This window comes from Actinacidiphila glaucinigra (assembly GCF_900188405.1).
In the GTDB taxonomy this organism is placed as follows: Bacteria; Actinomycetota; Actinomycetes; order Streptomycetales; family Streptomycetaceae; genus Actinacidiphila; species Actinacidiphila glaucinigra.
The window spans coordinates 1-57,545 of sequence record NZ_FZOF01000027.1; the positions used below are offsets into that span (position 1 = coordinate 1).

The following is a 57,545-nucleotide window of genomic DNA, read 5'->3' on the forward strand; positions in this document are numbered from 1 at the left end:
GCGTTCAGGAGCCGATTCCTCCCGGGGCTGAAACCCCAAGCTTCCTCGGCAGAACACGGTGAAATAGATGCCCTCAGGGTCACGGCCCAGAGCTTCGCGCCCAATGCTGAGACGCAGCTCGACGATCCCTGCCCGGTCGGGAGTAGCCCGGTCATCGGCCATGTCGAACAGGAACGGCAAGCTCAATGCGGTGCACGGGTCGACGGCTCCTTGGTCATGGGCCTCCGCACAGACTCCGCAAACGCCTCGGTCCGTACCGCGGGGTCCGGAGAGAGCATGTTCTGGAGATGGCCCGGGACTCCACATACCTGACCGGGCAGGTGGCCGGTCGTCCAGTCGACACCATGTGTATGGATCATGGACGACAGTCTCCAAGGGACCACTGACATCCACGGCGCCGGCTTCAGCCGACCGAAGCGTTCGGTGTCGCCTTGCGTGCTTCGGTGAGGGCTCGCTGCCTGAGGTTTCCGCCGAACAACTGAATCGTGGTGGCGGCCAGGATGTCGTCCCTGCCGATCGTCCGCCCGTCCCCGCTGCCGGTTGACAGGTCCCGGTGGGAGTCGTTGAGGAACGGGGGTGGGGCCGGTTGGCCCGACATCACTGGGGTGACAGTACCGAAACGTTTGGCCCCGCGCTCGCGAACGACCATGGCCGCATCCCGGGCGAGGTCCGTCAGGAACACGCTCGCGATGCCGTCAAGGTCGCGGACCATCGCCGGGACAGCCGTCGCCCTCTGGCTCCGCAGCAGCTTCTTGACCCCGGCCTCGAACCTGTGGGCGCCGACCACTGCACTCGGCTTGCGCGACCTGCTGCGCTTACGAGAAGACACGATGACGCCCTCGGCGTCGTACAGGACACCGGTCAGGCCTCGAAACGTCGGGCTGTGGTCGTACCATCTGGTCCCCACCTCGAGCTCGACGTTCCGGTCGATCGCCGAGAGAAGGTCCCGGGGAATCAGCTTCTTCCGGGCCTCCGCCGCCGCCGCTCTCCTCGCGCAGTCGATGATCTCCGTCAGCACTGTCCTCGTCACCGACGCGGCGGCCCACGCGGCCGACCTGGAGACATGCATCGGGGTGGCGTCTCTGAAGACCGCTTTGACGAGCGATGGCTTGAACGGCGAGACATCCGTCATCGAGGCGGTCTCGAGTCCGCTGCGCTCAAGGCGACGTGCGGGCAGTGTGGTCATCGGAAGGAACGCTCCTTGCTCTCGGACTCTCGGAGTTGTCAGAGGCCCACACTTCACCACGCGGTGATCCGACAACGGTGCCGGAGGACCGTATTCCTACGCGGTCCTCCGGCACCGACTGCCGGATCACCCCACCCGGGTCGCCCGGTGGACGTCACCAGTCCGAGTTGGTCGCCCCCAGACTCAGCAGGACCTGGTCGAAGGTGTTCCCGTCGTTGTCATCCGTGTACGCCATGGAGAGTGTGCCGAACGGGGAGGAAGCCAGCGAAAGCTGCTCCTGCCGACCGGTCGTGACCTGGCTGACGGACTGGGCCGGCAACCGGCCGGCGAAGGTGCCGTCGGGGTTGAGGCCCCGGGCCCAGACCGCTGGATCGGTGCCGGCGACGCTCCAGCCGACCACGGCGTCGCGCTGGTCGTCGATGCCAACGGTGGGGTTGCCCGCTCCGGCTCCGCTGGAGACCTCGACCTCGGCCGAGCCGGCGGTGCCGGTCGCGGTGAACGATCGGGCCCAGACGCCACGGGTCCCGGTGTGATCGGATTCCCAGGCCACGGCGAAGTCGCCGTTGAAGTCGGCGGCCACGGCCGGGCGCTGCTGCTGCCCGTCGGCGAGGCTGTTGGCGCTGCGGCGGCTGAGTGTGACCGCGCCGTTCGCCTTGGCCAGCTTCACCAGGCCGATCTGGTAGGCGCCGTTGTTGTCGGTGTCCTCGTCCCAGACGACGACGGCGTCGCCCGAGGCGGAGGTCGCGACGTCGGGGTTGTGGTGCGCGCCGCCGGCCGCGTTGACCGTGACCTCGTAGGCTTTGGTCGTGGTCCCGGTGAACCCGGCTGCCTTCACCGTCGCCGCCGCTGTGCCCTGGATGTCCTCCCACACCACGGAGAACGCGACCGCCGTGGTGCTGTTGGGCGCGCCGTCCGGATCGACCGCGACGCGCGGATGGATCTGCTGGCCGTCGGCGCTCGCGTTGGCCTGGCCGGAGCCGAGGAGCGTCCCGGCCGGGGACAGGACGCGGTAGGTGATGTTGTAGAACCCGTTGCCGTCCGGGTCCTCCGCCCACACGACGACGGCGTTGCCCCGGTCGTCGAGTCCCACGTCGGGTTGGAGATGCCGCCAGGTCACGCCGGCGGTGCCGCCGGCCGAGAGCTTCTTCTCGTAGGCCGAGACGCCGTTGCGGTACATCCGGACCCACACGTCGCTGTGCGCGTTGTCGCCCGGGTTGGTGGAGTCGCGGTCGTCCTCCCACACCGCCGCGACGTCGCCGAGGCGGTTGGCCGCGATCGAGGCGGTGTCCTGGTCACCGGCGGAGTCGCTGTTCGCGGTCGTCCAGGACGAGGGACCTGCCGCCGAGGCCGGGGCGGTCATGGCGAGGGCGGCGAGCAGGCCGGCGACGGCTGCGCCGAGTACGGAGAGCTTACGCATCGGCCAACCCCGGGGTTCCGTCGTGGATGACAAAGGTACGGGCGGTGGTCGCCGGCGCGCCGTGTTCGGTCACGGTCGCCACCGACCGGAAGTCGGCTGTGAGCTGCGAGGGCGTGATGTGCGTGCGGACGTAGCCGCGCCGGTTGGAGTAGAAGCGCAGGTGCGGGTTGAGCGATCCGTTGGGGATCGCCGTGGTGGCGCTTCCGTTGCCGGTGCTGGTGATGGAGGTGCAGACGAGCTCGGAGCCGATCGTCGCCGACGACGGATTGGCGTAGTCGGCCTTGAGGTCGTTGCCCCACGAGGCGTGCACGTCACCGGTGAGGACGACCGGGTTGCGTACGCCGCGGTCGATGATGCCCTTCTGGATCCGGGCCCGGCTGCCCCGGTAGCCGTCCCAGGCATCCATGTTCATTGCGCCGGCCGAGTTCACGTTGCGGGCGAAGAAGACCTGCTGGCCTATGAGGTCCCAGGTGCTCAGGTGCTGGCCGAGTCCGTCGAGCAGCCATGCCTCCTGAGCCGCGCCGGTGATCGAGCGGGCCGGCAGATCGGCGTCGGCGCAGACCTTCATCCCGTCGCCGCAGGCCTGGTCGTCGCGGAACTGGCGGGTGTCGAGCATGTGGAATGTGGCGAGGGTGCCCCAGCGGACCCGGCGGTAGAGCTGGATGCTGTTGCCGGAGGGGGTCGCGGCGGCCCGCAGTGGCATGTTCTCGAAGTAGGCCTGGTATGCGGCGGTGCGACGCGCGGTCCACTGGGCGGCCGTCAGCGCGGGGCTGCTGTCGGCGCGGACCGTGTTGGCGTAGTTGTTCTCCACCTCGTGGTCGTCGGGCACGACCAGCCACGGCGCGATCGCGTGCGCGGCCTGCAGGTCGGGGTCGCTGCGGTAGAGCGCGTAGCGGCGGCGGTAGTCGGCCAGCGACACGATCTCGCTGCCGAGGTGCTGGCGCACGGCGCCGGCGGTGGCGCCGCCCTCGTAGATGTAGTCGCCCAGGTGCAGGATCAGGTCGGGGCGGTCGTCGGCCATGCGTCGGTAGGCGGTGTAGTAGCCCTGCTCGTAGTGGGCGCACGAGGCGAAGGCCATCGTGAAGTCTCGCCCGACCGTGTTCGGAGCCGGCGCGGTGCGGGTCCTGCCCACCGGGGAGATGAATCCCTGGGCCCGGAACCGGTAGTAGTACTCCGAGTCCGGGGCGAGTCCACCGGCCAGCACGTGGACCGCGTGGGCCTGTGCGTAGCGGGCGGTGAACGTGCCGGAGCTGACGAGGGTCGTGAAGTTCTGGTTGGTCGATACCTGCCAGTCGACGGTGACGTCGGCGTTGGGCATGCCGCCCTGACCGTCCGCGTTGGTCGGTGTGGGAGCCAGACGCGTCCAGAGGACCACGCTGTTGTCGTCCGGTTCGCCGGAGGCGACACCGAGCGTGAAGGGGAAGGGGACGGAGGCGGCGGCCGACGGCTGTGCCGTCGCCCCGAGTTGGAGCGCTGCGACGCTCGCGGTGGTGAGCCCGCCTAGGATGAAGATGCGGCGACTGAGGTTGCTCATGGCGGCAGATGCTCGCGGCCGCAGGTGAACTTCCCGCCCTGCGATGGGGACGGCCAAATGACATGACCACACCGCGAGTTGGTGGGTCTTTATACGGCTATCTCGGGTGCTGGAGCTGGACCTCGGCCGCTGATCAGCCGTTGCGGTTCAGCCGCGCTGTTCACATCCTCGGCGCCCGTTAACCGCCCGTCCAATGACGGCCCTGACACGCAACCCGTCCTTCATCTGCTGACATGCTTCGACGAACGAGCAGCACGTCCTGACGGGCGTCATGTCGCTCGCCGGGGAGCCCGGCAGGTCCCCGAGGGTCGATGTGGACCTGCCCGGGCAGGACGTGGTCCCGTCCGCGACCGGATACCGGTACGAGGCCGGCGACCCGCCGGCCGTGGTGCCCCGACCGCGGAATGGAACCAGAACCAAGGAGCTGTGCGAGTGTCTCGTTGCACGCCTCGCACTGCGGGCCGTGGACGAGGTCCTGGCCGTCACCCCACCCCACCCCCCGCACGGAAGCCACAGGCCGCGACGACAGGTGCCTCGCCGGGTCCGGTCGCACCCTAGGGAGGCCGCGGGGCGCGGAGCGGCTACGTCGTGGCGGCCCGCGACCAGGTCGGACCACCCCGGAACGCCGGCATCGGCGAAGGGGGAGGCTTGGTGCCGACTGCGGTGGGCGCGCGGTCCGGCCCGCACACCGGGCAGACCGAGAGTTGCCGTGGTGGCGACGGAGCCACGGGCGCCGATCATCGACAATCCGGCCGACATCAGCGCTCCTGTCAGGGATGACGATGGTGCGTGGAACCGCTGAGTGGGTGGCGCACCGTCACGAGCGTGCGGCAGAGCGTCACCCCTGTCAAGGCGCTATCCAACATTCCGTGGAATCAATTCGCGTAGAGCGGCGATCTTTTGACGGTTCGCCAAAAAGATTTTGATGACTCGGTCCAAAGTTCTGGACACCACTGGGGACCAGGATTAGCGTTCCAGCCGATCGACACGATGTTGCGTCGATGTAACGCCAGTACGGCCTTGCAACCCACCCGCCCCGCATGCCGGGGCCGTATGTGACGCGTCCTCACCGCCGACGAGAAGCCGACCTCCCACCCGCCGCGAGCGGCGGCTTTCCCTCGTCACAGATGTCCCGCACTCCGCAGCACCCCGCCCTGGCGGGGGTTCCAGGCCGCGGCATGTCGCCGCGGCCGTAACCGCAGCTGAAGGGAAAGCCCCATGAAGATCCGTTCATACCTTGTTGCAGCCTCGTTGGTCGCGGCCTCGGGCGGGCTGGTCACGATTGCGGCTCCCGCGCAGGCGGCGCTCACGACCACCTGTGTGGGAGAAGGCGGGGCCGTCACCGTGAGCGGCGCCCTCGTGGTGCCGGCCGGCGCGTCCTGCACGCTGACCGGTACGAAGGTCAAGGGCACGGTGACGATCGAGGCCGGCGCCGACCTCGTGGCGAAGGGCGTCACCTTCAGCAGCACCGTCGCCGTCGGGAACAACGCCTACCTGGACATCACCGACAGCAGCGTCAAGGGCGCGGTGACCCAGCAGGGAGCCTTCGGCGCGCACGTGCAGAACACCACGGCGAGCGGCGGCATTTCGGCCGTCGACGGCTTCCTGTACAGCGTCGACGCCACGGTCAAGGGAGACATCAGATCCTCCTCGGGCGAGCTGTACATCTCCGGCACCACCGTCTCCGGCGCGGTCTCCGGCGACGCGAACCTCTACACCGACGTATACGACAGCACGATCACCAAGACGCTCACCGTGAGCGCCAACACGCTCGGCGGTGTCCTGTGCGCCAGCGAGGTCGAGGGCGACACGGCGTACAAGAACAACTCCGACACCCTCCAGCTCGGCGGCGACGGCCCGCTCAGTTCCTGCGCGCAGGCCACCTACCTCGGCGGCGACCTCGCGGTCACCGGCAACAACGCGAACGCGGTCCTGGACAACACCATCGTCCGCGGCAAGCTCACCGCCAGCGACAACAGCCCCACACTCCAGGTGGGCCCACTGGCCCGCGTTCGCGGCGGCATCGCCGCGACCACCACCGCCCCCTCGGCGTCGCTCGCCCGGGCCGCCAAGGCGGCCCCGCAGGACCGCGGCGACGACCTCGCCTCGAAGGTGGCGGAGCGTACCGCGCAGGCGGAGGCCGAAGCGGCCGCCGCGGGCACCGGGCTGTGATCCCAGCCCGTCCACGGGCGAGAAGCGTTCCGCACCGTCACCACCGCACATCTCACACCCCACTCTTCTTCGCCGCATCCACCAAGGAGTGACCGTGGGCCACCTGGACAAATCCTTCGACCGCAGAGACTTCCTGCGGGCCACCGCCGGCGCCACCGTGGCGGTCGCCGCCGCCTCCGTCGTCGGCGCCGCGACGGCTCCGTCCGCCTCCGCCGCGCCCAGCATCCTGTCCATCCCGAAGGACCGCATCTCCCTGCAGCTCTACAGCGTCCGCGACAAGGTCTCCTCGCTCGGCTTCCGGGTCGTCCTGGAGGAGATGGCACGCATCGGCTACAAGGAGGTCGAGTTCGCGGGCTACACCCAGAACACCTCGATCCTCGGCCGGCAGATCACGCTCCAGGAGATCCGGCAGCTGCTCGACGACAACGGCCTGAAGGCGATCGGCAGCCACGTCGGCATCGGGGACTTCCGCTCCAACCTCCAGGCCCAGCTGGACGCGGCGCAGATCCTGGGCATGCCGCACGTCGGCACCGCCAACGCACCGACGAACTCCAACACGGTCTCGGGCTACCTCGCCGCCGCGGACGAGTTCAACGCCTGGGGGCAGGCGGCCGCCGCCCGCGGTCTGAAGCTGTACCAGCACAACCACGCAGGCGAGTTCGCCTTCGCCACCGACCAGCCGTCGGTCCGGCTGTACGACGTCTTCCTGCGCAACACCGACCCGCGCTACGTCTATCTGGAGCTGGACGTGTACTGGGCCTACGTGGGCCAGCACCGCTGGCCGGGCTTCGACCCCGCGGCCTACGTGCGCAACCAGCCCTACCGTTACCCCCTGTTCCACATGAAGGACGGCGCCGCCAACTCGAGTGCGGACGGTTACTCCATCGTCGAGTTCGGCGCCGGCGTCCTGCCGTACCAGCAGTTCATCCGGGACATCGGAGCCCGCGGCAGCCACGTCGGCATCTGGGAGCAGGACACCGCCCCCAACACCCAGCCCAACCCGCCGGGTTCGTTCGGCGCCGCGCAGCGCAGCTTCACGGCCCTCAAGGGGCTGCTGGCCTGATCGCAGGCACCCCACCGGGCCCGGCCCGCCGTTTGCGTACCGCTGCCACGGCGCAACCGGCGGGCCGGCCCGGCTGCGCACCTCCTGACCGGCACAGACCAAGGAGAGGCATCACTGTGTACCGTACCCTGAGAGGCCTCATGGCCGGGGTGCTCCTCGCATCGCTGCCCATGCTGAGCGGTCTCGCGTTGGCACCGGCCGCGCAGGCGCGCCCGGACGACGCGCTCGCCGCGCACGCGAGCGCGGCCGCGGACCCCGCCGTGGACTGGTCGAACTACGAGAAGGCCACGCTCAGCAAGGACACCGGCGAGCCGATCGACCTCGCCGTGCTGCCCGATCTGCGCGTCCTGCACACCGCCCGCAACGGCGATCTGCGGATGACCGACCCCGGCACCGGAATCACCAAGGTCGTCAACCACCTCGACGTCTACCAGAACTCAGAGATGGGTCTGCAGACCGTCACCCTCGACCCGGACTTCGCCACGAACCACTGGGTCTACCTCTACTACTCGCCGCCGCTGAGCACTCCCGCCGGCGCGGCCCCCGAGCGGCTGCCGGCCGGGCAGACCGACGCGTACTGGAAGCAGTGGGAGGGCTATGACACCCTCACCCGCTTCAAGTGGACGGGAGACAAGCTCGACCTGTCCACCGCCCAGGAGATCATCCGCGTCACCACCAACCGCGGTCAGTGCTGCCACGTCGCCGGCGACGTCGACTTCGACGCGCAGGGCAACCTCTACCTGTCCACCGGCGGCAACACGCCCGCGTCCGGGCCCAATGTGAACGGCTACACCCCGATCAACGACGCGGCCACCTACAACCCCGGCCTCGACGAGCGCCGCGGCTCCGGCAACACCAACGACCTGCGCGGCAAGATCCTGCGCATCCACGTCCAGGAGGACGGGACCTACACGATCCCGCCGGGCAACCTGTTCCCCGTCGGCACGGCCAAGACCCGTCCCGAGATCTTCGTGATGGGCCTGCGCAACCCATACCGGATGACGGTGGACAAGGCCACGGGCGCCGTGATGTGGGGCGACTACGGCCCCGACGCCGGCAACGCCGACCCCAACCGCGGACCGATGGGCTACGTCGAGTGGGACACCACCACCACAGCCATGAACAGCGGCTGGCCGTTCTGCACCGGTGACAACACCCGCCCCTACCGGGACTTCGACTTCGCCACCCTCACCCCCGGCCCCGCCTTCGACTGCGCCACCCCGGTCAACGACTCCCGCTGGAACACCGGCCTCACCGAGCTGCCCCCGTCCAGGGCGGCCACCTTGTGGTACGGCGACCGCGACACCGACCAGCCCTGGCCGGAACTGACCGCCTTCCGCGGTCCCGGCGGCCCCGGCGGCCAGGCCCCGATGGGCGGCCCCATCTACCACTACGACGCGTCGAATCCCGCCCCTGGCAAGTTCCCCGCCTACTGGGACGGCAAGGCCTTCTTCGGGGAGTTCTCCCAGGACTACGTCGCCGCCCTGACCCTGGCAGGACCGGAAGGACCGGTCACCAAGCTGGAGAACGTCCTGCCCAACAGCCAGCGTTCCGGGAACGGCATCCCGCCGTGGGACAACCCGATGGACCTGGAGTTCGGCCCCGACGGCGCGCTCTACGTCCTCGACTACGGCGACGGCTTCTTCCGGCAGAACCCCGACGCGGGCCTCTACCGGATCGACTACGCGGAGGGCAACAAGGCCCCCACCGCGGTGATCAGCGCCAGCCCCTCCTCGGGCCAGGCGCCGCTCACCGTCTCCTTCAGCGCCACCGGCTCCAGCGACCCGGAAGGCTCCGCCCTCACCTACCAATGGGACCTCGACGGCAACGGCACGTTCGAGACCACCGGTCCCACGGCCACCCGCACCTATCCCGACAACGGCCAGCTCCAGGCCCGGCTCAAGGTCACCGACCCCGAGGGCAAGACCGGCCTGACCAGCAAGCAGATCACCGTGGGCAACACCGCTCCGACGGTGGCGTTCACCTCCCCGCCCAACGGCGGCTTCTTCACCTGGGGCGACGTGGTGCCGTACGCCACCCGGATCGACGACCCGGAGGACGGCAGCAACGTCGACTGCACCAAGGCCGCCTGGACCCTCGGCCTCGGCCACAACCAGCACGGCCACCCGGTGACCAGCGGAACCGGCTGCTCGGGGGCGATCACCACCCCGGCGGACGCGGGCCACGGTGACACGGAGAACGTCTTCGGCGTCCTCGGTCTCACCTACACCGACCGGGGCGCCGGCACGGTGCCCCCCGCGACCAGCGACGCCCAGGTCGTCCTCAACCCCGCCCTCATGCAGGGCGAACACTACGACTCGTCCCAGGGCGTCGTGATCACCGATGACGCCACCGCCTCCGGACAACGCAAGCTGACCGCCTTCGACGCCGGCGACTGGATCGGCTACGACCCGGTGTCCTTCGCCGGCATCACCGGCGTGCAGACCCGTGCCACCGGCGCCGGAACCCTGTCGCTGCGCTGGGGCACACCCAGGTCCGACCCGTTCGCCACGATCACGGTCCCGGCGGGCGACGGCTGGCAGACGATCACCACGGCGCTGAGTGAGGCTCCCACCGGCACCGGGCAGCTCTACGTCACGTCCTCCGGCGGCGTCGATGTGGACTCCTTCACCTTCCAGGGGTCCGGCATCGCCGACAGGACCCCGCCGACGGTGACGGCCACCCTCAACCCGGCGCAGCCCAACGGCAGCAACGGCTGGTACACCGGCAATGTGTCGCTGACCGTCAGCGCCACCGACAACGGGGCAGTCAGGAGCCGGGAGTACTCGCTCAACGGCGGAACGACCTGGCTGAGCGCGAACAGCACGGTCACCCTCTCCACGGAGGGGATGAGCTCCATCCGGTACCGGGCGACGGACACGGCCAACAACGTCTCCGCCGTGGGCACCATCGCCGTCCGGATCGACAAGACCGGACCCGCGGTGACGGTCGCCGGTGTCACGGCCGACACGGCCTACGGTGACTCCCAGCGCCCGACGCCGGTGGTCACGGTCACGGACGCCGTCTCCGGAGGCCCGACCGCGACCGCGACGCTGGACGGTAGTCCCGTCACCCCGGGGCAGCCACTGCTGCTGTGGCGGTTGCCGCTGGGCGGTCACGACCTGGTGGTCACAGGTCGTGACGCGGCGGGCAACACCACCACTCGCACGGTGCACTTCACCACCAGCACCTCCTTCGACGAGCTGGACACTCTGATCACCCAGCTGCGTGCGGAGAACCGGCTGACCGAGCAGGGCCGGCAGCGGCTGACGGTCCGGCTCGACCAGGCCCGGGCACACGCCGACGCAGGGCGCATCAACCAGGCGGCCGCGGTCCTGGACCAGGTCGCGCAACTGGCCGCGGACACCAAGCTGGTGACCGACGCGACCGCGCGGACCGCCCTTGCCCGCGATGCCCTCGCCGTGAAGGGAGGTCTGGCCGACTGACGTGAGGGGTGCTGCCCGGCCGTCACGGGGCCGGGCAGCATCCTGCCCATGGCTCCAGGGCTCTCCAGTGGCCGCCGGGGGACGGCGGCCGACCGCCCTGGAGCCGTCCGCATGCCCGGCAGTCCCGAGCTGCGATGCCCGTCGGGCCGCTTCCCGGCACACCGGCGCTTTTATCGTTTCGGATTTAACTTTCGACGATTCACGTGAAAGCCATTGACGCCTATTAAGTAACGCCCCTAACGTTTTGTCACACATTCGGCCGATACCCAGGAAGTGAGCCCGTGAGCATCCAGTACCGCGTGCTGAGCCTGTTGCGCGACCTCGGACCGCTGTCGCGCGCGCAGCTGTCCGACGAGCTGGAAGTGGCGAGGCCGAGGCTACTGGCTGAACTCGAGGCACTGATCGCCGCCGGGAAGGTACTCGAGGCAGGGCGGGCCACCTCTCGCGGCGGCCGCCCTTCCACTCTCGTCCAGCTCGATCCCGACATCCGCTTCGCGGCGGTGGACCTCGGGGCCAGTTCGATCGACATCGAGATCACCGACGGAGGGCTGAACCCGATCGCCTCCTACGCCGAGGCCGCCGATATCCGCAAAGGTCCGCGTGCGGTCCTGGACAGGGTCAACGAACTCCTGAACACCATGGCGAACCAGGCCGGGTGCACGCGATTCAACTCCATAGGCATCGGACTGCCGGGGCCGGTCAGCTTCAAGGAGGGAATCTCGGTCTCCCCGCCGATCATGCCGGGCTGGGACCGCTTCCCCGTCCGGAACACCCTCACCCGCGCGCACGGCTGCCCGGTCGTGGTGGACAACGACGTCAACGTGATGGCCCTCGGCGAACGGTACGCAGGGGTCGCCAAGGCCGTCGACAATCTGCTGTTCGTCAAGATCGGCAGTGGCATAGGCTGCGGTGTCCAGGTCCACGGCCAGATCTACCGCGGGTCGGAGGGATCCGCGGGCGACATCGGCCACATACAGGTCGAGCCTGAGGGACCGGCCTGCTCATGCGGCAGGACCGGCTGCCTGGAGGCCTTCTTCGGCGGTGTGGCCCTGGCCCGCGACGCCACCGCCGCCGCCCGCTCGGGACAGTCACCGGCGCTGGCCGAACGCCTCGCCGCGGAGGGCGCCCTCACCGCGGTGGACGTGGGAGAGTGCGCAGCCGGCGGGGACGTCACGTGCGTCAACCTGATCCGGGACGGCGGCCACCGCGTGGGGCAGGTCCTGGCCACTCTGGTCAGCTTCATCAACCCGTCGATGATCGTGATCGGCGGCGGCGTCTCCGGGCTCGGCCATCTGCTGCTCGCCGAGATCCGCAGCGTCGTCTACAAGGGCTCGCTGCCGCTCGCCACCGGAAACCTGCAGATCGTGCTGTCGGAACTCGGCCCGCGCGCCGGAGTGGCCGGAGCGGCACTGCTGGCCAGCGAACTCGACTTCGGGAACCATCTCTGACGAACAGGGCGAGTGCGTCCGCGCCGCCACCCTCTGCCGAGCCCCCGATGCTCCCGTGCGCAAGCGGCTCCGTCCCATGCTGTGCATCGTGGGCTGGCACGTCAGCGGGAAGGCGACGGGCACAGCCCCGTACCGTCACTCAAACTCCCGGCACGTGCCCTGCAGGGTGAGCCCTCCAGGAACCTCTACTGAGTTTGTGGGCGTGGCGTCGTCGGCGTGAGTCCGGTCTCGATGAGGCAGCCGCCGATGATGTCGCTGCGGTGCTGGATCTTTCGGAGTGCTGGACCACGGCGGATCACCGAACACGGCACGCACGACCAACTGCTCGCCCTCGACGGCAGGTATGCGGCCCTGGTGCGCATCGTGACAACGAACTCGCCCTTACGGCATGATCGTTTCCCATGGGACCACTCGACGGTGCGGACCTGCCGGGCTACCGGCAGGTCGCCGAGCACGCCTGGACCGACGACCACGGCGATGTGATCAGCCTGCACTTCTTCGACCTGCCTCCGGACATACCGGCGCCCCTGGAGGAGCCGGACCGGCTGCGGCAGGCACTCGCCCGCTTCACGGCCGACGCGGGCGGCGGTCTCATCGAGGCCGACGTCGTCCGGGTCGCCGGACTGCCGGCGCTGCGCCAGGTACTCAAAGTGCCGCTGCCGGACCAGCCGAGAGGCCAGGCGTTCCTGGGCACTTACACCCTGCCGCGCGCGACCTGCAGCGCGGTGGTCAAGGTGCAGGCTTTCGAAGACGGCGTCACAGGGATGCGCGAGACCATGGTGCTCGCCGAACTCGGACCCGAGCAGTACTTCCTGGAGCATCCCTACGCGCCCGGGCTGCGCGGCGGGCTCCCCTTCCACCGCGCCGACGCCCAAGAGTACGACGCGCGCTTCCCCGGCCACCCGCTCACCCGGGTACGGACGGCGCTCGCCCACCTCGCCGGGACCCTGGGCGCCGAACCCGGCTTCGCGGAGCTCCCGCCGTTCACCGGGCCCGCCCGCCGCGGATTCCTGGGACGGATGACCAAGCGCACACGCCGGGACCGGTGATCCGCCGCGCAGAGCCGGGGGTCGCCGCTACTGAGGTTGTAGGCGTGGCGTCGTTGGGGTGAGTCCGGCTTCGGTGAGGCATCCGTCGATGAGGTCGCTGCGGTACTGGATCTTGCGGAGACTGCGGCGGAGTGCGCGGATGAGGTGATCGGGGTCAGCAAAAGCGGTGTTGGCCTGGCAACTGCGTCTCAGCAGTGACCAGATCCCCACAACCGGGTTCAGGTCGGATGCGTAGGGCGGCAGGTAGTGGGCGGTGAGCCAGTCCTGACTCTCGATGAAGGCGCGCATCCGGGGAGGGCGTACCTTCCGGAATGACGCCTGGGGCGAGTCCTGAAGACAAGCAAGACCGGTGCGTGCCACCGAGGGCCGTGTCCGGTGCCTCGGGACCTGAGCCTTGGCCGGCTCGTCGAACGCCCCGGGGCTTACGCAGCCTGATCCACAGGTCTTGACTATTGCTCACTTGATCACCGATGCCGCCGGCATCCCGGTCGCTGTCACCTTGACTGGCGGCAACCGCAACGACGTGACCCGGCTCGTTCCACGAGCTCGGGTCCTGTGGACGTCGTCGATGGCGGCCGGACTGAGGCATCGGCCAGTGCGCCGCCAGCGGGATCAGCGGGCCGCCCACGCCTCCACCGCGGTCGTCACCGGCGCCCCCGTAAGCACGGACTCATCGATGGCCAACGCCAGCAGATGGTCCTGGCACCCCTCGGCCAGCGGATACGGTTCCGGGCCGGCGTCCCGGACCCATGCGCCGGTGCGGCACAGCAGGTCCACCACGGCGAGGTCGTCCTCGGACAGGCTCGCGCCCAGATATTCGTTGCGCCACACAATCCGTCCGTCGAACGAGATGTGGTGCACCTCCGCCCCTTCGAGGTTGAGGTCGGTGCCGGTGCGGCGACGCACCAGCGGGGACTCCACCGGCGTGCGCGGATCGGCCATCCGCACCACCGTGTCGTCCACGATCTCGCCGAGCGAGCCGCGCACCACAATCCGGCGGGCGCGCAGCGGATTCCACCACTGGTTGTCCGTGAAGTCGTACAGGCCCGTGCGGGCCCCGCCGAAGTCCAGGAGAGCGAGGGTGGTGACGGCGTCCTTGGGCGTGAGGTCGTCCGACCAGCCGCCGGGGGACAGCGGATCGGCGAGCGGGGCGGTGAAGGCCCGAGCCGTCACCGTCACGGGCCCGCAACCGACCCCCAGCGTGTGCCGGATCAGCGACATCGCGTGATACATGTGGGTCGAGGACACCTGGACGGACGTCACCTCGCCGATCAGCCCCTCTTGTACGAGGGCGATACGAGCGGCGTGGCCGGGCATCAGTGTGTACTGCTCCGCGACCTGGACGAGTCCTCCGCCCCCGGCGCGCGTCGCGCCTCCCACGGCATCCCACAAATTCCGAAGCCCGGTCACGTCGGGCGCCGGCGGTGTCTCCGCGAGGACCGGCACCTCGTGCTCGACGAGTTCCCGCACGACCTGGGGCGTAACCTCCCACGGCACCGACGGGATCACGAACTCCGGTTCACTGCCGCATAGTTCACCGACCGTCCGGAAGGCGGGCACCCCCCACTCCGCCTCCACCTGCGCGGCTCGTTCGGCCGAGCGCGTCACCACGCCGACCACCGCGAGCCGTTCGGGCAGCGCCCTCGCCAGCCGGGCGAAGAACTCGGCCCGCCAGCCACTGCCCACGATGCCGAACCGTATGGGTGCTGCGCTCACGTGTCCGCTCCTTCCCGCGTCCGGGGCGCGAGTCTAACCCGGCGACGTGTACCGCGCGCCGCTGTGACCGCGCGCCTGCCCGCGGGAGACGGATGCACGGTCCCGGCACCGTTCAGGGAAGGCCGGGCCGCCCTCCGAAGGCGAAGGTGTGCCTCATCGAGGTCCAGAAGGGGGGCCGCCGCGTTCGCCCCGTCCGGGCCGCCGATGACCGAGAGGGTCATGTCTCGGACGCAGCCACCTGCTCGGCCTCCCGTACGGACCTGTTGCCGTGCACCGCGACCTGGTCGCGGGACCGCGCGAACGCCGCGGCGACAGCCCGGCCGATGCCCCGGGACGCGCCCGTGACCCGCACTGCGCGGTTCACCTGGCCACCTCCGCGAGACCGTCGATCAGCCGCTGCACGTCCTCGGCGTCGACGTACGGGGCGAGCCCGGCACGCACTGCGCCGGTGTCGCCGAGCCCCAGCAGCCGCGACGCCTCGAGCGCGTAGAAGTTCCCCGCGGGGACGTTCACGCCGCGCTGCGCCAGCCGCTCGTAGACCTCCCGGCCGGGCACTCCCTCCACGGAGAAGAACACCGTCGGCGTACGAAGTGCCGGCGCGCCGTACAGCCGCACCCTGTCGATGCCCGACAGCCCCTCCAGCAGCCGCCCCAGCAGCTCCTGCTCGTATGTTTCGACCGCTCGCATCGACTCCAGCACCCGGCTGCGCCGGTCGCCCGCGGAGGACGCCAGTGAGGCGATGTAGTCCACGGCCGCGGTGGTACCTGCGAGCATCTCGTACGGCAGAGTGCCCAGCTCGAACCGTTCCGGCACGTCGTCGGTGGAAGGCAGCAGCTTGTCCGGTCGCAATTCCTCCCACAGTCCCGGATCGGCGACCACGACACCATGATGGGGGCCGAAGAACTTGTAGGGCGAACACGAGAAGAAATCGGCGCCCAGGGCGGCCAGGTCGACCGGCGCGTGCGGCGTCAGGTGCACCCCGTCCACGTACAGCAGGGCTCCGACCTCGTGGACGGCCGCGGCGATCGCCGCGATGTCGGGGCGTGTGCCCAGCACGTTCGACGCCCCGGTGACCGCCACCAATCGGGTCCGGCCGGACAGCTGTTCCCGCAGGGCGTCGACGCTCAACTCACCGCTCCCGGGATCGAACGCGGCCCACCGCACCGCCGCCCCGGCGGATTCCGCGGCCTGGATCCACGGCCGGATGTTGGCATCGTGGTCCAGACGGGTGACGACCACCTCGTCACCGGCTGTCCACTGCCGCGCCAGCGTACGGGAGACGTCGTACGCCGCCTGCGTCGCCGACCGGGAGAAGACGACGCCGCGCGGCTCACAGCCGAGTAGGTCCGCAATGGCCCGCCGCGCCTCCGCGACGACGTGCTCGGCACGGCGCTCGGCGGCTGTCACCGAGCCCCTGTTGGAGATGCCCGAGCACATCACCGCAGCCATCGCCTCGGCGACCTGGCGGGGCACCTGTGAGCCACCCGGCCCGTCGAAGTGGGCCACCTTTTCCCTCAGCGCGGGGAAGTCGTCACGGATTCGCAGGACATCGAGATGCATGCACCCATCCTGCCGGAGCGCGGATTCCGCGAGGGCCGGGTCGCGCAGGACGGATCCGACCCCGCGGCAACCGGCTACACCTACGCCTGGCTCGCAGGTATCGCGCCTGCCCGACTGCGTCGTGCGGATCACCCGCACCACCACGGGGGTTACCGCCCACTGGGCCGAGCGCAAGTACTGCGAAGAGCGGCACAACCTCGACCTGAGCGTCCTATGAACGGCATCATGCCCGCCCTCGCAGGCGACCGCCCCACCTTCCCAGGCCGTCAACCCACCACAGAATGACCCACACATACGACCTGAGAACCGAGAACCGCTTTGATCAGCGGCGCCGGATGGTTACGGCCTCAATCGGGATGCCAAGCCTGCGCAGATGCTTCCGTATGTGTCTTTCCCGGGTCAACCCGATCAGTGACACAGCGACACCCAAAACGATCCAGCCACAGAGGAAGATGGCCACTGCTGCTTCGCGGCCCGAGAACCACACCGCCAATGCGGCAGATGTGACCGCTACAGCGACCCCCCAGGCCATCCGTTGACGCGCTCGCCAGAGATCTGCTTCGACCCGCATCTGAAGATCAGGTCCCATGAACGGAGGCCCTGACTCCTCGCCCGACTCAGGGTCGATTCGCCGGAATAACCCGTCCGGGCCCCTTACGTAGTATTCCCCTGACATCTCGCCCCCATCACTGACAGCGAAAAAGACGCTACTGGATCGCCAACGCCCGCACCCCATCCATCACTGTCGAGCACGCAGCAAAGAGGTCTTCGCACTGTCAGAGATAGCTGCGCCATGATCGCTGGCGCAGGGGCCTCGGCGACCGGGCGTCCACTATCAAGGTGGTCAGTAGCCGCTCCCCGCCCGGTCCCGGCGGTATCCCGGGGATTTCAGCCCAGGGCAGGGTAGTCGCCGGCAGCGAGGTCGTCGATCAGGCGCGGGTGGGTGGGCTCCCAGTCGAACCGTTCCCGGGTCAGTGCACTCGACGACGGCATGTCAAGGGCGAACACGCGGCCGATGACGCCGAAGCGCTCGGGCGGCGCCGACTCGACCGGCACCGCGAGAACGCTGCCGATGGTCTCGGCCAGCGACCTCATGGTGTCGCCCTCGTCGGCTACCGCGTGCAGGACCGTGCCCGGCGCGGCGTCCTCGAGTGCGATGCGGAACAGCTGTGCGGCGTCAAGCAGGTTGACCGCCGGCCATCGCTGTGTGCCGTCGCCGACGTACGCGGACACGCCCGTCTCCTGCGCGGCGGCGATGAGCACCGAGCAGAAGCCGTATGTGGTCCCGCGTTGGTGCACGGAGCGAGGCAGCCGCACGACGGAGGACCGGATGCCCTGGGCGGCCAGGTTCAGCACCGCGTCAGAGGTGTGGCCGCGGCCGCCGACCGGACCGTTGGTGGTGTCGGGGTCCTCCTCGGTGGTGGTGTGGCCCGGTTGCATCGGTGTGAGGCCGGCGTGCACGAATGGCCTCCCGCTGCCTTCGAGTGCGGCCGCGAGGGTCTTGACGGCGCGCGCCTCCTCGTCGATGCCTTGCTCGATGTTGCTCCAGTCGTTGCTGAAGGCCAGGTTGATGACACCGTCGGCCTGCGCGGCGCCGGCGCGGAGGCTGTCGAGGTCGGTGAGGTCGCCGCGAAGCGGCGTCCCGCCGCCGGCGGCGACGGCGGCAGCCGCGGCATCGGAGCGGACGAGGCCGAGGACCTCGTGACCGGCGGCGATGAGTTCGGGAACGACAGCCGAGCCGATGCTGCCGCTGGCGCCAGTGACGAAAACGCGCATGGGAGGCTCCAGATTACTGCTGTGACGCTGCGCCGCAGGATGGGCGTGGCGAGGGTCAGGCGTGTCGGTTGTAGGTGTGTGGATCCACGGGTTGCCTGGACTTGGGAAGCCCGCCGACCACGAGGCGGTAGGAGTCGGCCACGAGTTCCTTGACCAGCGTGTCGTCGATGGTGTCTCCGCCTTCCACCGTGATCCAGTGCCTTTTGTTCATGTGGTAGCCGGGGGTGATGGCCGCGTGCTGCTCACGCAGGGCTGTGGCGTCGTCCGGATCGGCTTTGAGGATCAGGACGGGGCGTCCAGGCATGTCGGTCATGAGCATGAAGACCTTGCCGCCCACCTTGTGGAGCTCCCAGTCGGGGTCGAAGCGATCCTCCCGGTCGGTGCCGGGCAGTTCCGCGGTGTAGTCGCGCGCGATCTTCTGCAGTTCCTGTCCGTCCAAGGTGATCAACCTCCTCTGTCGGTTCGAGTGCCTGGCGCATGCCGGTTCGGTTCCTTGCGCCGGTCGGCGGCCGATGGCCGTGGCGTGGATCAGGACGACGAACCTGCCGCTCGGACGGTGGCCGTCCACGGCCTACGGGAGGACGCGGATGACTGTCTTCCCGAGGCGTCGCGTGGTCGGGTTGAGGGCGCTGATGGCATCGTCGAGGCTCGCGACGTCACCGATGTTGGTCCGCAGCCGCCCGTCCCGTACCCGCTGCACGATCTCGCCGAGTTCGGCGCGATCGGCTTCGACGACGAAGTCCACGGCCAGGCCGTCAGCAGGCCGAGCTTCGACCGGGCCGACGATCGACACCAGTGTTCCTCCGGCCCTGATCAGGGCGGCGGACTGCTTCTGAACGTCGCCACCGATGACATCGAAGACCAGGTCGACGCCGCCGACGTCCTTCAGCGTGTCGTTGTCGAGGTCGACGAACTCGTGCGCGCCGAAGTCGAGCGCCTTCTCGCGGTCGGCGGCGCGTCCGGTGCCGACGACGTAGGCGCCGGCTTCACGTGCCAGCTGAGTCACCATCGTCCCGACCGCCCCGGCCGCGCCATGCGCAAGAACCGTCTGGCCGGCCTGGAGGCGGCCGTGCTGGAACAGGCCCTGCCACGCAGTCAGACCCGAGATCGGCAGGGACGCGCCCACCGTGAAGTCGACGTCGCCCGGCAGCGGTGCGAGGTTGCGGGCTTCGATCGCCACGTACTCCGCGAGGGTGCCGTCGCGATGCCAGTCGGCGAGACCGAACACCCGCTGCCCGACCGACAGCCCCGTCGTGCCGTAGCCCAGAGCGGTGACCACTCCGGCCAGCTCGTGGCCGGGGATCGACGGTGTCTTGTCACGGCCCGCGCGATCGGCCCAGGTGGACGGCCACTCCATCTCCGTGGGGACGAAGCCCGACGCATGGATCCGGACGATGACGTCGTTGATCGCCGCGAGCGGCTCAGGCCGCTCCGTCAGCGTCATTCCGGCCGTTCCCGCAGCCGGGTCGCTGACCACAATGGCTTTCATCGAAATAGCCCTTCTTGGTCATGTGTGGTGCGTTTTAGTTTCCGGGTACGTTTTTAGATGAAGGTGAACAGCTGGTCCGCGTCGAAGCGCGAGACCGGGGTGGTGTACACCTTCTCCGGGTCGGGGTAGCCGAGGGCCAGCAGCACCGTCGTGGTGTGCCCGCTCTCGCGGATCTTGAAGGCCTTGTCGACACTGGTCGGGTCGAACCCCTCCAGCGGGGTGGCCTCGACGCCGAGCTCGGCGGCCGCCATCATGGTCAGGCCCACCGCCATGTAGGTCTGCTTCTCCATCCAGTGGTTCAGGTCCTTGTAGCCATAGTTGCGAAGGTCGAGGAAGTCCCGGGTCATGGATTCCCACAGCTCCTGCTTGGACGGATCAGGGAACCGGCCATCGGCCCTCTCCTTCGCGAACACCGCCTCGAGGTGGGTGTCGGGCAGATCCGCCCGGGTGGTGAGGATGATGGTGTGCGACGCGTTCAGGATCTTCTCGGCGTTGTCCCGGAATCGTTCGCCCAGGTTGCCGGCGAGCCGCTCCTTGCCTTCGGGCGTGGCGAGGACGTAATAGTGGTTGGGCTGTACGTTCACCGATGACGGCGTGGAGCGCAGGAACCGCAGCAGCTGCTGAAGGGTTTCCGCCGGAATGGTCTTGCTGGGATCGAAATACCTGGTGAGATGCTTGTTCATGAGCTTATCGAGATTCATGTGAATCTTCCCTTTTCTTACGATGAGCGGGTGAGCAGCGGTGATTCGCAGGGTTGGGGCTAGTTCGATCCGCGGGCAAGTAGTTCGCCGATGCGCTCGAAGCTGGTTCCTGTCGTCGCGGTGGTGAGGTCACCCGCGACGAGAGCCTTGATGGCCTGGTCGAGTGCCTCCATCGCGTGGGTGTAGAGCGCTGGACCCACGCTGATGCGCTTGACTCCGGCCTTCTGCAGTTCAGCGACGGTCAGCACCTTGTCCGCCGGCGAGATGAGGACGTTGACCGGTGTCGGCGCGACGGCGGTGACGATCGCGACGAGTGCGTCGAGGTCGGGTGGGTAAGGGGCGTAGAGCACATCCGCGCCGGCCTCCGCGAAGGCCGTCAGACGCCGGATGGTGTCGTCGAGATCGGGCCGCCCCTGGATGAAGTTGTCGGTGCGGCCGGTGACGACGATGCGCCCCTTGGCAGCCTCGACGGCGCTGCGTATGCGGTTGACCGCCTCGTCGAAGTCACGGATCGGTTGATCGGGATTGCCCGAGGTGTCTTCGATCCCGATACCGGCCAGGCCGGACTCGACGGCGGCTTCCACGGTCGCGGCGACACCTTCGGGCGTGTCGCCGTAACCGTCCTCGAAGTCCCCGTTGACGGGCAGCCCGGTGAGGCGGCCGAGCAGCCGCGCATGCTCAAGGTGCTCATCACGGGTGACTTCGTGACGCCCGTCGGACCGGCCGAGTGTGGTGGCGAGTGCCGCCGATGACGTCGCGATCGCCTCGAAGCCGGCATCGGCCAGCATCAGCGCCGAGAGGCCGTCCCATGCGTTCGGCATGACGAGGCCGCCGTCGCGGGTGTGCAGGGCCATGAATTTCTCATAGAGCTCGGAGCCCGGCATAACGAACCTTTCCCGAATGATCGTTTTTGTGCGGTGAGGGTGTACCGGCTGTGTGCGCAGCCTCGACGGAGGTCCCCGCGATCAGCCGGGTGCAGCGGCCGAGCTACGGCAGGAACGTCGCAGTGCCTCGGCTGACCGGCTCCGACCTCGACCCCCTCTTTGTGCTGGCCGAACTGGGCCGAGCGCTGGGAACTGGACGCCTGCATGCATGGCGCCTACCGCCCTGGAGGTCCTTGTGGGGCTTCGCCACTTGGTTGTCCGCAGGGAACCGCCTTCCTCCAAGGTACCGCAGGTCGGCCACTTTTTCGGACTGAATAGTCCTCTCATGCTCTGCAGACGTACGGTTTCCATGCAGCCAGTCCACATCCATGATGGCCGAAGCACAGGAGACAGCGGACGAAAGAGTCCTCCTGTGGTCACGCACCCTGCCGGGCCGCCTTCGCCCCCCGGGGAAGTCCAGTCCCGCACGGAGACCGCGATGAATCCCCGCATGACGCGGTACCGGGCCTTCTCGGCGCGGCCTCGCCCAAGACGGCTTTGGACGATGCCGGTCACGGCCGCTCTGGCCCGTTCGAGCGTGGCGTGGACGTTACGACGTCCCCGTCACGCTTCCTCACCGAAGTCCTCGGCTCATCTTCGTGGCGGCCTTCCGCGGGCTCGCGCTTGGGGAAGGCGCCGGCGCCGGGATGGACCGTATCGATGAGGTCGGCGTACTTGGGGTTGCGGTCGATGAACTCACCCACCACAGGACAGATGATGGTGATCTTCTTCCCGATCTCGCGGATTTCGTCCAGCACGCGGGAGATGAGCTCCGTGGCCACCCGATTCTTCCGGTAGGCGGGGTCGACCCAGGTCGTCAACAGCACGACGCGGCCGCCCACGAACCGGTACGAGAGCTCGGCGATCCCTACATCACCGAGAGCGGCGATCCAGCGACCGTGCTCCGCGTCGTGGACGACGTCGAGCACCCAGATGGACTCCGTCTCGCTGAGATTCTCCTCGTCCAAAGCAGCGATGAGCGCAGCGTTGTTCTCTTCACGGGCAGACGCCTCGGCCCCGAAATTGAACGTCATTGTCAGCCTTCTGTTGGGGAACCCGGCAGGTGGGTTCGGACGAACGGGTGTGGCCTGCGGGCACTCATGGGTTCTGGGGTCACCTTCGATGAGGGTGGCGTAGTCCCGGTTGTTCTCCACGGCGGGGATCGACCACCTGCTGTGGACGGTCACCCGGAGGAGACCACAGCAGTGTCCGTCTTGGCCCGGCCAACCGACCGTGCGACCGCAGCCCACACCAGGAGGGCGGCCGGGGTGATCCGGCCCGGCTCGTCGGGCGGGAGGACCTCAGCGTGATCACTCACCGCTTCGCCCGTTCCCCGTCGATGTCGCTGTGCGGGTCGCGCGCGGCGAGAACGGTGAAGAGGGTGGCGACGATGGCAAGTACGGCGTAGCCGACGGCGATCCGCGGTAGTGGGAAGACGTTCGAGAGCTGGCCGGAGACGAGGCTGGGGAAGGCGGCTCCGCTGTAGCAGAGGAGGTAGATGGCGCTGAAGATCGGCGCCCGGTCGGCGAGGGAGCTGTCGTGCAGCAGGCCGCGGGTGGCGGAGCTGATGGCGATGCCTTGACCGGTGCCGGCGATGATGGTTGCGGCGATGAACAACGCCAGTGTGCCCATGGCGATCGCTGCGATGATGCCGATCCATCCGGCCAGGAAGATGGTCATGCCGATTCGCTGGCCCGCCGCGGATGTGAACCGGCCGCCGATGGGAGCGCCGAGAACGCTGGGGGCCATGTAGAAGGCGAACAACAGTCCGAGGGTGAGCGGGCTGTGGGTGTGGAACTGATCTGCGACCAGTGCGGGCATGAAGGCCTGGTAGAAGGCCCCGGTCGCCCAGGTCGCCAGGAACACCGCGGCGGCGACGGGGAGCAGATGCCTGACCCGGGCCGGTATGCGGACCCGGGGTTGCAGTGATCGCCAGGCGCCGGGTATCGGCTTCGCGGTTTCCGGGCTGGTGACGATGAGCGTGGCACCGAGTACGAGGAGGCCGGCGCATACCAGGTAGATGAGGTGGCGTGGCCAGGGGCCGAACTGGACCAGGGCGCCGGAGGCGACGGCGCCGAGGGTGAGGCCGAGCATGGGTCCCTGGCTGGAGGCGACGGCAGCCAGCCATTCCGGCCTGGTGGGTGCGGCGTCGACGATGTACGAGGTGAGGCTGCTGCTGGCCACCCCGGTGCCGACCCCCATCAGTAGCCGACCAGCCAGCAGGGTCCCGATGTCGTGCACGTTCAGCAGCAGCAGACAGCCCAGCAGGAGCAGGCCGAGACTGGCGATCGCGGTGGGCCGTCGGCCCAGATGACCGGACAGTCGTCCCAGCACCAGCAGTCCGGCGATGGTGCCGACGGAGTTGCTGACGACGGCCAGTGAGATGCCGGCGTTGGTGAACCCGTCCTCGGCCCGGTAGGTGTTGAACAACGGGATCGGAGCGGCAGACGCGGCGAACGCGGCCACCAGGGAGACCACCGCAGAGAAGAACGCCAACTGGAGCGGTCTGCCCCGGCGAGTCAGGTTGATCACTGGCGCCACGTCCTGCATCGAGCAGTGCCTTTCCATGAGTCGGTAAGTCAGACCCGATGTCGGTCGTGGACGCGCCGGCCTGCACGAGCGCGACGCGCTACGTGATGCACCGCCTCGCTTCCCCGCCGAGGTCCTCGGGAGAGTTCAGGTGCCCGGGGCGATCGCGCAGGCCGAGACACAGACCCAGCCACCGTCACGCTTCTGGTAGGTGTCCGTGTACAGGGCTTCCTGAGCCGCTCCGTCCGCGAGCATGGTGTACGTGGCGCGGGCGTGGATCAGGGCGACGTCACTGAGAATGCGGATCTTGACGTCGTGCACAGCAAGATCCTTGAAGGGCCGCGGCTTGGCGATGTATTCGAGGAACTCGGCACGGTTGCGCGTGACACCCGGAGTCTGCACGACGAAGTCCTCGGCGAGCAGCTCGCTGAAGCGCTGGACATCGTTGAACTGGTCGGAGTGGACATAGTCGTTGTTGAGCTGCTCGAGGATCGCCAGATCTTCGGTGGACTGCTTGGTCTTGGTGTCGTTCACTTTCTTGTTCCTTCCCTGCGTGTTGCGGCGTCGCTGCAGGTGGTCTGTCGATCAGGTGCCGGTCGACGCGGCGAACGAGGCCATCAGGGAGACCCCCGCAAATGGGACTGCCTCGCGTTCGCTAGGGAATGCGGCCGTCGCAATCCGGGGGAAGAGACAGACGGCTTTCGCGCGCCGCGACCTTTCGGGAGCCCGGGCCTTGGATGTGAGTCGGGCAGCTCCTGCTCCGAGCGAAGGCCACTGGTTACGACGAACTCGCATCCAGCTTCTCAAAGAAAAAACGGGACTGTCAAGTCCTCTTTATCTCGGGGATCCCTGAACATCGCCTCAGGAAACCCACAGGTCAGAGGCAATCATGTCCAGAACTGAAGCCGTGGAGTATGGACTGTGTAGCTCTTCGTAAAAGGGACGATCGTGGGCGGCGGAGTCTGGCGGCCAGAGGCCGTCCCGGGCGCCTGTACAGTGCCGGAACTACGACTGAACGGAGGCTGGCGACGGGCATGGCTGCCGCGCATCGCGGTCGCCGAGCGGTGCTTTCGCGGGGTCAGACGTGCAAGTGCAGCGGTTTGCCTGTCAGCGCGAGAGTCGCCTCACCGAGCGCCTCACCCTGTGTCGGGTAGGCGTGGACGTGGCCGGCGACGTCCTGAGGCCACGCTTCCCAGTTGTAGATGAGCTGCGCTTCCCCGATCTGCTCACTGATCCGGTCACCGATCATGTGAACACCGACGACTGCCCCGTCCTTCCTCCGGACGACCTTGACATGCCCTTCCGTTCTCAACGTCCGGCTACGAGCGTTGGTCGCGAGGTCGTAGACGACGAAGTCGACGTTCCCGGCCCCGTACGCCTGCTTGGCCTTGGCCTCCGTCAGGCCGACCGACGCGATCTCAGGGCGGGAGAAGGTGACCCGCGGGACACCGTCGTAGTCGATCGGCACAGCAGTCTTCCCGGCCACTCGGTCGGCGACGAGGATGCCCTCGGCGAAGCCGACGTGTGCAAGCTGCGGAGTGGGGACCAGGTCTCCGACAGCTGAGATGGTGGGGACGCTGGTGCGCATGTACTCGTCGACCAGCACGTGCCCCTTGTCCATGACGACGCCCGCCTCTTCGAAACCCAGGCCTTGGGAAACAGGGCCTCGTCCGACGGCCACGAGCAGGAGGTCCGCTTCCAGCACCTTGCCGTCCGCCAGACGGACGCGGATGCCGTCCTGCGTGTACTCGCTGCCGACGAAGGGGACCCCGAGGTGGAGGGTGACACCCCGCTTGAGGAACTCCGTCTCCAACCGGCTGGAGACGCTCTCGTCCTCCGCCGGGACAAGGTGCGGCAGGGCTTCGACAACGGTGACCCGGGCTCCGAACGACGACCACGCGGAGGCGAACTCGACGCCGATCACTCCGCCGCCGAGCACGATCACGGACTTGGGGACGTAGTCGAGGGTGAGAGCGTGGTCCGACGAGATCACTCGCCGTCCGTCGATCTCGAGTCCGGGCAGGGTTCTCGGAACGGACCCGGTGGCGAGTACGACGTGGCGGCCCGTGAGTCGGCGGCCTCCGACATCGACGGAGGTCGCCGAGGACAGTCGGCCCTCTCCTTCCACGTAGGTGATGCCACGTGCGTCGACAAGGCCGGTGAGCCCATTGCAGAGGCCTGAGACAACGCTGTTCTTGTAGGCGTGCAGGGCGTCCATGTCGATGCCTTGAAAAGACGAGCGCACCCCCACATCGCCGGCCTGGCGTGCCTGATCGGCCAGTTCCGCCGCATGCAGCATGGCTTTGGTCGGGATGCAGCCGTTGTGGAGGCATGTGCCCCCGAGCTTGTGGCGTTCGACCAGGGCGACGCTGAGCCCGAGTTGGGCTCCGCGCAATGCGGCCGCGTACCCGGCGCTGCCGGCCCCGAAAACGACCATGTCGTATGGCTTTTCGTTGTCGCTCATGTCATTGCTCCTTTGCGATCTGCCGGGCGTTCTCCCCGGTCGGCGCCGCCCCCGGTTGCGGCGGCACCTATACTGTGGCTCTCCACCCCAAAGGACTGAACAGTCCATGTAGGGAGGAAAACGCAGGTGAAGTCGCCGAGCACCCTCCGGCCCTGACGATGGCGTCGGCCATGAAGCGGAGGGGCCGTCCGGCCTGCTGCCGCTCCGGGACAGCTGACGCAGAGAGACCCCTCGTGCTGCCTCGTTCGCCGCGCATCAGCCCACGGTGTACGTCTTCACGTGGGCCAGCGCCATATCCATGGCGATGCGCATCGGTTCGACGTCGCGTGCCATCTGGGCGAGCAAGTAGCTTCCCTGCAGTGCGGCCATCACGGACAAAGCGAGCTTTGCAGGATCGACCCCCTCCTTGAGCGAGCCGTTCTCCTGCATTCGGCCCAGGCCGGCCGCAATCAGCTCTTGCCATTCGGCGAACTTCTCAGCGAGCAGGTTCCGGGCCGCGGGATCCTGAGGCGCACGGGATCCGACGAGCGCACCCAGAGCGCAGCCGTAGGCTCCGTCCTGGAGAGAGTTGAGGCGGATGATCGAATCGTTCCAGTCTTCCAGGGCCCGGAAGGAGCTCATCCGTTCCAAGTGCTGTTGGTCGCGGTGGAGAATCTGCTCGGCACGCAACTCGATCACACTGTGCACAAGCTCGTCTTTGTCCGCAAAACAGCGGTTGAACTGGGACCTGCTGGTCCCGCTGACCGCTCGCACGTCATCCAAGGTCACCGAGTTGACACCCTTGACGTAGAAGAGGTCTGCAGCGGCCTGGATTATGCGAACACGTGCTGTAGCTCCGCTGGCGATCGCCATTCTCTGCCCCTTCTGAGAGCTTTGGAATCGAGGCAGACGGATTTCGTCAATCCCACCCTGCCGCGACGTGCGCACTTGCCGGCCGCCAGACTGCGGCCGCGCCTCGTTCCGCCGTAGGCGGGCGCCTCAGTTGTGGCTGTCGTCGACGGCCGGCGATCCGAGATCGAGGATCTCGCGGAACTGGGGGTGCTTGTCTATGAAGCGATCCACGACGGGGCACCGGTTGGTGACTGTCGCGCGTTCCTTCACCAGATCGCACAGCGCCTCGCGGATCAACGCGGTCCCCAAGCCGCGTCCTCGGTAACCCTCCTGGACGTACGTGTGCGTCAGGCTGTACCGAGTGCCCTTGCGCTCGTAGGCGAGCAGCCCCGCATAATCGCCGGCCTCTTGAACCTCGTAGAACCTGTTGTCTTCGTCCTTGACGACTCTGATCGAGCCGCTCGCGTCAGTCCACAGCACCTTGGTCATCGCCAGTTCCTGTATCCGTGCCGGCTCCGCCTGGACGACGGGGCAATCCTATCGACCACCGAGTGGACTAGATCGTCCGCTTGGAGGGGTGATGAGTCTTCATGGACGAACGCGGATGATGGTCTTTCCCCTGACCCGCCCGGTCGGATTGAAAGCCGCGACGGCCTCATCGAGGGTCGCGACGTTGCCGATGACCGTGCGCAACCGTCCGTCCCGCACCCGCTGGACCACCTCACGCAACTGGACGCGGTCGGACTCGACGACAAAGTCGATGGCCAGACCGTCCACAGGTCGCGCCTCCGGCGGGCCGGCGATGGTCACCAGCGTTCCTCCTGCTCGAATCAGGCTCGTGGATCGCTTCCCTATGTCGCCACCGATGACGTCGAACACCAGATCAACTGCGCCGACGTCTTCGAGCGTGTCGTTGTCCAGGTCGACGAACTCCGCCGCGCCGAAGTCGAGCGCCGTCTGACGATCGGCGGCCCGACCGGTGCCGATGATGTGAGCACCCGCCTCGCGCGCGAGCTGCGTCACCATCGATCCGACTCCGCCGGCCGCGCCGTGCACGAGGACGCTCTGTCCCGGCTGAAGTCGCCCGTGCTCGAAAAGCCCCTGCCATGCCGTCAGGCCCGAGATCGGCAGGCTTGCGCCTACCGTGAAGGCGACATCGCCGGGCAGTGGCGCGAGGTTACGTGCTTCGACGGCCGCGTACTCCGCCAGTGTGCCGCCGCGAGTCCAGTCCGTGAGGCCGAAGACTCGCTGTCCCACGGACAGCCCCGTCGTGCCATAGCCGAGGGCACTGACCACTCCGGCGAGCTCATGTCCGGGGATCGAAGGTGTTCGGTCGCGGCCAAGGCGGTCCGTCCAGTTCGAGGGCCACGTCAGCTCCCCCGGGGTGAATCCGGACGCGTGAACCTCAACAAGCACATCGTTCCCGGCCGCCTCGGGCTTGGGACGCTCCGCCAGCCTCATCCCGGCCGTTCCCGCGGCCTGGTCGGCCACAACTATCGCCTTCATCGAGTACCTCCCTGCAACCCGTAGTCGTCCGCGCGCCGCCCGCGGACAGCTACAGGCCCCAAAAGTGAACCAAAAGGTCCACAACATCGCTCCAACCTGGACTCTAACAGCATACTCAATTCATAAACTGGTCTGGATGGTCCACTCTTAGGCGCCCCGTGCTTCATCCCAGGACCCGGGACAGCCCCGCTGGCGCCTGCGGTCCGGGCTCCGGGCGACGGCGACGACGGACAGCGGGCTGGCGAACGAGCGGCCGGCTGGTCACCGCGGCCCCACGACCATGGGAACCGTGCGGGGCCGACGCGCAGCAGGTGGGTGCGGACTGCGCCACACCCTGCCATCGCCCGAGGTCAGGGCTTGATGAGCACCTTCAGGCTCTTGCGGTCTGCCATGTCCTGGTAACCCGTCGGGACGCCGTCGAGGTCGGTGATGGCGTCGAAGACCTTCCCGGGCTCAATCGTGCCGCTCAGGACGTCGGGCAGAAGTCCTTCGATGTAGGCGCGGGCCGGTGAGGGGCCGCCGGCCAGGCGGATGTTGTGGCGGAACAGGCTGCCGATGCCAATGGGTGCTTCCTCGTACTGAGGGGCACCGACCCGGCTGATGACCCCGCCTGGCCGGACGATGCCAAGGGCCTGATCGTAGGCGGGCCTGGTGCCGACGGCCTCCAGGACCACGTGCGAGCCGTATCCGCCGGTGAGTTCGCGGACCGCTTCCACCCCTTCTTCACCGCGGGCGGAGACGACATCGGTCGCGCCGAACTCGAGGCCAAGGTCGGTGCGCGCCTGATGGCGGCCCATGAGGACGATCTGCTCGGCACCCAGCCGTTTGGCAGACAGGACCGCCATCAGGCCGACGGCCCCGTCGCCGATCACGGTGACGCGGGTGCGCTCGTCGACTCCGCCTGACACGGCAGCGTGGTAGCCGGTGCAGAAGACGTCGGAGAGCGTCAGCAGGGAGGGGATGAGCGCCGAGTCCGCTTCGACGGGGAGCTTGACGAGGGTGCCGTCGGCCAGAGGAACGCGGATGGCTTCGGCCTGGGCACCCTCGTCCGTCTCGCCGTCCCAGAAGTTCGCCTGGGGGTGGATACAGGAGCTGGGCAGGCCCTGACGGCAGAACTCGCAGGTGTTGTCGGAGATGCTCCAGGGTGAGACAACCAGGTCGCCGCGCGAGACGGTGGTCACCTCCGAGCCGGTGTCTTCGACGATGCCGATGAACTCGTGGCCCATCCGTGCGGGACCGTCCTCGGGCTTCAGTGAGGCGTACGGCCACAGGTCGGTGCCGCAGACGCAGGATGCGGTGATCCGCACCAGGGCGTCCGTCGGGTACTTGATGACGGAATCGGGTACGTTCTCGACGCGGACGTCCCCAGCGCCGTACATGAGAGAAGCGCGCATCAGTGATACTCCTTTTCCAGGTGGTGCCCGAGGGAGTGGTGGTGCGTATCAGCCGGCCACGGAGCGGATACTGCTGCCGCCGGACTTGTTGCCTTCCATGTCGAGCCGAGGCGCACTGCTTCGCCCGCACCCCTCTCCAGTGGCCACGGACGCCGGCGTCGATTACGGAACAGAGTCGTTCACTGCGGCCGAGCCGTCAGGACACGCACTCGTCGAACGAACCGAACGCCACCGATAATCGTCGGGTATCAGCTCCATAAGACGTGGAGCCCGCGGTCCTCTTCCGTTATAACGCAAAAGAGAGGACCATGTAGTCCATGAGGTGGGCGCCTGTGAATGTCACGACCGTCGGGATCCTCACCGTGCTCATGTGGGACCTGATGCGTGCCGGCGCGGGCCGCCGGCCGAAAGTCATCGTGCGGGGAAGCCGGGCCCGGATCCGCGCGTTCCCACGGTTCGCATCCAGCTGGAGGCGGAGGTGGTCCAGGTGACAGAGAAGTCACGCGCATCTGCGAAGGCTGCACCTCATGCGCTCGACGCCCAGTTGGGCAGGGAGCGGCCGACCGATACCCCCGAGCGCGGGTCGGCACCGCTCTCGGGCTCTCCCGCAGACCCGGTGATCGCGCGTAGTAATATCGGGCACATGTCCGTAGATGATGCTCCAAGGCAAGAGCGGCGCCTGACCTCGCGTGGGGCTGTCACCCGCGACCGCATTGTTCAGGCCGCTGCCGACCTTTTCTACGTGAGGGGCGTCAACGCGGTCTCACTCGACGACGTACGAGCGACAAGCGGGACGAGTAAATCTCAGCTCTATCGCCACTTCGCGGACAAAGACCAGCTTGTCCACAGTGTCATCGAGCTGCGGACCGATCAAGTCCTGAACCGCGATCGCCAGATGCTGGAGCGGATGAATTCCATTCGCGCGCTCGAACGGTGGAGTGACAAGCTCATCCATCTCAACTCTTTGCAGGACGGTGCCTACGGGTGCGCGTTGGGCTCGCTCGTCAGCGCCCGGGCGGCGCAGGACCCGACGTCGAGGAACAAGCTCGCCGAGACGTTCGCCGAGTGGCAGCAGCTCATCTCGGCAGGCTTGAAGCGCATGCAGGAGAACGGCTCGCTGCGTGAAGGGGCAGACCCGGAGCAGCTCGCCACCGCTGTCATGGCCGCCTTGCAGGGCGGCTACTTGCTGGCCCAGACCGCCCAGGACGTCGAGCCGATGCGCATCTCCATGCAGATGGCGTTGAACTACGTACGTTCCTACGTCGTGGACTGAGTCGAACCCTCAGATCGATGAAGGCGAGACCCAGGTGCCTGAATGTTTCACGTCGACCAGGCTGACGTATTCGGGATTCTTGCGTATGAACCCGTCGACGACCGGGCAGTAATTTGAGATGGTGTTTCCGTGGATGCGCAAAAAGTCCAAGGTGCTCTTGATGAGGACGTTGGAGAGACCTTGTCCGCGGAATGCGTCGTAGATGACCGTGTGCATCAGCACTCGTCGATTGCCGATCACTCGATAACCCATATGGCCGGCCGTCTCACCGGCTACGGAGATCTCGTATCGATGCTCCTTCTCGTTGTTGCTCACCACCACGGACGATTCCGCGTCCGAAAACAGCACGTCGGGCATCTCGGTCCTCCAGCGCATCAGAAAGCCTCATAGTGGGTAAGTTGCCAAAAGTCGATCGGCGGCCGCCATGAAGAGGTTCAAACCTCTGATCGAATCAACGTGAAAGCCGCCTGCCCTGGCTTCGACTCGGCGCGCTACAGCCTAGATTAAGTGGACGAAACAGTCCAGTCCGTGTCCCTGGACCGGCATCCCGCCGGCGCATACCGCAACCCGTGGGCGAGGCTGCGCCCCCACTCGCATGCGGTGCCCCTCAACAGCCGCACTCCGCACCGTTCGGGGGAAGGTTCGCCCCTCCGCATCCTGCACGGGGCAACGCCGGACGGCCCCATCCATGGCGTACAGAAGCCGCCTTACGACTCACAGGCCATGGCGGATACGCACACTGCGGTCACGTGCTTCTCGACGACGCCCCAGGGCTCGCAGGTCACGGATTCCACCTCAGCGGCGAGCCCCCTACAGGCAGACCTGCCGCCGACTGGGCCACCGCTCGGGTTCGCGCGCCGCCCCCAGTGGACGCGCGACCTGCTCTGCGACAGATAGGATTGTTACGTCTATCAGGGCATATCGCTCGACGATGGTCAGGAAGCGGCAGATGGACGCCTGGGACGAACTCCTGCGGAGGGCTACACCGTCGGCTGTTCTGACCCTGGACGGGGTCATCCGCTCCCTCAACGCCGCAATGGCCTCAGCGCTGGGCAGGCCCGAGGAACAGTGCATCGGCCGCGGCTTCGCTGATCTGCTGTCCGAGGATCAGCGGATCTCGGCTACGAGCCTGGTGGCGCACGGGGCCACGACGAAAAGACTCGCGATGCGGGTGCTGGAATTCCCGGGAGCGGGCGCAGCGTCTGTGCTCTGCCTTGTCGAGGCACGGCCCGTAACGGACCCCGCAAGTGGCGAGCGGCTCGTGTGGCTGCACTCGTTGGACGCGCGACATGACCTCGGCGCCCTGCTGATCCCATTTGACCTTGCAGCCAAGGCGGCCAACCTCGGCCTCTTCATGTGTTCACCCGATGAGCACCAGATCGAGTGGCTGGGTGGCGAGCCCGCCCTGGCCGCGCTGTTCCCGCAGGCGTCGATGTCCCTGTCCATGGTGATCCGGCGAGTACACCCGGATGACCGAAAGGACGTGCAGCGGCTTGTGCGCTCGTCCGCCGCCCAGTCCCCCTGGATCAGGTCGCGGTTCCATACCGAGCACGACGGCTGGCGCATGCTGGCCAGCCAAGCCCGGCACATCACGCTGGGATACGGCGGTTCCGAACGGGTCTTCGGGGTGATCCGCGACGAGTCCAAGATGGAGGCACGCCGAAAGGACTTGCTGGCTGCGGTGAGTGCTGAGCGGCAGCGCGCCGATGAGATCGCCGCGTTCTCCTCAGCCCTGTTCACTGCGGCCACCGAGCAGGAGCTGCAGCAGGTTGTCCTGACGCGGCTCGCCGCGGCCTTCGGCGGTTTCGGCGCCCTCTTCGCGCTCGTCGACGACGGTCGTCTGCGGGTCTCCTCGGACGCCGGGATCCCCACATGGCAGACCGACGCCCTGCTCGGTCAGTCGCTTGACGAGGACCGACCGTTGCCCTGTGCGATCCGTACCGGACAGCCGCAGTTCGTCGCCAACCAGGAGGAACTCGCGCGGTGTCGCCTGAGTGATACCAGTGGGGCCCAGACACCGCCAGGCCCCGATGTCGCCGTGTCGATCACTCCTCTCAGCCCGCCGGGCGACCAGCCCCTCGGGGCCTGGGCAGTGACGTACGACAGTCAGCGCCCTCCGTCCCTGGAGAAGCTCGCCTTCATGACTACTCTGGCCGATCTCGCAGGCCAGGCCCTGAAGCGGATCAGGCTGCAGCAGGCCCACGTCGAGCTGTCCACCGCGGTACAGCAGAGCATGCTCCCGACACTGCCCGAGCACCTGCCGGGCCTGGAGGTCGCCGCTCGCTATCAGCCCAGCCGGGACGGGCTGGATATCGGCGGAGACTGGTACGACGCGTTCTTCCTGCCCGATGGCGCGGTCGCACTCGAGATCGGCGACGCCCAAGGGCACGACGTCGATGCCGCGGTTTTCATGGGTCAGGTGCGCTCGTCCATGCGCGCGATCGCCGCCCACGAGCCCGAGCCGGGAACGGTGCTGACACGCACCAACGAGTTGCTCACCACGATGGACGCACCGCGCTTCGCCAGCTGCACCATGCTGCACGTGAATCCGCGCGACGGTCAGGTCATCGGCACCAGCGCAGGCCACGTTCCGCTTCTCCACGCACGCGACGACGGCACCCACTGCATCCGCACACTTCCCGGCGGGCCGGTCCTGGGAGTCCTGCCCGATATCGACTACGCCGAGGAGACCTTCACTTTGGAGGAGGGCACCGCGCTGGTCATGGTCACCGACGGCGTGGTCGAAGGGCCGGGCCTGACACTGGAAGCGGGATTGGAACGAGCGGGCACGCTGGCCGGCCAAGCCCTCCACGACCAGCTCGATGCCGAGGCGATGGCAGACCTGATCCTCGACGCTGTGGCCGCCGTGGACCACCTGGACGACGTGGCCGTGCTGGTCATCCGGCGCGCCTAGGGGGGGTGCGCGGCTCGGCCGGGGTCCGCCATCTCGACTTCCGTCCCGCCAGCAGGTCATCCCGGGTAACGCTCTGACCAGTACAGACGAAAGTTGGAAAAGGCCTTTTGGCTGTGAAAGCTACTCCTGCAGGAAGGATTGCAGCATGGCTGTCACTTCCTGCGGCTTCTCCTCCGTGACGAAGTGCCCCGAATTTTTCAGGACTCGTCCGTCGACGTTCACGGCGTAATCACGCCATTGGTCGACGACTATTCCACCAAAGGAATCCTGTGCGCCGATGGCGAGAATGGGCATCTTCAGTTTGCCCCGGGCCAGGAACTCCTTGTTCTGCTGAACGTTCGTGCGGAACTGGCGGTATACATTCATCCAGGCCGTCGTGCGGCCGGGCTCCTTCAGGAAGTGGGCGTAGTAGTCGTAGTCCGACGGCGTGAACGGTGACTTGTTGCCTACCAGGTACGCAGTGATCATCTCCTGGATGAAGACTCGCTCGTGACCGGCGATGAGGTGTTCAGCGAGAGGCATCTGGAACATGCCCCAGTGCCATGGCGAGGGCTTCTCCGGGTCGGCGTTCAGAGCCGGGTAGCTGTAGGCGCTGCCATCCGCAATGGGGGCTTCCATCACGGCCATGCGGCGCACCTCCGACGGCCACTGCGCCGCGTAGGCGTAGGCGACCCACACGCCGACATCGTGGGCGACCACCTGGATGTCGTTGTTGAGTCCCAGCTGCTTCAGCAGCTCATGCACATCTTCAGCCAGTTGAGCGGCCTGGTAACCGCTCTCCGTGACCTGCGAGTTGCCCGTGCCACGCAGGTCGACGGCGATCACGGTGTGAGTCCTGGAGAGCGGACCCATCTGCTGTCGCCACTCGGCCCACGTCTGAGGGAACCCGTGGATCATCACCACGGGCGAGCCTTGACCGCCCTCCATGTAATGCATACGGAATCCATTTACTTCCGCATACTTGGACCGAAAACCAGCGGGTGGTTGAGATTGCGGGTAAGTCGACGGCGAGTTTGCCATTCCGATGCTCATTGATGCACCTGCTTGGAGTCGCTATCTCGTTGTTCCACACTAGTCGCGTGAGTACGGTGAAGCCACCCATAGGTCCGGCACAGTACCTTGACGGAGATCTCACACCGCAGGTCGTCCAATACGCCTCGGAGGCACTGTTCCTTTTCAGCGGGGCCACCGATCGGGTAACGGCCTGCCGGTCGGTGACCCACGCCCGGAGGACGAGGCTCCTCGTTGGTCGAACGAAATGTCTTACCTCTCAACTCTTCGGCCGGGCAGTCCCGTTGGTCGGTGAGGTATTTCAGAGTTCCGCCACCGGACCAAGCGGCCGACGAAAGCCAGAGGACCCCGGCCCTCTCGGGGCCGGGGTCCTCTTCGGCACTGCGTCAGGCGGGCCACTCCCGCAGCAACGCCGCCACGCTCTGCACCGTGCACGCCTCGTCGCGCAGCTCGTCGACGAGGGCCCGCACCTCGTCCCAGGTCGGTTTCACCTGGCGGCCGGCGGCTTGCAGGTACGCCACCGTCACCGCCACGGCGACGGTCATGTTCGACCGCTCCAGCCACCGCAGGCGCCCGAGCGAGTGGGCCAGCGCGGCCGCCCGCGCCACCGGCCCGTCGTAGACATCCCGGTCGAACAGTTGGGCCTTGTGGCGCTCCACAGCGGACAGGGGCACGCCGAAGTCGTCCGGGGCCGGATCGTCCTCCCCCGCCTGGCTCGCAACGCTCAGGATCCAGCCGAGGTCAACCGCGAGGTTCACGCACGCGCTCCTCGATGAGGTCCCCGAACTCCTCGATCACGTTCGCCGCGGACGCGAGGAACGCCTTGCGAACGGGATCGGTGTCGGACTTCACCAGGTGCTCGATGTACTCCTGGAGGGACATGTGCCGGTTGCCCGCCGCCTGGCGGGCCGCCTCCACCGTGTCCTCGTCCAGCCGGACGTTCAGCTGTGTCTTGGCCATGCAGCGATGCTAGCTGTCGCTAGCCATGATCGGTAGTGCTTCCCACCCGGTACGGGTCCGCGTGGCCGGCGATGACCCGCCGATGCGGCCTGGCACAGGATCCGGTACCAGGACGGGCGGCACGCTGTGCCGGTGAAGGCGCCACCGACATACCGCAGGTGCGCGCTCGACCGGTGAGCACCCAACCGGGTGGCTGCAGATGGCGATCAGGGGCCGCTTGGCGCGGCAGGTTGATCCACTGCGAACCGTTGCTTTGACTCCGTCCACGTGGTGACCAACGGTTCTTCCCGGATGCCGCAGCCTTTGGGAGCGGTCCTGGACGGTGCGGCGATGTCGCGGCTGCACATGAGGTTCTGGCTGCTGGCAGGGCTGGGGATCCTGCTCGACGGGTTCGACTTCTTCATCATCGCGGTGGCGAACCCGCTGATCGCGAAAGACTTCGGGGGCAGTGCGGCCGAGCGAGGACTGCTGTCGGCGGCGGCGATCGTGGGGGCCGTATTCGGTGCGGCGCTGCTGGGACCGTTGGGCGACCGGATCGGGCGGAGCCGGATCTTCAAGGTCGACCTGTGGCTGTTCGTGGTCTTCTCGGCGGCGTGCGCGTTCGCGTGGGACATCTGGTCGCTGATCGTGTTCCGGTTGCTGCTCGGGGTCGCGGTGGGGCTGGACTACCCGATCGCGGCGAGTTACGTGGCGGAGATCCTGCCTTCGCGGAACCGGGGGCGGTGGCTTGTCGGCGCGTTCAGCCTGCAGGCGGCGGGGATCGTGCTGGGGGCGGTGGCGGGGGTGGTGATCCTCCTGCTGCTGCCGGAGACAGGGTCATGGCGGCTCATGCTGGGCTTCGGGGTCCTGCCGGCGCTGCTGATCATCGTGCTGCGGCGGAACGTACCCGAGAGCCCCCGGTGGCTCGCGCAGAACGGGCGCGAACGCGAGGCCCGCGAGATCGCGGAGGCCATGACGGGGCGGCGCTGCCAGGTGACGGAGGCGGATCGTGCACGGGGCGAGGCGCCGCCGGAAGGCCTGAAGGCCTTCGCGCAGCCCCGGTTGTTCTCCAGGCAGCTGCGGCGGCGCACGGTGTTCACCGCGATCCCCTGGTTCCTCATGGACATCGCGACATACGGGGTGGGGATCTTCACCCCGACGCTGCTCGCAGGGCTCGCACTGGGCGGCGCTAACGCCACGTTCATCGCCGAGGACATCGCCTCGACCGAGGGCACGGCGCTGCTCGACGTCTTCCTGGTGCTCGGTTTCGTGCTGGCGATCCTGCTGGTGGAACGGGTCGGGCGAGTACCGCTGCAGCTCGCCGGCTTCGCCGTGATGGCCGTGGCGCTGTGCCTGCTGGCCGTCGCCGAATCACTGCCCGGCGGCGGCGATGGCCATCTGCCCCTGATCTTTGTCGGCTTCGCCCTCTTCAACACCTTCATGAACCTGGGCCCGAACGCCACCACCTTCGCCCTCCCCGCCGAGGTGTTCCCCTCCGAGGTGCGGTCCGCGGGCCACGGCTTCGCGGCCGCCTGCGGCAAACTCGGCGCGGCGCTCGGCACCTTCCTCTTCCCGGTGGCGCTGGACGCCGTCGGGACCCCGGCACTGCTGTACGCCGTTGCCGCCACCAGCGCACTGGCGTTCATCGTGACGTGGGTCTTCCGCATCGAGCCCCGCGGCCGCTCACTCGAGGAACTCTCCGGCGCCGACACGGCAACGCTCGCACCGCGCGTCACCCCGCCATGACGGCCCGAGCGCTCGGTGACACGTACACCGGGTATCCAGATGCGGGTGCTCGTCCGATGTGTCACGGCCCGCGCCCGGGCGACGGCAAACGACGCCCGGGCCTGAATCCGGGGCCGTCAGTTCTGGTAGCAGGCCGGGTGTCCGTCCTCCACATAACACCAGCGCCCCTGGATGTCCGATATCTTCTCCCAGGCACCGGCGGCGAACCAGGTGGAGTTGTTGTTCGTGGTCCACGCCGCGTTCTCGACGGTCAGTGCATCCACGTCCTTGACGCCGATGTCCTTGCTCTGCTTACCGCTGGGCAGCCAGTAGGTCTTGCAGGTGAACGTGCCCTCTTCGGTCCGGCATGTCTCCGAACCAACGCCGAGCTCCGCAACCTTGACCGTGTACGAGCTTGGCAGCCGGTTTCCGACGTAGCCGCAGATGAACCCGAGAGTGCAGGTCCCTGCGTTTGCCTGCGGTGCCGGCGCCAAGACAACCAATCCAGCTGCCGCTGCCAGAAGTGCCGCACCCTTGGTCATCCGCCGTCTGGGCGTGCTGCGCATCAGAACCGATCCCCCTCCATGTCGCGTACATGGCGACTTGCTCGCGGGTAAGTATGGTTGGCAGACCCCGAGTTGGATATGCCGATGGCGCCTTTCACGTCACAGCTCCCAGCGGGCAACCCTGTATCGGTGCAGGCCAGGGCACACGGGTAGGAGGCCCGTCCGGCCTGGTCGTGCTCGGGTGCAGCTACGCCCACCTGGCTGCCGCTCAGGCCATTGGCTCAAATGCGTCCGGGAACTCAAGCCCGTTGTATCGCGCGATGCGCAGGTAGGCACAGGGAAGCGGGACGACGGTCGGCCCCACATCGGCCGTGGTTCCCACGGCCTGGCCAGAGGTCGACGCTCAAGGAGCACTCCGTCTGGAACTCGCGGCTGAAATGGCGGACGTCGTCCCACTCCCCGGTCAGCGAAGAGCCTGACCCGGGCGCCTTCGGCAACCTGCTGGCGGCGAGCCTCCGCGGCCGCAACGCGCCTTCCCACTCCTCGGTGGAGGAGAACGGCTGGACGTGAGCCGCACCGTCGTCGAGGTGGTCACCGACGACATGCTGTTCCCGGTCGACTCCGTCACCAACGAGCTGTCCCGGCAGGACCGCGCGATCCACGTCGTCGTCCACCCGCAGATGCTGGTGCGCCGTGACGTGACCGGGAAGCAGCTGGAGGTGCTGGACGCCGCACGCTCGGCGACGTGTCGGACGACGTGCTGGTCGAGTCCTGGATCCACGTGGAGAACGACCGAGAGGACCTGAAGCAGATCACCACGGACCCGCGCCGGGTCCTGTCGGACGTCCGGGAGGCCGTCGAGGACTGGCAGAAGATGCGCGACGCTGCGCCGGCGCTCCCGGGCATCGGCTGCCGGCAGGCCTCGCACCAACGGGCTTGAACGATGTGTTCACCAACCACGCGGTACCTGCGGCAGGTACGGCGGGGCCGTCATGCTCGCCGCCTGCCGATCCGACCATGGCCGCGTTGGCGCTGCGCCGGCCGGGTGTGGAGCGAAAACTCCCCCAGCCGTGGCCCCCTCCGGTAGATCCACAGCAATGCCACCGGATCACCCCCCGCGCCAGGATTGAGCCGGTCGTCCTTCGACTGCGAGCGCGTCCGGGAAACCCGCCTTCCTAGCCTTAACACGTGAAGGGCCCGCCGACTGCCCCTCACGTTTGACCGGTAGGCCCTGTACGAACTTGGCCGCGCCTTGAACCCAGGAGTTCCCTTTGGACGGTACGCCAGCTCATACAAACCGCCACCGCACGCCGAGGGGGATGGTGATTGCGATCATCGCCTCGGCCTCAGCGAACGTCGGGTTCGCCGTTGGCACCTTCGCCGGCGCGGTCGGCGAACTCGGTGCCTACTCCGCCACCTCAGCCGGTGCCGCCGCGACGGCCACCGCTGTCGTGATCGGTTTCGCCACGGCAACCTTCATCGAAGGAGGGTAGCCAGCAGGCTGGGCCCACAGGCCCGAGCGCAGAACGGTGCCCAACGTGTGCAAACACGCGTCAGGCACCGTCAACTATGTGGAGTCCATGCCGAGTTCGTCGAGCACGGCAGCCCACCGCCGGGGCAGAGTGGGCTGCCGGGCACGGACATGGCTCACGAAGACGCTCAGGCTGACGGGGTGCCCGTCGACGGGTTCGGCGTGCGGGCGGGGCGCATTCAGGCGCCCTCCCCGCCCGTGATGGTCACGGGCTACGGCGGTGGGGTGAACTGCGGGTTGTCGTACCCGGGCCGCCGACCGCTCCCTCAGACAGGATCCGGAAGCGGACCAAGGTGCCTGATCACGCCCTCACCCTGTACCAGTGGAAGTCCACGGCGCTGCCGGAGATCGGTACGTCCGGACCCCCGACCAAGGCGAGGCGGCAGGTCAGTACGCGAGCAGCTGTTGCGTCTAGTTATACGTGTAACTTACGATGTGGTTTCGTCGCCCGAGAGCTGCAGCGACCGTTTCCACAGGAGGGAGGCCCCGATGAGCATGATCGGAAGAAGCCGCCGCCTGTGCATCTTCGGCGACCACTCCTACCGCAGTGAGTTCTACGGCTGAAGCGCTGGTTCGCATCCGTGCCATTTCGTGCACCGAGTGCACGCACCAACGCTCCCATCACAGCCAAGGAACCTGTCATGTCCCAGTTCTCCGCTGCGCCCTTCGCGATCTCCCACGACGACACCCAGTGGGCCGCCCGTCACATGCCTCTGCTTGCGGCAACCATGCAGACCCACTCCAGCGCCTTCGCCGGCCGGCGGATCGGCATCTGCCTCCACATCGAACCCAAGACCGCCGTGCTCGTGTCCCACCTGGCCCAGGCAGGCGCTCATGTCACGCTCACCGGTTCCCCGGGCACGACTCAGGAAGCCACCGCCGCTGCCCTGCGCGACGCGGGCGTGCACGTCATCGGCCACCGCTCGGACAGCCTGGAGCAGCACCGCGACAACATCGCCGGTGTGCTGGACTCGGAGCCCGACCTGATCCTCGACAATGGCGGCGACCTGATCGAAGGCGTGCTCGCACGGGGCGGTCTGCCTTCCCTCATGGGGGCCACCGAGGAGACCACCACCGGCGGACTGCGCATCCGCTCCTGGGACACCCAGCCGGGCTTTCCGGTGATCGTCATCAACGACAGCCGCCTCAAGCTGCTGGTCGAGAACGAGTACGGTGTCGGGCAGAGTGTCGTGCAAGGCTTCATGAACGCCACCAACCTCATGCTCCCCGGAGCGCGGGCGACCGTCGTCGGCTACGGGCCGTGCGGCAAGGGGGTGGCCGACACCCTCGCCAAACTCGGCGCCCGCGTCTCGGTGGCCGACGTCGATCCGTACCGCGCGCTCGAAGCCGTCATGGCAGGGCATGCAGTGGGAGCGCTGCGCGATCTCCTGCCCGAGACCCAGCTGCTGTTCCTTGCCACCGGGCACCCTGGTGTCATCGGCGCAGCGGAGCTGGACGTTCTCGCGGACGGCGCGGTGATCGCCGGCGTCGGGCACATGCCCTGGGAACTGGACGCCGAGGCCCTGTCCGGGCGTACGTCGACCGTCGAGCGCGCGGGAACCAGCGGCCAGGAACGCGCCGTGCACCGTCTGAAGGACGGCAGAGAGGTCATCGTCCTGGCCGACACCAAGATGATCAACCTGACGGCCGCCAAGGGAAACCCCATCCAGGCCATGGACCTCGGACTCACTCTCCAGGCCAGGAGCCTGGCGGCTCTCACCTCCGCAGCGGAGAGTCGGCTCGTCCCGGGAGTACAGGCGGTGCCGGCCCCGATCGACCGCCAAGTGGCAACCGACCTGGTCGCCCTGCTGAGCGCCTGACCGTCCACGCTGTTCAAGAGGCTGGATCATCAGGCGGAGGGCGTTGGTCGTCGAACTCCGTACGGCGTCGGCAGACGTAGGTGTACGGGTGTCGCCTGGTTCGATCCGGCGGTGGGTTCCGCATACGGGTGACACACCTCCACCGATTCCGTGATCATCTTGCTGCTCCTCGGAGCAGCAAGATGATCACGGGGAACTGGAAGCGCGCATGGGCTGGCGTGCAGGTGAATGAGCTCAGCCCTCGTATCGGCGCTCGTGCTCGTGCTTGGGGTCGGAACCGGGGCGGTTTGCCGTCAGAGCGCCCACACCTCACTACCTGCTGGCACCTCCCCGCCGAGCGGCGGCACGGTGCAGCACGAGGCCGGACCAGCCGACCAGGACGAGGCCCACCGCGGTGAACCCAGACCGGAACAGGAGCGGCCCGTGCCCGACGTCACGGTGGGCCACCACCCGCTGCAGAAGCGCTGTCCCCGCCGGAGCCTGTCCGGGTCCCCTACACGACTGGCTCTTTCTCAGCACTCGTGATCGTGGCAGGCGCTGCTGTCGGCCGGCGGGAAGAACACCACGTGTGGCTCGACATTGCCGTCAAGGCGAAGGCTGTGGTACATCGTGAGCGTGTGGTTCACCCCAAGGGTCTCCACACCGCCGAGCCGTCCGGACCACTTGTCGATGACCGGCTTCGCGGCCTCCGCGGCCGCCCCCTCGTACATGGTTTTGAAGTACTCGTAGATGTGTTCTGTTCCGACCGTGTCGCGCGCACGGGCGCGCTTGACCGGGGTGAGTTCCAGCGCGTGCTGCGCGGCGTCGCGGATGTCGTGCATGTACTCGCGCTGCATTTCGACGTCCTGGCGTGTGCCAAGGCGGGTGAGGTGACCAGTGATCATCGTGTCGAAGTCGAACGCGAGCGTGTGGTCATGGTGCGCCATGAACCCGGGGATGTGCTTGGACTGGGCGATGTTGGTGAACGGCACCCACCCCGGATAGATCACGTCAACCAGCATCAGGATCTTCTGCCGGGGCAGATAGACGAAGCTGTTGCCCGGGGCGTGGTTGTTTCCCTTGTAGTGCATTTCGAGGACCTGGCCGCCCACCTCCATTCGGTAGGAGTCCTTGAAGGTCACATCCGGCAGTCGGCGCAGAGGATCACGGGTCTCGCGCAGCATCGTATGGGTTTCCTGCTGTGCGATCCGTGTGGCGTCGTCGGGGAACTGGTCGACCCTTCCGATGTGGTCGCCGTGGAAGTGCGTGTACACCACGTGGGTGATGGTCTTGCTCGTGACGTCGCGGATGGCACGGGTGACAAGGCCGCCGAGCGAGGGTGGTGCGTCGATGGCGATCACCTCGTCGTCGCACACCACGAACGCACACTGGTAGCCGCCGTCCGTGACCCAGTAAACGCCGTCGTCTACCTCCTGGACCAGGTACCCGCAAGGTGGCACCTTGGGGCCAACCGCGTTCTGCGGGACGGGTGGAACGGTGTTGTTGCGAGTTGACTGCGTCATCGTTGCTCGCTTTCGGACGGAGGATTCACTCTGGCCTGACGGTGCGCAGGCCAGGCACGGCGCGGTGATGTATCGAGTGGGTCGTTCGCCGGGGGTGATGTCGCGCGGCCCGGCCGCCTGATGGGCTGCACGGTGTACCGGGCGCGACTACGCTGCCCAGGGGCGCCCGTGTCGGGGCTGGCCGGACACCCCCGGGCAGCAGTTGTGCGAGTACCTTGACGGGGCTGCTGCGACGTCGGCCTTGAGAGCGCCGGACGTGTTCTGATCCGTCAAAGCGATCAACCGGGTTGAGCGGGTCAGCCGCGGGGACGGTTGCGATGCGACTGGGGTTCGCGGAGGGTGGGCAGTGGGCCGCCGACCGCGAAGTAGCGCTGTCCGGCGACCAGCAGGTCCTCGGCTGGGAACTTGGTGATCACCTCGCAACCGTCCTCGGTGACGACCAGTTCCTCCTCGATACGGGCCGCGCCAAGGCCGTCGGCTGACGGCCAGTAGGTCTCCAGCGCGAACACCATGCCCGCCTCGAGGACCTCGGGATGGTCCAGCGAGACCAGCCGGGAGAAGATCGGCTTCTCCCAGATCGACAGTCCGACCCCATGGCCGTACTGCAAGGCGAAGGCCGCCTCCTCGTCCGGGAAGCCGAACTCCTGCGCCGTCGGCCATACGGAGACGATGTCCGCCGTGGTGGCACCCGGCCGTACGAGGTCGATGGCCCGGTCCATGTAATCGCGGCACCGGGTGTAGGCGTCCCGCTGCGCCGGCGTGGCACTGCCGACCGCGAATGTTCGGTAGTAGCAGGTGCGGTAGCCCATGTGGCTATGCAGGATGTCGAAGAACGCAGGGTCACCCGGCCGGATGATGCGGTCCGAGTAGACGTGCGGGTGCGGCGAACACCGCTCGCCGGAGATGGCGTTGACACCCTCGACGAACTCGGACCCCATGTCGTAAAGCGTCTTGCTGACCAGGCCTACGCACTCGTTCTCGCGCACACCGGGCCGCAGGAAGGAGTACAGCGAGTCGTACGCGGCGTCCACCATGGCGGCCGCCTGGCTAAGCAGGGTGATCTCCGTGTCCGTCTTGATCCGGCGCGCCTCCAGGAAAACCTGCTGACCGTCGGTCACCGTCACACCCGCGTCCCGCAGCGCGGCCAGCACGGGCATCTCGATGACATCCACGCCGACCGGTTCGCCGGCCAGACCGTACAGGTCCAGTTCACGGCGTACCTTGCGGGCCACCTCCTCTGCGATGTTCGCGTCGGGGTTGAACGCGCCGCGCAGTGTGGAGATCCCGGCCCGCGCGCCTGACGGATTGCGCTCGTCGGACGGGTGGTCCAGCCACGGCGCATACAACTGGTGGTGCCGCGCCGCGGAGCCGAAGTCCCACACTATGGGTTCGCCGCCGCGCACCAGAAGGGCGAAGCGGATCAGCTTGTCGACCGCCCAGGTGCCGATGTGGGTGGCGGTCATGTAGCGGATGTTGGTGAAGTCGAAGGCGAGGACGGCACCCAGCTCGGATGCCTCCAGTTGCGCACGCAGCCGCTGCAGTCGGTCGCCGCGCAGCCGGTCGACATCGACTCGCTGCTCCCAGTCGACCGTGTTCAGGCCGAACGCGGAGGTCGCCGCGAGCGTCATCGCGCCTGTCCGTCCTCGGGCAGGGCGCGCCAGTCGTCCGGGAAGAAGAAGGCGTCCGATGTCGGCGGGACAGGTGACTGGACCTCGATCCAGCGGGCGGGCTCGTCGCGCTCGTTGACGAACCCGTGGGTGCCGTCCGTGCTGACCCAGACGAGATCGCCGGTCTCGGTGACCTCCTCGTTGCCGTCGATCCAGCCACGCATCCCACCACCGACGAAGTAGTAAATCTCCTCGAAGGGGTGGTAGTGCACCTTCGCAGCCTTTCCGGGGCCGGAGCGCGGGGCGATACTGGCGATGAAGGTGGTGTGGTGCTGGGCGCCCAGCAACTGGTCCACCATCATCCGAATGCTGATGTTCTTGATGTTGGGCCCGTGGTATCCCGGCATTGCCAGATCACCGAAGGGTGCCACGTCCGACTCGCTGAAGTGGCCGACAAAGCGGTGCCGGGGGTCGGTTTCCGACGGCCGGCCCATGTACTCGCCGGAATGCGGCTGGGTCGAGATGCTGCTGCGCGCACCGTCGAAGCTGGGCGGCTTCGGAGCCCGGACCGAGAACCAGCTCAACCCCTGGTCGCCAGCCGACAGCGAGTGCGCCAGCCCGACGGGAGCCACACCGTAGTCACCGACGCCGAGGTCGTACTCCAGCCCCGCGAGGGCCGCACGGCCGTTGCCCGCCGTCACGAACCATGATTCCTCGAACGGACAGCGGTTCCAGCCGAGCGTCGCGCCAGGGGCGAGTTCGTACAGGGCGATCTCCATGTGATGCGACCCATGGATCTCGCCGACCATCAGCGCCTGGCGCAGCCCCGGCACGTCCTTGACGTCGATCCACTCGCGTTCGGAGGCACGTGAAATGTGGTAGGCCATGAGAACCCCTTCACCTTGTGGCAAGTTGTGTCGGGATCGAGTGTGGCCGGGAGGGCATTAATCCCTTCATAATCGAAACGGCCATTCAGCGGCGCAGTTGCGCGACAAGTCGGCGTACCTCGGCAGACGGCGCGACGCCAAACTCACGCATCCTGGCGGTGTACCGCTGGTACACCGCCAGGACAGAGTCGTCACCGCCACTGGCATGGGCCAGGGATATCGCCAATTGCCAGGCCTGCTCACGGTACGGGTTGACCTTGAGCGCGTCGTTCACGAGTTGCCGGGCCTCGCGATACCGACTGAGCTGGAACGCCAGTTTGGCTGCTTCGATTCGGCCACTGGTGACGCGTTCGCTGATCTCCGAACGGCGTTGTTCGACCCAGTCGCTCGACAGGGGCGCGAGGTACGGTCCTCGGTCGGCACGGGCCAGCGCCTCGGTAATGCTGCGCAGGCGGATCTCTCCGTCCTGGTGGTCGGCTTGCACCAGCGAGTCGAGTACGACCTGCGCCGTGCCGCAGACCAGGTCGGGGCGTCCGAAGTAGAGCCGGTCGCCGTCCTGCTGTGGCACGAGGTCTTCGGGGAGCACCTCGCGAAGTCGGTGCAGCGACACGCGCAAGTAGTTGCGGCCGGCGGCTTCGTTTCGGTTGTCGAAAAGGCTGCTCAGGAGTTCTTGCCGGGAGACCTCCTGTCCGGCGCCGAGTAGATAGCTGAGTAGCTCCATGCTCTTGCTCAGCCGTAGCGTCGACTGTTGTCCGTCGACGGTCAGGATTGGTTCACCGAACTCCTCCAGCACCAGACGTGGCGCCCTCGCGGCGACGCGCAATGGGGCCTGGCTGGAGAGCGTGGCGGTGAGCTCGTGCCAGCGCGACATCCGGGTCGGGGACGCATCCGCTTCCCTGACTGCCACGGCGGGGACGTCGGTCAGCGCGCTGAGCAGCAGATGCTGGGACCCCTGTGCTGTGGCCTCGCTCAAAGCGAGTTCGGCAGCCGCATCAGACGAATCCTCCCGGCCGACTCGCCAGTACGCCTCCGCCAGATAGGCCGCCGCCGTGGCCAGTTCAAGCCGCCGGTCGCCGCGCCGCATTCCGTCGACGCAGGCCTCCAGCTCCGCGCACGCCTCGACGTTGTGATTCCGCAAGAGCAAGGAATATCCGCGCCACAGCTGGCAAAGCTCCCGGCTGAAAGCGTATTCGGCCGCTCCGCCGGCTTCCGCCTCGGCAAGCGCGCGATCGGCCGCCTCCGTGTCCTGATGCAGGCGCAGGTACAGCTTCGCCTCGCTCAGATGACCGAAGAAGCGGTACAGCCGGGACCCGGTCTCTGCGATCAGTCGGCAGCCGCGTTCCAACGCGGCCCGCGCATCGTTGCCCCGACCGAGGTCGATCATGAGATCGACGGCGTCGAACGCGTGCAACCAGGGCGGCTGCCACGCCTCCCGACGTACCTCGTACATCTGCATGGCCTCCTCCAGGCGACCCGTCGCGCGCAGCCCGGCGATGACCCATGGCGCGCCCAGCACGGTCCGCCGCGGATCCGGGCCGGTGGGCCGGTCGAGCCCGTTCAGCCGACCTCGGAGGTATCCGATCCGCATCAGCATCCCGTCGACCGTGGCTGACGGTGTGGGTGAATAGCCGGGGAAGGGAGGTGATGTGCCGTCCGCCAGCGCCAGAAGGTTGTCGGCCGCCTCTCTGGCGCAGCCTGTAGGCAAGCGTTCAGCCAACGTGTGTGCTTCTTCGAGCCGGCCGGAGTGCCACAGACACCACGTCGCCAGCAACAATGCTTCCTCGAAATGAGGTGAATCGGGTCCTGGCAACCAGCCGTAGCCGTGCCGCTCGAGTAGCTCGATTCCGCGCTGGCACTGTTCGAGGGCGAACGACACGCGCAGGACAGCGATGCCGACCCCGGGCGTCGGTGTCCTACTGGTGGCATCCAGTGAGTCCAGCCACCGGGCCGCCGAGCTGAAGTTCATCCGGGCGACCACATCAGGGAGGGCGACCGCGGCGTGCCGCCACGCGGCCTCTGCGTCACCCAGGCGCAGGAGCGAGTCGACGGCTTCCTCCCACTCGCCTTGCTGTACCAGCAGTTCCGCGTGCAGCTGGTGCAGTCGGCGCACCGTCTCCGGATCTTCCGTCCTGATCAGTTCCTCGGCAAGGAGTTCCCTGAACTGGGGGTGTGGGGTAAGCCGGGTGCCGTCTTTCGACCAGGTCACGGGTAGTCGCTTGGACTGCAGTCGGGCCATCAGCCGGGCCGCGTCGGTCTGGCCGAGTGCCACTGCGTCGGCGACCGAGATTTCCGCCAGCGCACTGGTGCGCAGCAGGAACGCGCGCTCGGTGGCGGAGAGGGTACGGAGGGTGTTGGCCGAGAGATATTCACGCAGGGCGTTGGGCTTGCGACCGGCCACCTCGACTGTTCGCCACCCCTCGAACAGCACTCCGGCGACCCAACCGCTGGTGTTGTCGACGACGCCCTGAACATCGACATCGGACCGGCCGATCAGCCGCAGGGCCGCCGCCGTCTCGCCGGCGTCGAACGCGAGATCCTCCTCGCCCAACTCGCCCACACGGGAGATGTCACTCATCGATCCGATGTCCAGCGGAATGCCGGCGCGGGAGATCAACACGAGGTTCACTGCGGCAGGTAGGTACCGGGCCAATGCCGACAAGACCACGATCGATTCCTCGTCGTCCGTGATCCGTTCGACGTTGTCACACACCAGTATCAGTCGACTGCCCTGCAGGCTCTCTGCAAGCAGCCCAGCGGCCTCGCCGACCTGGATGCCGTTGTGCAAGGCGTCGGTTGCCGCCCGGGGGGCGTCATGGACATGCGGCTCGACCGCCGCTTCGAGATACACCAGCAACCGACCGGGAGCCTGTTCGGTGCCGTCGAGCGAAAGCCAGGCGACAGGACGATCGAGATTGCGCAGGGCCAGAGCGACGGCTGTGGTCTTTCCCCCGCCGGCGGACGCGCACACCGTCACCACGGGGTGGTGGTCGATGAGGAACCGTATGCGCTGCGACAGTCGGTCTCGCCGCACGATGTTGTCGCCGGGTTCAGGCGTCGCTAGCTTCCGCCGGATCATCATGCGCTGCTACCCGCCCCACGACTGCGATTGCCGTCCACCGCGACCCGCCTAACTCGGAGTCAGTACACCCTGCCGCCAACGGGGCAAAGAGTCCTTTTCTGGCGCTCAAAGCCGCGTGGCGCTCTGGAGCCATGACGTCAACATTCGATGGCTCGATGTCGCTGGGTCAAGCTTGGTTTCACCGAAGTTCATGAGGGTGATCGGCAGCCTACCTGCAGGCGGGCACACGGGGGATTGTGACGCACGACACTGGCCATCGTTGTTCGTGTGCAGCTGAGGTGCGGTTGCCGCTGGGAAAACCCGGTCGATCAGTCATGGGTGATCCAGGCCGATCGACCGGACTTCCGGTGTCCGACGGGCCGCAGCGCTGACGGGAAGCCGGAACTCATCGGCTGGTCCCGGCGGCGCCGGCGGATCCGATGCAAACGGCTACTTGAAGGCCTCGGTGTTGCGGAAGAATGCCTTGCCATGAGGGTAGGACACCAGTTCGCACTGCAGTCCCCATGGTGACAGGAAGTAGACCCAGCGTTGGCCCTCGTGCGGACCCTTGCTGTCCGTCGGCTCCCCGAGTACGCGGAGGCCGCGTCGGCGCAGGTCGGCCACCGCGGTGTCCATGTCGTCCACGTAGAGGGCGAGATGATGGCCACCGACGTCGCTGTTGCGAGGAGGATCCAGGCGCTGGTCGGGCGCCTGGTACTCGAAGACCTCCAGGACCGCTTGGCCGCCGATCCTGAAGAAATAGATGCGTGGCGACACCGCCCTGTCGTGCACGTTGAGGTGCTCACTCATCCAGTGGCCCTCGTCGTCGCGCAGCGGTCCGAGCCTGTACAGGTACTCGAATCCAAGTACGTCTTCGAAGAATTCACGCGCCTGGTCCAAGTCGGGAACGGTGATCCCGAAATGGTCGACACGAGTGAGACCGGGAATGGGCATCGAACCTCCGTTGAGAGTCCTGTCGATTTACGCAATGTGATGATCAGGGGAAGACCACGGTTCGGCTTCCGTCGAGCAGTACGCGGTTCTCGGTGTGCCAGCGAACCGCTCGGGACAATGCCAGGCATTCGACGTCCCGGCCGAAGGTGGTCACCTCGGCGGCGGTCATGGAATGGTCTACGCGTGCCACTTCTTGCTCGATGATGGGCCCCTCGTCGAGATCCGATGTCACGTAGTGCGCGGTGGCACCCACGAACTTCACACCTCTGGCATGGGCCTGGTAGTACGGTCGGGCGCCCTTGAAGCTGGGGAGCATGGAGTGGTGGATGTTGATAGCGCGCCCCTCCAACCTCTTGCAGAGCGCCGGGGAGAGGATCTGCATGTAGCGGGCCAGTACGACGAGGTCGACGTCAAGATCCTCGACCAGGTCCATGAGTTTCTTCTCTGCGGCCGGCTTGGTCTGCGGCATGACCGGCATGTGGTGGTAGGCGACGCCGTAGGCCTCGGCCAGGTGGGTCAAGTCCGTGTGGTTCGACACCACGGCGGCGACCTCGACGTTCAGCCCGCCGTTGAAGGCGCGGAACAACAGGTCGTTGAGGCAGTGCCCGAATCGGCTGACCATGATCATGATGCGTTGCGGTCTGGTGGCATCGAGCAGTCGCCATTCCATGGGGAACTGCTCCGGCACTCTCCGGAAGCCCGCGCGCAGCGTGTCGATCGTGGTCAGCGGGTCTGAGGATTCGAACTCCACCCGCATGAAGAATTTCCCGGCGCCGCGTTCGCTGAACTGCTGGCTCTCCACGATGGTGCAACCGTTCCCGAGGAGGAAGGCCGAGACCGCGTGTACTATCCCCGGCCGGTCAGGGCAGGTCAGGGTGAGAACAAAGCGCGATGCAGTCATGCTGAATTACGTCCTCCACTGTGAGTCGGAGTCTCCGTGGACGTTCTGGGGTGGCTCCGTCACACCAGGGGGCGGGTACGGAGTGTGGCGCGGATGTGGCGCTGGACGTGGCGTTCGACGGTGGGCTTGGCCGATCCGCCGTTTTCCTCGCCGATGACGATCGTCACCTCGCGGCCGTCGATCGCCTCACTGTCGTCCACCATGGCCAGTGAGGACCAACCGCCCACGTTGACGGTGTAGCCGGCGTTCGCGGAGATGCCCACCAGCCGTCCGTCGACGAGCACCTTGTCGTAGGACCCGGTGGCGTAATTGGAGACCGGCATCTCCAGGTACTTCGTGTGCGGCCCGCTGCCGAACAGGCTGTCGGTGATGAGCTCCGCGGTATCCCGGTCGTTCCAGCGCAACCACACCTTCCTGCGGTGCGGCTGGTCCGCCATCAGCTCCAGGGCCTCCCGCCCGATGAAGTCATGGTCGAACCTGATGACGCGGCCGTAGCCGAGGTCCCACGGCGTGACGTAGTAGTCCTCGATGTTGTCGGACACGAAACTGCCGCCGATGGACTTGTTCGCCTCGAAGCCCTCCGCGGACAGCCACTGCCGGAAGGGCTTCATCGTCTCACCGGTGTAGATGGCGGGCACCGGCGCAGGGAGCCAACCGGACTCGATCGCGGTGGCCGGGTAGGCCCGTGCGCCGCCCTGACGCAGCCCGAACTCTTCCCCGGCCGCCAGCAGGGCCTCCCGGACTGTCTCGCTGTGTTCCTGTGGTCCGACCAGTTCGAGACCGGTGAACTCGTCTCCCGGCACCCCGACCATGGTGTGGTTGAGCGCACGGATCGGGACACCCGCGATCTTGAACTCGCCCATGGCGAAGAATTTGATCCGCGGGAGAGGCGCGCCCGCCGCCCTTTCGACGATCTTGTGAGTGGCAGGGCCGTTGAGCTGGAACCGGAAGGTGAGTCGCCTGCCGTCGTTGGCGATGGAACGCTCGTCACGGGTCACGGTGACCCGGTAATCTCCGGTTTCCGCGTGGAAGGCGGCCCAGTTGGGTGCGACCGGCCGGCCCACCAGGCTGAACTCGTCGTCCTCGAAGGCGAACAGAATGGCATCACCGACGAAATAGCCGTCGTAATTGCATGCGATGAACTGCTTTGCTTTGTTCCTGCCGAAATTCTTGAATCCGTTCACACCGAGATCGGACATCAGCCGCAACGCGTCCGGACCCTTGAAGTAGATGTCCGTCATGTGGTTGGACTGATCGAACAGCACTGCGGTCTCCTTCCAGGCCCGCTGTTCGTCCCGCCAGTTGGTGTACTCCGCACGCATGGGGTACACGTACGGGCCCTGGGGTGCGTTGCGCAGCATATGCGCAACGTTGCCGGCCTTGTGGATCTTCTCTTCGAGATTCATGAAACTCACGCTCGGCTTTCTGTCTACTGGCGGTGGCTGGGGTCAGGACTCTGGGTCGCTGGAATCATCCGGTTTCTTCCACACCACTGGCGCGGGACAGCCAGTCGACTGTGGTGTCGACCTGGTTGAAGGAGAACAGATGCAGGCCTTCGATCGAGAGGTCGGCGAAGGAGATCTTCTTGTGGATGGCGATGAGCAGGTCCATGGGCTCATAGGCCCGTCCCAGCAGCAAATTGCCAACCATTCCGTGCTGTTTGGACAGAAACCTTACGGACCGTCCGACTCCGATCTTGACCGAAAGTTCGATCAGCTTCCGGACCTGCAGGGGAGCCGCGACGCCGATGCGAAGCGGCAGGGTGACGCCCCGGTCGCGAGCCGATTGCAACCAGCCGGCCATGGCTGAAGCGTCGAAGCAGAGTTGGCTGACCATGTAGTCGGCGTACTGCTGTTTGCGCACCAGGGCGTCGAACAGTACGTCGTCTGAGATCTTTGGGTGACCCTCCGGGTAGCAACCGATCCCTATCTTGGAGAGTCCGTGGTCGAACTCGCCCAGTTCCTGGAGGATTTCCGCGGCCTCGCTGAACCTGCCGACGGGTTCCTCTCCGTCGCCGCCGATGACGAACAGTTCGTCGACACCGAGATCATTGATTCTCCGTACAAAATTTCGCAGATCTTGCCGTTCCTCGACCATGCGGGCCGCCAGGTGCGGCACGACCCGGTGGCCCGATCGGCGTGCCGCCGCGACGTGGTTGAGCGTCCGCAAAAGTCCAAATTTTGGCGAGCAGGTCACGGTCACCGTCGTGTCGGCCGGCACTACGGCCGCCTTCTCCTCCGCGCCCTTGAGGGGAATGATCTCGACACTCGCGTTGCGGACTATGTCGTCGACCGTAATCGTCCGGTCAGCGGATTGCGTCATTGAAGTTTTACACCTTCTCCGAGCTGGAGTGAATCAGACAATACGACCTGTCCGGTGTGCCGTCCGAGCGGAAGCCGGCGGCAAGAATGCGAGGGCTATCACCCAGGTCCTGAGGCGCAGTCGGCGGCGACATCCAACTGGGAGTAGAAAACCGCCGGCCAAGCCTCCGGAGATCGAGGCCAGTTCGGCAAACGATGATGGCGCCGAGCCGATATCTCTGCGTGAAGCCCAGAAACTGCCGAGGACCTTACAGTAACGCCCATTAATCATTCATTAGATGAGCTCCCCTGCAATTATCCGGCCATTACTCACTCTTGCCGCCGGGACGTCCGCGGCACATGCTTGCCGACAGCGATATTCACGCCGGGAATTTTGGAGGAATCAGCAATGACGTTGGATATTCGGCTTGACGGACGGACAGCGCTCATCACCGGAGGAGGCAGCGGACTCGGCCTCGCGACCGCTGAGGCGCTGTACGCACAGGGCGCCGCCGTGGCCATCCTGGGCCGCACCAAGGCCAAACTGGAGGCCGCCGAAAAGCAGATCGCCGCAGCCGGCGACGGCCGCGTCCTGACATTGGTGGCAGACGTCAACGACGACGACGCGGTGGCGGATGCGCTGCGCCAGGTACACGAGTGGCAAGGCCGGCTCGACATCCTCGTCAACTGCGCGGCGCCCCTGCTGGCCGTAAGCCCGCTGGCGGAGGCCGACGAGACGGTCATGAGCGACGCCCTGAACGCCAAGGCCGTCGGCTACCTGCGGGTTGCGCGCGCCGCGCTGCCCCTCATCGAAAAGGGAGGCACAGGGCGCATCATCAACGTCGCGGGCATGGCGGCACATGTGCTGGTCCCGAACATCGGCGTGGCCGCCGCGGTGAACGCCGCCGTGGTCGCCCTGACCAGCTATCTGGCCGCCGAAGCGGCCCCGCAGGGCGTGCTGGTCAACGGCATCTCGCCTGGCATGACGCTGACACAGGTCTGGCTGGACCGCCACGCGGCCACCGCCGAAGCGAAGAACATCACCCCCGAGCAGGTACGCGACGGCATGGTGGCAAACCTCGGAATCCGTCTCGGCCGCTGGGCACGCCCGGAGGAGATCGCGGCCGCGGCACTGTTCCTCGCCTCCGACCTCGCCTCGTACGTGACCGGTCAGGTCCTCCAGGTCGACGGCGGGCTCGGCAAGTCGGTCATCTGACCGTCAGTGAGGAAGATTCACATGACCCACGTGTCCGTCGCCGGCCTTGGCAACATGGGCAAAAGCATGGTCCACCGCCTACTCGCGACGGGAATCGGGGTGACGGTCTGGAATCGCTCGCCCGCAGCCGTCGACGAGCTCGTCGCGCTGGGTGCCAAGCGCGCCGGATCCGTCGCCGAACTGTTTGCCGCCGGGCCGGTGCTGTCAGTGCTGGCCGACGACGCCGCAGTCACCACGGTCTTCGACGAAGCGGTCCTCGCCGAGGTCGGGCCAGAGGCCGTCCACGTCGGCATGTCAACGATCTCGGTGGCCGCCGGGCGCGCCCTGGCGGAGAGGCACCAGACCGCCGGCGTGGGGTACCTGGCGGTCCCCGTACTGGGGCGCCCGGCCGTTGCCGAGGCGGGGCAGCTCAACCTGCTCGCCGCCGGTGACGGGGCGTTGATCGACTCCCTGGAACCGGTGTTCTCGGTGCTCGGGCGACGAACCTGGTGGGTCGGCGAGCACCCATGGCAAGCCAACGTCGTCAAGATCACCATGAACCTGCTGATCATCCACGCGCTGGAGGCGATGGCGGAGGGCTTCACGCTGGCAGAACGACACGGCGTCGACGCACGCGAGCTGCACAATCTGATCACGGGGACCTTGATGCCGGGACCCGTGTACCAGGGCTACGGCAAAGCGATGGCGGACCGCGAGTACCTGCCGGCCGGATTCCGCACCGCCCTGGGGAACAAGGATCTCGGTCTGGCCCAGGCGGCCGCCGAATCGGTCGGACTGGAGCTGCCCGCCATGTCCGCCCTGCGCCAGACCTTCCTGACCGCGATCGACCTGGGCAAGGCCGATCACGACTGGGCGTCGATTGCAGAAGTGCTGCGAAGAGCCTGAACGATGAACACATCCATCACAGTCCAACCCGAGGAGGGTGTTGTCATGACGCTTGTGCCCTTGGTGGCGAGGGACCAGATCGACGCAGTCGACCTGCCACTGATCCAAGCTGGGGAGCAGTCGTTCGGCAAGCTGCTGAACACTTGGCTCGCCATCGCCAACAGTCCGGGTATGTTCGCCACCTACCTGCCGTTCGTCCGTGCAGTCACGGGCCCGGGTGAGCTCGACGGGCGCATCCAAGAGCTCACCGCGGTCTATGTGTCGTTGCTGAACCACTGCCGGTACACCACCAGCCACCGCTGCTACTCGGCGCTGGCCAAGGGCGTGAGCGAGGCAGACCTGGAGCGACTGGCCGCCGGCGACTTCTCCTCGTTCAGCAGCAGAGAGCAGCTGGCTCTGCGCTTCACCCGTGCCCTCACGGTCGACCATGCGGTGACCAGCCGCGACGACAGCGTGACCGGCATCGACCCCGAGGTGCTGGCGCAGGTGCGGGACAGCTTCAAGCCGCGGGAACTCGTCGAGTTCGTCATGTCTGTCGGACTGTGGAACGCCCTCACCCGCTTCCACCGGGTGATGGACCTCGACCTCGACCTCGGTGAGCCGCCGTCCGCGGTGGACGCCGCCGTCTGAGCGCGGATGAGGACCATGACTGCCGAGATCCTCGATGGCAAGGCCGTCGCAGCCGAGATCAAATCCAGGCTGACGACCCGTGTTGCGGCGCTGAAGGAAAAGGGCGTCACACCCGGGCTGGGCACGATCCTGGTGGGGGACGACACCGGCAGCCGCAAATACGTGGCAGGCAAGCACCGCGACTGCGCCGAGGTCGGCATCGCCTCGATCCGACGCGAACTGCCCGTGACGGCGACGCAGGAGGAGATCGAGGCGCTCGTCCGCGAGCTGAACGACGACCCGGCCTGCACCGGTTACATCGTGCAGTTGCCGCTGCCCACGGGCATCGACGAGAACCGGATCCTGGAACTGATGAATCCGGAGAAGGACGCGGACGGCCTGCACCCGATGAACCTCGGCCGTCTGGTCCTCAACGAGCCGGCACCGCTGCCCTGCACTCCAAACGGTGTGCTCACCCTGCTGCGCCACTACGGCGTGGAGATCAAGGGCGCCGAGGTCGTGGTGGTCGGCCGGGGCGTGACAATCGGGCGCCTGATACCGCTGCTGCTGACTCGGCGGCGGGAGAACGCCACGGTCACCCAGTGCCACACCAGCACTCGCGACCTCTCTGCCCACCTGAGGCAGGCGGACATCATCGTCGCCGCAGCGGGCTCCGCGCACCTGATCCGGCCCGAAGACGTGAAGCCCGGTGCCGCCGTCCTCGACGTCGGCGTCTCACGCAGCGCCAAGGGCACAATCATCGGTGACGTCCACCCGGACGTTGCACAGGTCGCCGGCTGGATCTCACCGAACCCGGGTGGTGTGGGCCCAATGACCCGTGCCCAACTGCTCGTCAACGTGGTCGAAGCAGCAGAACGCGACGTCGGCTATGGGCAACACAGCAGTGCGTAGCCGAGCGCGTGCGAGGCGATCAACGTCCGACGCCGAAGACCGCCCGAGTCGGACCCCCACCGTTTCCCGTTCGCCGGCGGTGGGGGCGCGTGTCGGCGCCGAGCTGCCGCACAACCCACAGCCCGTGGGGGTCGCCCACCGTCGGCGGGCTCCGGGCCCAGCTTGTTCAATTTTCCCTTTCGGGGCAGGACACATATGAGGTAACAAAGATTGGCGAACGCGGATGTAGCGCGTCCTCTGTCGTCAGGGAGACCGTGAAGCCCGCAGCGCAGCGTCTGCCAGGAGCGGGCCAGGCCAAGGGGGGCCCGCGATGGTGTGCTGGACACGGTAGGCGTGGTCTCGCCGCGCACACGATGGGCGGCCGTGTACGCCGGGGCCAGTCTGGCAGGCATCGCAGGAGTCGTGGAATTGCCGGTGGCGGCCGCAGTGCGGCTGACGCAGCAGCGGCCGGGGGCGAAGCAAGTCTGTCAGGCTCGGCGGGCGTTGGACGTGAGGCGATCGGCGAGCGCGATGACGAGGTCGCGCAGTTCATCGGGGCGCTCGATGACGAACGGCCGGTCGAGGGCGGCGAGTACTCGAGGCAACCAGTCGAGCCGCTCCACCCGTAGTTCGACGCGCACCCAGCGCTCGGCCGCCTCGTCCTGGTCTGCCGCGGGCTCGCACTCCTCCAGGCTCGCGACACCAGCGGGAAGGTGAGCGCGGATCTGCGCGACTGTCCCGTGGACCCGCAAGGTCACCTCGTGCCGGTACTCGGCCGTGGCGAATCCTGACAGCACGCGCTGCGCCGGATC

Annotated in this window: 48 protein-coding genes and 3 pseudogenes (1 of these 51 running past the window's edge); 16 read left to right on the forward strand and 35 right to left on the reverse strand. The window is 67.3% G+C overall.

All coding sequences use genetic code 11. The features are described from left to right. The 4 genes from CHF15_RS45530 to CHF15_RS35075 all read right to left on the reverse strand — a co-directional run. A partial coding sequence (locus CHF15_RS45530) for a hypothetical protein (protein ID WP_220093362.1) occupies window positions 1-180 on the reverse strand: 180 nt, incomplete at its 3' end. 223 nt (window positions 181-403) lie between these two features. Further along, on the reverse strand, window positions 404-1,186 hold the full coding sequence (locus CHF15_RS35065; RefSeq protein WP_089227961.1) for a hypothetical protein: 783 nt from the start codon (window positions 1,184-1,186) through the stop codon (window positions 404-406). Between the two features lie 154 nt (window positions 1,187-1,340). Further along, window positions 1,341-2,603, reverse strand: a complete 1,263-nt coding sequence (locus CHF15_RS35070; protein WP_089227962.1) for a hypothetical protein — start codon at window positions 2,601-2,603, stop codon at window positions 1,341-1,343. After that, window positions 2,596-4,137: an alkaline phosphatase D family protein gene (locus CHF15_RS35075; protein WP_089227963.1), complete on the reverse strand. Its 1,542-nt coding sequence runs from the start codon at window positions 4,135-4,137 to the stop codon at window positions 2,596-2,598. The genes CHF15_RS35070 and CHF15_RS35075 overlap by 8 nt, the downstream gene beginning before the upstream one ends. A 1,218-nt stretch (window positions 4,138-5,355) precedes the next feature. Here CHF15_RS35075 and CHF15_RS35080 point away from each other — a divergent pair. From CHF15_RS35080 to CHF15_RS35100, 5 genes are all read left to right on the forward strand, one after another. Beyond that, entirely contained in the window at window positions 5,356-6,309 is a 954-nt protein-coding gene (locus tag CHF15_RS35080) for a hypothetical protein (RefSeq protein ID WP_143681711.1), read from the forward strand. A gap of 94 nt (window positions 6,310-6,403) precedes the next feature. Beyond that, on the forward strand, window positions 6,404-7,372 hold the full coding sequence (locus tag CHF15_RS35085) for a sugar phosphate isomerase/epimerase family protein (protein ID WP_089227965.1): 969 nt from the start codon (window positions 6,404-6,406) through the stop codon (window positions 7,370-7,372). A 140-nt stretch (window positions 7,373-7,512) separates the two neighbouring features. After that, window positions 7,513-10,818 (forward strand): PQQ-dependent sugar dehydrogenase, encoded by a 3,306-nt coding sequence (locus CHF15_RS35090; RefSeq protein ID WP_089227966.1) that lies wholly within the window; start codon window positions 7,513-7,515, stop codon window positions 10,816-10,818. Window positions 10,819-11,099: 281 nt separating this feature from the next. After that, window positions 11,100-12,266 (forward strand): ROK family transcriptional regulator, encoded by a 1,167-nt coding sequence (locus CHF15_RS35095; protein ID WP_089227967.1) that lies wholly within the window; start codon window positions 11,100-11,102, stop codon window positions 12,264-12,266. A 401-nt stretch (window positions 12,267-12,667) separates the two neighbouring features. After that, window positions 12,668-13,315 (forward strand): hypothetical protein, encoded by a 648-nt coding sequence (locus CHF15_RS35100; protein ID WP_089227968.1) that lies wholly within the window; start codon window positions 12,668-12,670, stop codon window positions 13,313-13,315. A gap of 27 nt (window positions 13,316-13,342) precedes the next feature. On the opposite strand, the pseudogene CHF15_RS35105 reads toward CHF15_RS35100, so the two are convergent. Then, window positions 13,343-13,603, reverse strand: a pseudogene (locus CHF15_RS35105) (transposase); the annotation flags it as partial. Window positions 13,604-13,772: 169 nt separating this feature from the next. On the opposite strand from CHF15_RS35105, the pseudogene CHF15_RS46820 reads away from it, so the two are divergent. Then, window positions 13,773-13,928: pseudogene (locus CHF15_RS46820) on the forward strand (IS5/IS1182 family transposase); the annotation flags it as partial. On the opposite strand, the gene CHF15_RS35110 reads toward CHF15_RS46820, so the two are convergent. The 16 genes from CHF15_RS35110 to CHF15_RS35180 form a co-directional block, all read right to left on the reverse strand. Further along, entirely contained in the window at window positions 13,928-15,031 is a 1,104-nt protein-coding gene (locus tag CHF15_RS35110; RefSeq protein WP_089227970.1) for a Gfo/Idh/MocA family protein, read from the reverse strand. The pseudogene CHF15_RS46820 and the gene CHF15_RS35110 sit on opposite strands and share 1 nt — an antisense overlap. Window positions 15,032-15,248: 217 nt before the next feature. Beyond that, window positions 15,249-15,395 carry an SDR family NAD(P)-dependent oxidoreductase gene (locus tag CHF15_RS44160; RefSeq protein ID WP_220093363.1) on the reverse strand — a complete coding sequence of 49 codons (147 nt, stop codon included), beginning with the start codon at window positions 15,393-15,395 and terminating at the stop codon, window positions 15,249-15,251. After that, on the reverse strand, window positions 15,392-16,591 hold the full coding sequence (locus CHF15_RS35115; protein ID WP_089227971.1) for a cysteine desulfurase-like protein: 1,200 nt from the start codon (window positions 16,589-16,591) through the stop codon (window positions 15,392-15,394). Before CHF15_RS35115 ends, CHF15_RS44160 begins: the two co-directional genes overlap by 4 nt. A gap of 888 nt (window positions 16,592-17,479) precedes the next feature. Continuing rightward, entirely contained in the window at window positions 17,480-18,367 is an 888-nt protein-coding gene (locus tag CHF15_RS35120; RefSeq protein ID WP_089227972.1) for an SDR family oxidoreductase, read from the reverse strand. Window positions 18,368-18,422: 55 nt separating this feature from the next. Beyond that, complete coding sequence (locus tag CHF15_RS35125) at window positions 18,423-18,806, reverse strand: MmcQ/YjbR family DNA-binding protein (RefSeq protein ID WP_089227973.1); 384 nt, start codon at window positions 18,804-18,806, stop codon at window positions 18,423-18,425. 132 nt (window positions 18,807-18,938) lie between these two features. Beyond that, a complete protein-coding gene (locus tag CHF15_RS35130; protein WP_089227974.1) occupies window positions 18,939-19,856 on the reverse strand; it encodes an NADP-dependent oxidoreductase in 918 nt (305 codons plus the stop codon). Window positions 19,857-19,909: 53 nt separating this feature from the next. Beyond that, window positions 19,910-20,557: a nitroreductase family protein gene (locus CHF15_RS35135; protein WP_089227975.1), complete on the reverse strand. Its 648-nt coding sequence runs from the start codon at window positions 20,555-20,557 to the stop codon at window positions 19,910-19,912. A 59-nt stretch (window positions 20,558-20,616) separates the two neighbouring features. After that, complete coding sequence (locus CHF15_RS35140) at window positions 20,617-21,411, reverse strand: isocitrate lyase/PEP mutase family protein (protein ID WP_245939200.1); 795 nt, start codon at window positions 21,409-21,411, stop codon at window positions 20,617-20,619. A gap of 581 nt (window positions 21,412-21,992) precedes the next feature. Continuing rightward, window positions 21,993-22,667 carry a GNAT family N-acetyltransferase gene (locus CHF15_RS35145; protein WP_245939201.1) on the reverse strand — a complete coding sequence of 225 codons (675 nt, stop codon included), beginning with the start codon at window positions 22,665-22,667 and terminating at the stop codon, window positions 21,993-21,995. Window positions 22,668-22,794: 127 nt separating this feature from the next. Further along, window positions 22,795-24,012, reverse strand: coding sequence for an MFS transporter (locus tag CHF15_RS35150; protein ID WP_245939202.1), 1,218 nt, complete (start codon window positions 24,010-24,012; stop codon window positions 22,795-22,797). Between the two features lie 144 nt (window positions 24,013-24,156). Beyond that, window positions 24,157-24,543, reverse strand: a complete 387-nt coding sequence (locus tag CHF15_RS35155) for a nuclear transport factor 2 family protein (protein WP_089227979.1) — start codon at window positions 24,541-24,543, stop codon at window positions 24,157-24,159. 544 nt (window positions 24,544-25,087) lie between these two features. Continuing rightward, window positions 25,088-26,473, reverse strand: a complete 1,386-nt coding sequence (gene lpdA / locus CHF15_RS35160) for a dihydrolipoyl dehydrogenase (RefSeq protein WP_089227980.1) — start codon at window positions 26,471-26,473, stop codon at window positions 25,088-25,090. A 255-nt stretch (window positions 26,474-26,728) separates the two neighbouring features. Next, window positions 26,729-27,325 (reverse strand): TetR/AcrR family transcriptional regulator, encoded by a 597-nt coding sequence (locus tag CHF15_RS35165; protein WP_089227981.1) that lies wholly within the window; start codon window positions 27,323-27,325, stop codon window positions 26,729-26,731. A gap of 126 nt (window positions 27,326-27,451) precedes the next feature. Beyond that, on the reverse strand, window positions 27,452-27,793 hold the full coding sequence (locus tag CHF15_RS35170; protein WP_089227982.1) for a GNAT family N-acetyltransferase: 342 nt from the start codon (window positions 27,791-27,793) through the stop codon (window positions 27,452-27,454). A gap of 99 nt (window positions 27,794-27,892) precedes the next feature. Then, window positions 27,893-28,810, reverse strand: coding sequence for an NADP-dependent oxidoreductase (locus CHF15_RS35175; protein ID WP_089227983.1), 918 nt, complete (start codon window positions 28,808-28,810; stop codon window positions 27,893-27,895). A gap of 350 nt (window positions 28,811-29,160) precedes the next feature. Continuing rightward, window positions 29,161-30,204, reverse strand: coding sequence for a zinc-binding dehydrogenase (locus CHF15_RS35180; protein WP_089227984.1), 1,044 nt, complete (start codon window positions 30,202-30,204; stop codon window positions 29,161-29,163). Between the two features lie 643 nt (window positions 30,205-30,847). On the opposite strand from CHF15_RS35180, the gene CHF15_RS35185 reads away from it, so the two are divergent. After that, window positions 30,848-31,477 (forward strand): TetR/AcrR family transcriptional regulator, encoded by a 630-nt coding sequence (locus tag CHF15_RS35185; RefSeq protein WP_089227985.1) that lies wholly within the window; start codon window positions 30,848-30,850, stop codon window positions 31,475-31,477. Between the two features lie 9 nt (window positions 31,478-31,486). On the opposite strand, the gene CHF15_RS35190 is transcribed toward CHF15_RS35185, so the two are convergent. Then, complete coding sequence (locus tag CHF15_RS35190) at window positions 31,487-31,834, reverse strand: GNAT family N-acetyltransferase (protein WP_089228030.1); 348 nt, start codon at window positions 31,832-31,834, stop codon at window positions 31,487-31,489. A gap of 592 nt (window positions 31,835-32,426) precedes the next feature. Between CHF15_RS35190 and CHF15_RS35195 the strand changes: the two genes are divergently transcribed. Next, window positions 32,427-34,391, forward strand: coding sequence for a SpoIIE family protein phosphatase (locus CHF15_RS35195; protein ID WP_179280103.1), 1,965 nt, complete (start codon window positions 32,427-32,429; stop codon window positions 34,389-34,391). A 120-nt stretch (window positions 34,392-34,511) separates the two neighbouring features. Here the strand turns inward: CHF15_RS35195 and CHF15_RS35200 are convergent, their stop codons facing one another. The 3 genes from CHF15_RS35200 to CHF15_RS35210 form a co-directional block, all read right to left on the reverse strand. After that, entirely contained in the window at window positions 34,512-35,423 is a 912-nt protein-coding gene (locus CHF15_RS35200; protein WP_089227987.1) for an alpha/beta fold hydrolase, read from the reverse strand. 365 nt (window positions 35,424-35,788) lie between these two features. Continuing rightward, complete coding sequence (locus tag CHF15_RS35205; protein ID WP_089227988.1) at window positions 35,789-36,160, reverse strand: fic family toxin-antitoxin system, toxin component; 372 nt, start codon at window positions 36,158-36,160, stop codon at window positions 35,789-35,791. Continuing rightward, window positions 36,144-36,362: a hypothetical protein gene (locus CHF15_RS35210; protein ID WP_018559404.1), complete on the reverse strand. Its 219-nt coding sequence runs from the start codon at window positions 36,360-36,362 to the stop codon at window positions 36,144-36,146. The genes CHF15_RS35205 and CHF15_RS35210 overlap by 17 nt, the downstream gene beginning before the upstream one ends. A gap of 291 nt (window positions 36,363-36,653) precedes the next feature. On the opposite strand from CHF15_RS35210, the gene CHF15_RS35215 reads away from it, so the two are divergent. After that, entirely contained in the window at window positions 36,654-38,087 is a 1,434-nt protein-coding gene (locus CHF15_RS35215; RefSeq protein WP_089227989.1) for an MFS transporter, read from the forward strand. Between the two features lie 116 nt (window positions 38,088-38,203). Here the strand turns inward: CHF15_RS35215 and CHF15_RS35220 are convergent, their stop codons facing one another. Then, window positions 38,204-38,632, reverse strand: a complete 429-nt coding sequence (locus CHF15_RS35220) for a hypothetical protein (RefSeq protein WP_143681712.1) — start codon at window positions 38,630-38,632, stop codon at window positions 38,204-38,206. 483 nt (window positions 38,633-39,115) lie between these two features. On the opposite strand from CHF15_RS35220, the pseudogene CHF15_RS45220 reads away from it, so the two are divergent. From CHF15_RS45220 to CHF15_RS35230, 3 genes and pseudogenes are all read left to right on the forward strand, one after another. Next, window positions 39,116-39,461: pseudogene (locus tag CHF15_RS45220) on the forward strand (hypothetical protein); the annotation flags it as partial. Window positions 39,462-39,891: 430 nt separating this feature from the next. After that, window positions 39,892-40,065, forward strand: coding sequence for a hypothetical protein (locus CHF15_RS45225; RefSeq protein WP_179280104.1), 174 nt, complete (start codon window positions 39,892-39,894; stop codon window positions 40,063-40,065). Between the two features lie 679 nt (window positions 40,066-40,744). Beyond that, the gene (locus CHF15_RS35230; protein ID WP_089227991.1) at window positions 40,745-41,923 is read left to right on the forward strand and encodes an adenosylhomocysteinase; all 1,179 of its coding nucleotides are present in this window, start codon (window positions 40,745-40,747) and stop codon (window positions 41,921-41,923) included. A gap of 512 nt (window positions 41,924-42,435) precedes the next feature. Here CHF15_RS35230 and CHF15_RS35235 read toward each other — a convergent pair. The 8 genes from CHF15_RS35235 to CHF15_RS35270 form a co-directional block, all read right to left on the reverse strand. Further along, entirely contained in the window at window positions 42,436-43,425 is a 990-nt protein-coding gene (locus CHF15_RS35235; RefSeq protein ID WP_089227992.1) for an MBL fold metallo-hydrolase, read from the reverse strand. A 296-nt stretch (window positions 43,426-43,721) separates the two neighbouring features. Beyond that, window positions 43,722-45,053 carry a M24 family metallopeptidase gene (locus CHF15_RS35240; protein WP_089227993.1) on the reverse strand — a complete coding sequence of 444 codons (1,332 nt, stop codon included), beginning with the start codon at window positions 45,051-45,053 and terminating at the stop codon, window positions 43,722-43,724. Then, window positions 45,050-45,919: a cupin domain-containing protein gene (locus tag CHF15_RS35245; protein ID WP_089227994.1), complete on the reverse strand. Its 870-nt coding sequence runs from the start codon at window positions 45,917-45,919 to the stop codon at window positions 45,050-45,052. The genes CHF15_RS35240 and CHF15_RS35245 overlap by 4 nt, the downstream gene beginning before the upstream one ends. Before the next feature lie 85 nt (window positions 45,920-46,004). Further along, window positions 46,005-48,998: a BTAD domain-containing putative transcriptional regulator gene (locus CHF15_RS35250; RefSeq protein WP_089227995.1), complete on the reverse strand. Its 2,994-nt coding sequence runs from the start codon at window positions 48,996-48,998 to the stop codon at window positions 46,005-46,007. Window positions 48,999-49,427: 429 nt separating this feature from the next. Beyond that, on the reverse strand, window positions 49,428-49,931 hold the full coding sequence (locus tag CHF15_RS35255) for a VOC family protein (RefSeq protein WP_089227996.1): 504 nt from the start codon (window positions 49,929-49,931) through the stop codon (window positions 49,428-49,430). A gap of 43 nt (window positions 49,932-49,974) precedes the next feature. Next, window positions 49,975-50,832: a formyltetrahydrofolate deformylase gene (gene purU, locus CHF15_RS35260; protein ID WP_089227997.1), complete on the reverse strand. Its 858-nt coding sequence runs from the start codon at window positions 50,830-50,832 to the stop codon at window positions 49,975-49,977. Window positions 50,833-50,891: 59 nt separating this feature from the next. Then, window positions 50,892-52,238 carry an aminomethyltransferase family protein gene (locus CHF15_RS35265; RefSeq protein ID WP_089227998.1) on the reverse strand — a complete coding sequence of 449 codons (1,347 nt, stop codon included), beginning with the start codon at window positions 52,236-52,238 and terminating at the stop codon, window positions 50,892-50,894. A 64-nt stretch (window positions 52,239-52,302) separates the two neighbouring features. Further along, window positions 52,303-53,154: a methylenetetrahydrofolate reductase gene (locus tag CHF15_RS35270; protein WP_089227999.1), complete on the reverse strand. Its 852-nt coding sequence runs from the start codon at window positions 53,152-53,154 to the stop codon at window positions 52,303-52,305. A 372-nt stretch (window positions 53,155-53,526) separates the two neighbouring features. On the opposite strand from CHF15_RS35270, the gene CHF15_RS35275 reads away from it, so the two are divergent. The 4 genes from CHF15_RS35275 to CHF15_RS35290 are packed head-to-tail and all read left to right on the forward strand — an operon-like array spanning window position 53,527 to window position 56,754. Then, the gene (locus CHF15_RS35275) at window positions 53,527-54,348 is read left to right on the forward strand and encodes an SDR family NAD(P)-dependent oxidoreductase (RefSeq protein ID WP_245939203.1); all 822 of its coding nucleotides are present in this window, start codon (window positions 53,527-53,529) and stop codon (window positions 54,346-54,348) included. A gap of 21 nt (window positions 54,349-54,369) precedes the next feature. After that, window positions 54,370-55,233 carry an NAD(P)-dependent oxidoreductase gene (locus tag CHF15_RS35280; RefSeq protein WP_089228001.1) on the forward strand — a complete coding sequence of 288 codons (864 nt, stop codon included), beginning with the start codon at window positions 54,370-54,372 and terminating at the stop codon, window positions 55,231-55,233. Between the two features lie 45 nt (window positions 55,234-55,278). Continuing rightward, entirely contained in the window at window positions 55,279-55,863 is a 585-nt protein-coding gene (locus tag CHF15_RS35285; RefSeq protein ID WP_179280105.1) for a carboxymuconolactone decarboxylase family protein, read from the forward strand. 15 nt (window positions 55,864-55,878) lie between these two features. After that, the gene (locus tag CHF15_RS35290; RefSeq protein WP_089228003.1) at window positions 55,879-56,754 is read left to right on the forward strand and encodes a bifunctional methylenetetrahydrofolate dehydrogenase/methenyltetrahydrofolate cyclohydrolase; all 876 of its coding nucleotides are present in this window, start codon (window positions 55,879-55,881) and stop codon (window positions 56,752-56,754) included. 467 nt (window positions 56,755-57,221) lie between these two features. On the opposite strand, the gene CHF15_RS35295 is transcribed toward CHF15_RS35290, so the two are convergent. Next, a protein-coding gene (locus tag CHF15_RS35295; RefSeq protein WP_089228004.1) for a helix-turn-helix transcriptional regulator crosses the window boundary here: on the reverse strand, window positions 57,222-57,545 show its final stretch. It continues 666 nt past the right edge of the window; 324 of the gene's 990 nt are visible here — the last part of the coding sequence; its start codon lies beyond the right edge, outside the window; it ends in the stop codon at window positions 57,222-57,224.

What these genes read in the sequence shown, in the direction of transcription:
- CHF15_RS35065 (WP_089227961.1), bottom strand. Translation starts at nt 1,186, where the DNA reads ATGACCACACTGCCCGCACGTCGCCTTGAGCGCAGCGGACTCGAGACC.
- CHF15_RS35070 (WP_089227962.1), bottom strand. Translation starts at nt 2,603, where the DNA reads ATGCGTAAGCTCTCCGTACTCGGCGCAGCCGTCGCCGGCCTGCTCGCC.
- CHF15_RS35075 (WP_089227963.1), bottom strand. Translation starts at nt 4,137, where the DNA reads ATGAGCAACCTCAGTCGCCGCATCTTCATCCTAGGCGGGCTCACCACC.
- CHF15_RS35080 (WP_143681711.1), top strand. Translation starts at nt 5,356, where the DNA reads ATGAAGATCCGTTCATACCTTGTTGCAGCCTCGTTGGTCGCGGCCTCG.
- CHF15_RS35090 (WP_089227966.1), top strand. Translation starts at nt 7,513, where the DNA reads ATGGCCGGGGTGCTCCTCGCATCGCTGCCCATGCTGAGCGGTCTCGCG.
- CHF15_RS35100 (WP_089227968.1), top strand. Translation starts at nt 12,668, where the DNA reads ATGGGACCACTCGACGGTGCGGACCTGCCGGGCTACCGGCAGGTCGCC.
- CHF15_RS35115 (WP_089227971.1), bottom strand. Translation starts at nt 16,591, where the DNA reads ATGCATCTCGATGTCCTGCGAATCCGTGACGACTTCCCCGCGCTGAGG.
- CHF15_RS35120 (WP_089227972.1), bottom strand. Translation starts at nt 18,367, where the DNA reads ATGCGCGTTTTCGTCACTGGCGCCAGCGGCAGCATCGGCTCGGCTGTC.
- CHF15_RS35130 (WP_089227974.1), bottom strand. Translation starts at nt 19,856, where the DNA reads ATGAAAGCCATTGTGGTCAGCGACCCGGCTGCGGGAACGGCCGGAATG.
- CHF15_RS35135 (WP_089227975.1), bottom strand. Translation starts at nt 20,557, where the DNA reads ATGAATCTCGATAAGCTCATGAACAAGCATCTCACCAGGTATTTCGAT.
- CHF15_RS35140 (WP_245939200.1), bottom strand. Translation starts at nt 21,411, where the DNA reads ATGGCCCTGCACACCCGCGACGGCGGCCTCGTCATGCCGAACGCATGG.
- lpdA (WP_089227980.1), bottom strand. Translation starts at nt 26,473, where the DNA reads ATGAGCGACAACGAAAAGCCATACGACATGGTCGTTTTCGGGGCCGGC.
- CHF15_RS35165 (WP_089227981.1), bottom strand. Translation starts at nt 27,325, where the DNA reads ATGGCGATCGCCAGCGGAGCTACAGCACGTGTTCGCATAATCCAGGCC.
- CHF15_RS35170 (WP_089227982.1), bottom strand. Translation starts at nt 27,793, where the DNA reads ATGACCAAGGTGCTGTGGACTGACGCGAGCGGCTCGATCAGAGTCGTC.
- CHF15_RS35175 (WP_089227983.1), bottom strand. Translation starts at nt 28,810, where the DNA reads ATGAAGGCGATAGTTGTGGCCGACCAGGCCGCGGGAACGGCCGGGATG.
- CHF15_RS35180 (WP_089227984.1), bottom strand. Translation starts at nt 30,204, where the DNA reads ATGCGCGCTTCTCTCATGTACGGCGCTGGGGACGTCCGCGTCGAGAAC.
- CHF15_RS35185 (WP_089227985.1), top strand. Translation starts at nt 30,848, where the DNA reads ATGTCCGTAGATGATGCTCCAAGGCAAGAGCGGCGCCTGACCTCGCGT.
- CHF15_RS35190 (WP_089228030.1), bottom strand. Translation starts at nt 31,834, where the DNA reads ATGCCCGACGTGCTGTTTTCGGACGCGGAATCGTCCGTGGTGGTGAGC.
- CHF15_RS35195 (WP_179280103.1), top strand. Translation starts at nt 32,427, where the DNA reads ATGGACGCCTGGGACGAACTCCTGCGGAGGGCTACACCGTCGGCTGTT.
- CHF15_RS35200 (WP_089227987.1), bottom strand. Translation starts at nt 35,423, where the DNA reads ATGAGCATCGGAATGGCAAACTCGCCGTCGACTTACCCGCAATCTCAA.
- CHF15_RS35210 (WP_018559404.1), bottom strand. Translation starts at nt 36,362, where the DNA reads ATGGCCAAGACACAGCTGAACGTCCGGCTGGACGAGGACACGGTGGAG.
- CHF15_RS35215 (WP_089227989.1), top strand. Translation starts at nt 36,654, where the DNA reads ATGCCGCAGCCTTTGGGAGCGGTCCTGGACGGTGCGGCGATGTCGCGG.
- CHF15_RS35220 (WP_143681712.1), bottom strand. Translation starts at nt 38,632, where the DNA reads ATGCGCAGCACGCCCAGACGGCGGATGACCAAGGGTGCGGCACTTCTG.
- CHF15_RS45225 (WP_179280104.1), top strand. Translation starts at nt 39,892, where the DNA reads ATGGTGATTGCGATCATCGCCTCGGCCTCAGCGAACGTCGGGTTCGCC.
- CHF15_RS35230 (WP_089227991.1), top strand. Translation starts at nt 40,745, where the DNA reads ATGTCCCAGTTCTCCGCTGCGCCCTTCGCGATCTCCCACGACGACACC.
- CHF15_RS35235 (WP_089227992.1), bottom strand. Translation starts at nt 43,425, where the DNA reads ATGACGCAGTCAACTCGCAACAACACCGTTCCACCCGTCCCGCAGAAC.
- CHF15_RS35240 (WP_089227993.1), bottom strand. Translation starts at nt 45,053, where the DNA reads ATGACGCTCGCGGCGACCTCCGCGTTCGGCCTGAACACGGTCGACTGG.
- CHF15_RS35245 (WP_089227994.1), bottom strand. Translation starts at nt 45,919, where the DNA reads ATGGCCTACCACATTTCACGTGCCTCCGAACGCGAGTGGATCGACGTC.
- CHF15_RS35250 (WP_089227995.1), bottom strand. Translation starts at nt 48,998, where the DNA reads ATGATGATCCGGCGGAAGCTAGCGACGCCTGAACCCGGCGACAACATC.
- CHF15_RS35255 (WP_089227996.1), bottom strand. Translation starts at nt 49,931, where the DNA reads ATGCCCATTCCCGGTCTCACTCGTGTCGACCATTTCGGGATCACCGTT.
- purU (WP_089227997.1), bottom strand. Translation starts at nt 50,832, where the DNA reads ATGACTGCATCGCGCTTTGTTCTCACCCTGACCTGCCCTGACCGGCCG.
- CHF15_RS35265 (WP_089227998.1), bottom strand. Translation starts at nt 52,238, where the DNA reads ATGAATCTCGAAGAGAAGATCCACAAGGCCGGCAACGTTGCGCATATG.
- CHF15_RS35270 (WP_089227999.1), bottom strand. Translation starts at nt 53,154, where the DNA reads ATGACGCAATCCGCTGACCGGACGATTACGGTCGACGACATAGTCCGC.
- CHF15_RS35280 (WP_089228001.1), top strand. Translation starts at nt 54,370, where the DNA reads ATGACCCACGTGTCCGTCGCCGGCCTTGGCAACATGGGCAAAAGCATG.
- CHF15_RS35285 (WP_179280105.1), top strand. Translation starts at nt 55,279, where the DNA reads ATGACGCTTGTGCCCTTGGTGGCGAGGGACCAGATCGACGCAGTCGAC.
- CHF15_RS35290 (WP_089228003.1), top strand. Translation starts at nt 55,879, where the DNA reads ATGACTGCCGAGATCCTCGATGGCAAGGCCGTCGCAGCCGAGATCAAA.